Raw genomic sequence first — 57,671 nt, forward strand, 5'->3', positions numbered from 1 at the left:
TATGTTTTTCTAGTTTTTCAAGAAATTCATCTTTCACTTGTTCATCAACTAGTACATAATCCGGCGCAATACAGGTTTGTCCGGCATTAAGAAACTTGCCCCAGGCAATACGCTTAGCTGCAAGATCAAGCTTGGCGTCTTGATGCACAACTGCAGGACTTTTCCCACCTAACTCAAGCGTATGAGGAGTTAAGTGCTTAGCTGCGGCCTCCATCACAATTTTTCCAACGCCAACACTACCAGTGAAGAAAATATAGTCAAACGGTTCTTTTAATAATTCAGTACTCGTCTCCACTGCGCCCTCTACTACAGCGATGTAGTCCTCAGAAAAAGTCTCGCCCAAAATTTCCGTAATGACTGCTGAAGTATGAGGCGTTAGCTCTGAAGGTTTTACGACAGCACAGTTCCCAGCAGCAATTGCACCAATAAGAGGGGCCATTGCTAATTGGAACGGATAATTCCAAGGTGCAATGATAAGCACAGACCCTCGAGGTTCATGAATCACATAACTCTTTGAGCCCGTGTGCGAAGCTGGTGTTTTCACTTTTTTTGGCTTCATCCATTCTTTTAGTGATGCTTCCATATGAGTAATTTCGGAATAAAGAATGCCTATCTCAGTAGTAAATGCCTCTTCCTTAGACTTGTTTAAATCTAGCTTTAAGGCGTGTAATACTCGATTTTCATTTTGTTTAATTGCTTTTCTAAGCTTATCAAGCTGATGAAGGCGAAATTCCTCTGGACGTGTCGTTCCACTATAGAAGTACTGCTTTTGTTTAGTTCGTAAAACATGATACATACAAAACCATCTCCTTATTTTCTGCCATAGTCAGCTTTAATTTCACCCCAGTGTTTTGTCTCCCATTTTAGAATAGGGTTACTGTATCTATTTTCTCTAAGCCATTTTTCTGCACGATCAATTAACAGCCACATCTCTTCCGTTTTTATCGATCTCTCCAAGCTTGAATTTGCTTTTCTATCTTTCACCCATTTAATTGCGGTTTTTGAATCAGAATAAACTGGGGTTGTTGAATCATTTTGTTCATATAAATAAGCAAGAGCATGCACAATGGCAAGGAATTCACCCATGTTATTTGTACCAATATGTATCTCTCCGTGTGAAAATAGGATCTCTCCTGTTTTTGTATCCACACCCTTATACTCCACTATACCCGGATTTCCTCGTGAACCAACATCAACCGAGATACTTTCCCAAATTATTTTATCTTCACTGATAACAGATTCTTTTTTTGTCTTTGTACCTGTTGTTTTTTTTGTGGCAGTTCTTGATCCTGGCTTTGATTGAAATGCCTCTTCTGCCTCAGCTTTTGTAGGAAATGATTTAAACCTAGCTCCCGGGAATCCTTTTACTTGGGCTTCACATTCAGCCCAACTCGTATAAATTCCTGGTTGAATCCCTTTCCAAACAACATAAAACTTACCCTTTGCCAAGAAACTCACCTTCTTTGTATGAAATAGATAACAATGACCAATACTACTATTAACTAAGTTTACAACACAAACTCATAAAGGAGCCCTTAAAATGCCTAAACGAAACAAACAAAAAAATAAAGCATTAACAAATAATCAAACTCCAACCGAGACCTTGTTTAATCAAGAGGTTTCAAGTGAGTTAGTTGATAACGGAGAAAACAAATCAAATCATAAGCATCAAAAGAAATCGAACTCTTCTAGCGAATCTTGAGATTCGCTATGCTATTTTCTATGAAACCATGAAAGGAGACACCTATTGTGGATGTTCTGTTAAATCGTAAAGAGGAAAAGAGGCAATCTGGGGAGTTAATCTACTCGAAAAACAAGAAACTATACGCTTTAATTGAAGATGCAGATGAACGATATCCATATCTGCTTCTCTGTTTAACAAATTTAGAGATCATTCAATATTATGATGATTTGCCAACAAATGATGAAATCTGCTTTGATATCGATGACGAAATTGAGAGTGTTCATCACCATAAATATTCTAAAATTACGATTGCTTAACCAGAGAAGGAGGATGAACCACATATACGTGGTTCATCCTCCAACATTTATCATACTTATTGTGATTGTTCTTGCTCAGCTTCAAGCTCTTGCTCTTCATACCAGTCATCAAGAACCTTTGCGTCTAAAATTCGTGATTGAATATAAGCCGTTTGCTTTTCTGTAAAAGCTTCAGACCACTTGAATTCAAAATCTTCTGCAACTCGCACTAATGTTAACAACTCTTGCCATGCTACATAGCGCTTATACCAAAAAAACTGTGGTTGTTCTGTCATGTAAGGGTAAAGGTCATCAAACTCCGTATGTTTGCAATCAATAGTACGCTCAAATTGGATTTTGGCATTTACCAGCTTCTCTTCGAAGTACGCCTGCATGTTGTTGACTTCCATTCATGTCCCCTCCTAATGATGTTATACTTGGAACTCCAAGCTACATCTTTTACCTATTATATCATGACTTGGCCATAAGCTTAAATAGTGTGTTTTACCAAACCGTGAATTTTCACAGAATTATAGAAACTGTGCTCTTTCTTCAGGAGTTGGCAATCGACATGAATCTTTTTTGCCAAAAAAACGAAATCGGTGGCGTGCGATAAATTGATATAAGCGATTCCTCCATGTTGGCGGAATCAAGTACGCGACTAAAAAAATCCTCCACCTTAAAGGTAAGTTCCGAACAATTCGTAAAATGGCATCTGCATGAGTAAAGGCACAATCACCCTCTATCAAAATCATTGAATCCGTTTGTTCGCTAATCTGATATTTCCTTTTCAACTCTTGACCTTTTTCAGACTGCAGCGATGTATAATAAAAATAACGATTTTTATCACGTTTTATGATAAAATCAACACCTTTATTACACAAATTACATACGCCATCAAATAGAATAATTCCTCTAGAGTTCTCCATTTTTATTCACCTGCCAAGTAGTTTATTCCTTCACATTTCTCTTACTATTAATTATATCAGATTTTCTATAGACCGAAAAACCTATGATGATCTATTCAATAACACTATTTCTGTAGGTAGACCTATGAAAAAATCCTCAGCAAATCTCACATTCTTACATAGTAGATAAGCGTTCCGACCCTTTTTTTGCAAGCGAGAAATTGGTAGAATGGAGCCTAATGAGTATTTCTAAGAAAAGTTGGTGAACCTATGTTTTCAAATGCAGAGATTGGTATTGATTTAGGAACTGCAAATATTCTTGTGTATAGTAAAGATAAAGGTATTATTTTAAATGAACCTTCAGTAGTAGCTCTTAATACAGAAACACGTGATGTACTTGCAGTAGGTGCAGAGGCAAAAAGTATGGTAGGTAAAACACCTTCTCATATCGTAGCAGTAAGACCTCTTCGTGATGGTGTCATTGCAGACTTTGATGTAACAACAAGTATGTTAAAAGCGATTATGAAAAAAGCTAGTAAACAATTAGGACTATCACTTCGTAAGCCAAACGTTGTTGTTTGCGCTCCATCAGGTTCAACGTCTGTAGAACGTCGCGCAATTTTAGATGCTGTTCGCAGCTGTGGCGCTAAAAATGTTCATATCATAGAAGAACCTGTCGCAGCAGCTATTGGTGCTGACTTACCCGTAGAAGAGCCTACAGCTAATGTTGTAGTTGATATTGGTGGCGGTACTACAGAAGTAGCGATCATTTCATTTGGTGGAGTTGTTTCTTGTAATTCCGTCCGAATTGGTGGCGACAAGCTTGATGAAGCGATTATTCAACACGTTCGTAAGCAATATAATGTATTAATTGGTGAACGTACAGCTGAACAAATTAAAATGGAAATTGGCTATGCGCCAATTGACCATGAAGTATTAAGTATGGAAGTACGAGGCCGCGACCTTGTGAATGGACTTCCTAAAACTGTTGCACTTCAATCAGATGAGATTCGTCATGCGATTAGCGAACACCTCCTTCAAATTCTTGAAGCTGTTCGTTCCACTTTAGAGGATTGCCCTCCTGAGTTAAGCGGTGATATCGTAGACCGTGGTGTACTCATTACAGGTGGTGGCGCATTATTAAAAGGTATTCAAGACTGGTTATCATCCGAGATTTCGGTCCCAGTTCATCTTGCACCAAATCCACTAGAGTCCGTTGCAATTGGTACAGGTCGTTCATTAAAGTTTATTGATAAACTCCAAAAAGCAACTGTATAAGGATAAAACCACCGCATTCTTTGCGGTGGTTTTTAATTGTTTCGTTTTCTAGTGAGATAGATATCAAGAGTATCCATTTCCTCATTTAACAAATACTCCATTTCTATCAGGTCTTGAGTCACTACAATTGGATCATTTTCAGACCATCTTACATAATACACAAAGTAATATCCATTTATTTTACAAAAAATGACCTGAGAATCAGAAAACCGATCATAAATTGCCTTCATCTTTCCTTTTTTTAAATAGGAATATGAAAGAAGCCTCATAAACATACCTCCGCTTTCCTTCCCATTCCCTTATTATTCGCCATTGTAACATGATATACGGCAAAATCTATTTCCCGGGCAACAATAAAAACAGAAGCACCAGGTGATCAGCTCCTGTTTTTACAAATAATACTATTTAATTTCTTGTTTCTCGAATAATGAATTGGCAGGTACAGCTTCGATTGGTTTAATATTTTCTCGATTGGCAAGAAATTCTGGTCTTGGTTTCTGTCCGGAGTATGGCTTTCCTATTATGTTCTCGATAGAGTTAAACACAAAGAAAACATTACTACGAGGATAAGGGGAAAGGTTCCCATTAGATCCATGCATCGTATTGCTTTCAAAAAACAGCACTGAGCCCGCTTGGCCCTGTCGCCCGGTCAATGCGACCTCCTGCTTTTTCTGTTAACCAACTTAAGCTTTCGTTATCCGGTGTACCTGCTTCCTGCTTCTGCAAGGAAGACTTAAAATTTTCATCAGGCGTTGCCCCGGCGCAAGACACATACCATTTATGTGAACCAGGTATCAACATGAGCGGTCCGTTAAACTCATAGTTGTCAGTTAGGATGATTGAACAGCTAACCGCACGCATATGTTGCATGCCATCTTCAACATGCCAGGTTTCGAAATCAGAATGCCAATAAAATTCTTTTCCTTTAAAACCAGGCTTAAAATTAATACGCGATTGATTAATATATACTTGACTACCAAGCAATTGCTCAGCGATTTTTACAATTCGCTCATTTTTCGATAGGATTTCAAAGAACCCGCTATCTTTATGAATCTCAAAAACAGAGCGAATCTCATTACTTCCCGGTTCCTTAATAACATCAGCCGTATCCCTAGACTGATTTTCTTTCATCGTTTTATCAAGCTCTTTAGTCATAAGCTTTACTTCTTCATCGGTAAATAACTTTTCCTTCATTAGATATCCATTCTCTTCATATGAGTGAAGCTCTTGTTTATTAAGTGGTCCAACGCCATTTGAATGAATGATTGGGTCTTTTCTTTCTTTAATACTTGCTTTACTACTCACCCTTGAAGGATATAAATCAATGTTCATGTCCATTTTTCTTACCTCCTAGTAAATTCCCGAGTTTATCTTTTAGGTAATGTAGACTCTATGTGTAAGTCTCGGATGTAGAAAACACTATTTGACAGGAAAATGCTGTCGTCACCGCTAGAATAAATAGCAGTACCAACACATGTTCATTGAGCCATCCCTCCTTTATAAAGTATATATTGGATACAGAACCCTTTTTGAATAGACATTAAACATGCTATTTTGGTGATAACTGCTGTAAGTGTGCTTGTAACGGTAAATATTTTTTATGAATTGATGAGGAGATATTTAAAAGAATGATTGGGAAGGCGCTGACTGTGAAGGATTGTGGAATCGAGGATGGCTGTTTGTTTCAGTTAAGAAGCTAGACTATCAGGAAATAGAGTTCTAAGTCGGTAATGAGAGCAATTTACCGGTAATGAGCTCTCTTTATAAGCAATGAGAGCATTATATCGGTAATGAGCCCTCTTAATCAGTAATGGGAGCATTATATCGGTAATGAGCCCTTTTTATCAGTAATGAGAGCATTGCTGGCCAGTTTAGCTCAACTCCTACCACTACAAACGGACCCACTTTTGGAGCAGCGAATCTACGACAAAAAACGAACGACCCACATCTGGATCGTTCGCATAATATTTATCCATTCTCTTGCAAAGCTTATTCTTCTACGACTTTCTTTTTCAAGATACCAAGCAAAATGGCCGTTAGGATTGCACCTAATACCACTGCGAGTAAGTATAAAAGTGCGTACGGCCACCAATCGCCTTGATTTACAAGTGGAAACACAAACAGTCCACCATGCGGAGCTGGAAGTAAAATTCCAAAAAATGCTGTTAATCCTCCAGCAAGAGCAGAACCAGCTATTGCTGCGGGAATCACACGCAAAGGATCTGCGGCTGCAAATGGAATTGCTCCTTCTGTGATGAAGAACAGACCAAGCAAGTAATTCGTAATACCTGATTGACGATCCTTTTTGCTAAATTTACTTCTGAAAAACGTAGTCGCTAATGCAATTCCAATTGGAGGAGCCATACCTCCTGCCATAACGGCTGCGTGTGGAGCTAGGTTTCCAAGCGTCAATCATCGCAATACCAAATGTAAACGCAGCTTTATTTACTGGTCCACCCATGTCAACGGCCATCATACCACCAAGGATCACACCTAAAATAATCATGTTTGCCGTACCTAATCCACTTAACCAGTTCTGTAGACCCAAGTTAATGCTTGCAAGTGGAGCAACAAGTAAAAGCATAATCATACCTGAAACAAATAAGTTAAGTACAGGTGTAAATAAGATATTCCCAATTCCTTGAAGAACCTGTGGTAGCTTATTAATTAACATACGAACAAGCAAGGCGATATAACCTGCAAGGAAACCGGCAATCAAGCCACCAAGAAATCCTGCTTCCCCATTCATCGCAATCATACCAGCAACCAAACCAGGCGCAAACCCAGGACGATCCGCAATACTCATTGCGATAAAAGCAGCTAGAACAGGTACTAATAATTTAAAAGCAGTACCTCCACCTATTTGATCAAGCATTCCTGCAAATGTTCCTTCAGCTTCAATGCCACCAAATAAAAACGATAATGCAATTAAAATCCCGCCACCAATAACAAATGGAAGCATATTGGATACACCGTTCATAATGTGTTTGTAAATTCCTAGACCTTTTTTACCTGAATCAGATGAATCTGATCCTCCGCCTGCATTTCCAGAGCCTTTATAGATTGGTGCTTGGTCAGATAATGCTCGGTCAATTAGATCCTTTGGCTTACGCACTCCGTCTGCAACAGGTGCTTGAATCACTTTTTTGCCTGCAAATCGATCCATCTCAATTTTAGTATCCGCTGCAACGATAATCGCATCTGCTGCTTCAATCTCAGCAGCTGTTAGTTTATTCTTTACACCACCGGAGCCATTTGTTTCAACTTTAATAGATATACCAAGTTCAGCTGCCTTGCTCTTTAAGGCATCAGCTGCCATATACGTATGCGCGATACCCGTTGGACAGCCTGTTACTCCTAATATGCGCGGACTATTTGACGAGTTCGTATCAGATGAAGCTTGCTTTGCAGCTTCAGCTTCTGCCTCAGCTGCTTCTTCGGCTTCCTTCTCAGCATCCTTCTGGTCAATGGCTGATAAAATTTCTTCTTCAGTTGAAGCATTCAGGATGGTTTGGCGGAAGTTATCATCCATTAAAAAAGTTGTTAACCGAGAAAGTGTCGCCAAATGTTCGTTATTTGCTCCTTCACTTGCAGCGATCATAAAAAATAACTGGCTTGGTTGACCGTCTAGTGCTTCGTAATCGATTCCTGATTTTGAACGACCAAAACCTATCGTTGGAGTCTGCACTGCTGATGTTTTAGCATGTGGAATGGCAATACCCTCGCCTAAACCTGTTGTACTTTGTGCTTCTCGTGCAAGGATTGCTTCCTTATATGCTTGTTTGTCTTTAAGGCGACCCGCTTGAGCTAGCTTATCAACTAACTCATCAATAACAGCTTCCTTACTTGACGCTTTCAGATCTAAAATCATTGTATCTTTTTTTAGTAGTTCTGAGATCTTCATGAAGATCCCCCTTTCCCCCATTTGGTATGCATTCTTTTTATTTAAGCTCAGATATGTTTACTTGTTCCATAAGTTCTTCAACATGAGACAGCTCACAAAATCCTTTTGAAAAAGCAGTAGAACTACCAGAAGCGACAGCGAAGCGAAAGGCCTCTTCTAACGAGACTTCCTTATGACTTGCTGCCAGGAAGCCTGCAAGGGTTGAATCACCAGCACCTACAGAATTTTGTACCGTTCCTTTAGGAGTTGTGGCAAATAACACCTTTTCCTTTGTTCCTAGAACAGCTCCATCACCAGCAAATGTGACAAATACATAGTCAATGCCTTTAGCAGTAAGCTCTCTCACGTAAGGAAGAGCTTCTTCTGGTGTGTTAATTTCTGTCCCTACTAGTTCTGAAAGCTCATGTTGATTTGGTTTGATGAATGTAGGTGCAGCTTCAACTGCGTCAATCAATGGATGTCCACTTGTATCAAGAAATACCTTCACACCATTTTTCTTCACTCGATGAATCCATTCTGTGTAAATGGTGTCATCCAATGAGCCAGGTACACTACCCGCAAGCACAAGAATGTCTGACTCTGTTAATTGGTCAAGCTGATCAATGAGTTGGGCTAAATGATTTGGTGTAATTTCTGGCGACGTACCATTTAACTCAGTCTCTTCAGTGCCTTTCATTTTTATGTTGATACGTGTATCTCCATGAACTTGAACAAAGCTTGTTGTAATATCTTCTTCTTGTAACGTATTGATAATATAGTCACCAGTAAATCCGCCAATAAAACCTAGAGTTTGACTAGTATGACCAAGTCTTTTTAACACACGTGATACGTTAATTCCTTTACCACCAGGAGCTTTGTGCTCTTTCCTGGATCGGTTCACCTGACCTGGTTTCAGGTCATCCAGCTCAACAAAATAATCAACAGCCGGGTTTAATGTGACCGTGTATATCATATAGCTACCACCTTTATATCTGTTATTTCTCTGTACTTATCCAGTATATGTTGTTCAAGAAATGAACTTGTAATTAGAGTCACTTCATCAATCTCAGCAAATTTTGCAAATGAAAGCTCGCCATACTTTGTATGATCCGCTAACACGTAGCTTTGTCTTGAACGTCTTTTTGCATACGCTTTTACAAACGCTTCTTGTGGATCCGGAGTTGTGCAGCCATCATCAAACGTAATTCCGTTTGTACCAAGAAAGGCTAAATCAAAACGAAATGTTTCAAGAGTCTCAATGGCACTTCGACCTATAAAAGCTTTTGTACCAGGTTTTACTTGGCCACCTACAACATGTGTTTCAATACCTGCTTCCACTAGCTCGACAACATTTGATAAACCATTGGTGACAACAACGACTTGCTTTTCTTTTAGGAATGGAATCATTTCCACAGTTGTTGTTCCAGCATCTAAGAAGATACAATCCCCTTTTTCAACAAATGTTGATGCAAACTGGGCGATTTGACGTTTTTCATGACTGTTTTTGGCTGATTTTTCAGCAACAGTTGGCTCAATTCGTTTCTTTTGAAAAAGAGTCGCCCCTCCATGAATGCGCTTTAATTTCTTTGCGTCTTCAAGTTCCGTTAGGTCTCTCCGGATGGTTGATTCAGATGCTCCAGTCGCCTCAACCAATTCATTAAGCTTTACTATATGTTTTTCTTTAATTAAATCCAAAATCTTCTCTTGACGTTCCACAGTAAGCATTTCATCACCTCTATCTCTCGTCGAACATAGTATAACTCTTTAAACACTCATAATCAATCAAAAATAATCAAAAACATTCATTCCCAATTTTCTCACTACATCAAACAAAAAACAAAGTGGGTATGAGAAGCTCCACTTTGTTTTTAAGATTTATTATGCTTTTGTTGCTTCTACAATTTCAGAGAGTTCTGTCCAACGATCCATTGTCTCTTCTAATGCTTTTTCTAGCCGTTGCTTTTCTGCTAGTAACTTTTCAATTTGAGTGTAATCACTGCCGGCCTGGTCAATTGCTTGAGCCACATCAGTTGCTTGCTGCTCTAGTTGTTCCATTTTCTCTTCAATGCTTTCCCATTCTTGTTTCTCTTTATAGGTTAACTTTCGCACTTGCTGTGTTTTAATTTTTCCTTTAGTGTTTTCAGATTGGACAGTTTGCTGATTAGCTTCTTGCAGCTGTTTTTGTTCAAGAAATTCACTATAATCACCTTGAAAACGTTGGGCGTCGCCACTGCCACTAAGATATAACAGGTGATCTACCACTTTATCTAGAAAATAGCGATCATGTGATACGGTTATAACAACACCTGGAAATTGATCAATATAATCTTCTAATACAGCTAAGGTCTGTATATCAAGATCATTTGTTGGCTCATCTAAAAAGAGAACGTTTGGTTCACCCATTAGTACTTTTAATAAATACAGGCGGCGTTTTTCTCCCCCGGATAGGCGTCTAATGTAGGTCCATTGCATGCTTCGAGGAAATAAAAACCGTTCTAGCATTTGTTCAGCTGTAACCGTTTGTCCATCGGCTGTATACACAACCTCTGCTATTTCTTTTATGTATTCAATGACCTTTAGATCTCCATCAATTTCCTGATCATCCTGAGTGTAGTATCCAATTTTAACGGTAGAACCGCGGCTTACCTCACCTGCATCAGGTGTGATCCTGCCTGCTAGGATATTAAGAAGCGTTGTTTTTCCTGTACCATTTGATCCAATGATGCCTAACCTCTGATGCGGAACGACTAAATAGTTTACATGTTCAAATAAAGAATGACCTTTATAAGACTTAGCTACATCGTTTAACTCAAGAACGTCATTGCCTAATCGTTGTGATCCGATCGAAAAATCAAGATTCTGTTTCTGCGTAAGACCTGCCTCATCACGCAAGCCTTCAGCTCTCTGAACACGTGCCTTCTGTTTGGTGGTACGTGCCTTTGCTCCCCGTCTAAGCCATTCTAATTCGCGCTTTAGCAGGTTCTGTCGTTTGCTCTCTGTCTGCTGTTCAAGTTCTTCACGCTCTGCACGCTTTTGTAAGTATGTCTCAAAGTTTCCCTCATATTGATAGAGTTTACCTTGATCGAGCTCGTACATTTGATTGGTTACTCGGTTAAGAAAGTAACGATCATGGGTTATCACAATAAGTGCACCCTTATAATTGGCTAAATAGCCTTCTAGCCACTCTACCGTCTCATGATCAAGATGGTTGGTCGGTTCATCTAACAATAATAAATCAGCTGGACGTATTAATGCCTCCGCAATCGCAACCCTTTTTTTCTGTCCACCTGAAAGTGCACGAATCTGCTGACTCACATCCTGAATGCCTAGCTTAGATAGAATGGTTTTAGCCGTTGTATTGGCCTCCCAAGCAGATTCCTGGTCCATCTGCTGTTGAACGGTCATAAAACGATTTTGAACTTGTTCATTTTCAGGTTGGCGTTCAAGATCAATTAGCGCTTGCTCATATGCACGCATCGTTTTCATAATGATCGATTCACCATGATAGATTTGCTCCAAAATTGTGCGATCCTCTGTTAAGTCTGGTTGCTGTGGAAGATAGGTAACGGTAAAATCATTGGCATGAAAAAGCTTTACTTCTTCTGCACCTTCAAGTCCTGCTAGTACCTTTAAAAGTGTTGATTTACCTGTTCCATTTACACCAATTAAGCCGATTCTTTCTTTAACTTCTATTGTAAAAGAGAGACCATCAAATAATATCTTCTCTCCAAATGTCTTATGCAGGTTTTCGACGCGCAACATACTCATTTGCTCCTGCCTCCTTATAATGACTGATAAGGTGCTGATTGATATAAATAGTTAGGCAACACCTTTTGATTTTTATAGCCTTTTCTAAAGATATGTGTGGTTGCTGGACTAATGGGTGGTATCAACCAAGACCATTTTCCAGTTACATCACGACCTACCTCTTGCTCTCTTTTTTCAAACCGTTCAAACTGTTTTGCTGCTGTATGATGATCCACAATACTCACACCAGCTTTTTTAAATGAATAAAGAACTGCCTTGTTTAACTCAATTAGCGATTCATCACGCCATAACGTATACTCTCTTGATGTATCGAGTTTAAATACCTCAGCAACCTTAGGCAACATGTCATAACGATCAGTGTCAGCTAAGTTTCTAGCCCCAATCTCCGTGCCCATATACCAACCATTAAAAGGAGCCGCTTGGATATTCAATTCCGCCAATGACTAGTTTCATATCTGAAATAATCGGAACTGCATACCATTTGAGCTGTAGCTTTTCAAAAGCTGGAACACTAGGGTGGGTTAGTGGGACTTCTACAATGAAGTCTCTAGGAATCGAGAAATATTTTGGGGTATTTTCACCTATTTGTATCACTAGTGGTAGCACATCAAATCGGCCACCTTCACCTTTCCAACCTAAAGCTTGGCATGCTTTTGTAAAAGGTATAGATGCTTGGATCTCCAACTACCGTTCCATCCTTTTCTTCATAACCAGCATAACGTATGAGTTGGTGGTTCCATATTCGGATTTTCCCATCCATATTATGCGGGTTAAGGGCTGTTAAATAGGGAACAACATTGCCCCCATTTGTAGCTTGTTTAATATGGTTAAATAACACATTCGCGATTGATTGTTCGTCATTTAGATCTCTAGCATCCGTGACCTTTAATGTCTCCCAGAAAAAACGACCGATACAACGGTTGCTATTACGCCATGCCATTCGTGCTCCATGAACCAATTCTTCATATGTATGTGTATAAGATCCTGTTTCGCTGATCTCTTGTTTTACTTCTGATAAACGATCAAGAAGTTCCTCTTTTGATTTCTCTTTTTCACTATAACACTGATTGAGGAATTCTTCTGCTTGTTCATACATTTCACTTGTTTCAATCATTTTGGACCCCCGATCATTACTCGCTTCTATCTCGAAAAAGCTGTGCTTTCACCTAGGGTGTCCGCACAGCCATTCACCTATCAATTTTTTATTTCAGCAGCTTTTGAATTTCGGGTTCGATTTTTTCTGGTTTTGTTGTTGGCGCAAAACGCTCAATTACTTCACCATGCTGATTGACCAAGAATTTTGTAAAATTCCATTTCACATCAGATCCAATCGTGCCCTTTTTCTCTTTTTTTAGATATTGATAAAGTGGATGCGCACTACTGCCATTCACATCGACTTTAGCGAATAAAGGAAAACTAACTCCAAAATTCACCTTACACACATTTTCCATTTCATCATCTTCAACTGGCTCTTGATTCATAAATTGATTACAAGGGAATCCAAGGACTTCAAAGCCCCTGTCCGCATACTCTTGGTGTAGCTTCTCCAAGCCATCAAATTGTGGAGCAAATCCACATTTTGTTGCTGTGTTCACAATGAGTAATGCTTTTCCTTCATACTTCGACAATGGGATCTCTTCGCCTTTAGAAGATTTCACCGTAAAATCATAAACAGACATAAGCAAACCTCCTATTATCAAGCATCTGTTTGCATTATACCGCTTCTTTCTTTCATCTACTAATGATTTGCTTAAAGCTGTTCTCTTCTAGCGAAATTAACAAAACGAAACTTATCAGGCCGATGCCTAGATTCCGTATACTGAAAAATGCTAGCATCATCTAAATATGTCCTACCTCTTACGACTACTACATTTGTAAAACCATCTAAGTCCAATAATGCAAGATCCTCATCTGTTGGCTCTTCTACTACAATTTCTTTTTTTGCAAAACTAATGATGAGGCCCAGTTTTTTCTCAAGATATTCGTAGATCGAATTCTGACTAATTTCCGCCGTTAATCCAGGCACAACGGAACTAACCAAATCATCCTTATCTAAAATAACCCGCTCTCCATCAACCTTACGTACTCGTTTGATCCGTGTAGCATACTGTTCACTCGTTAGCTGCAGCTTGTCCTGCAAATCCAAATTAGGCTTCACTTCATCAAACGCCACAACATCAGTTTCCACATTCATATTCATTCGTTCACTTAATTCTTTAAAGCTTGATACACCCGAGAACGGAAAATCAATTTTAGAGCGGTCAAGTACAACAGACCCTTTTCCTTGGATCTTTTGTATATAGCCTCGCTCTGATAACAGTTTGAGTGCTTTTCGAATCGTTTCTCGTGAAGCCTGATACGTTTTTACTAACTCTAATTCTGAAGGAAGCAGCTCTTCAGGCTTCCATTCTCCTTTTTGAATCTGGTTGGCCAACTCTTCATATACCAATTGGAATTTGCTTTTCAACAAATACACCGCCTGTACTTTTTATACTTTATGAAGACGCACGAACATGATACACAACCGCTTCATACGGACGAAGTGTCATTTCCTTTGCTTGGATCGTTTATTTGCTGATAATTTGATACCAAAACATCGGCGTGGTTATCGGTTAAAAACTGGTGTAGCAAAGTCTGATTCTTGATCAGAGAAATTTGCAACCACTAACAATTTTTCACCATTCCACTCACGAACATAGGCAAATAATTGTTGATCATCCTCAAGCAACAGCTTGTAGTCTCCAAAGGTTATAATATCATGACTCTTTCTCAGTTCAATCAAATTTTGATAAAAATAGAAAATAGAATTTGAGTCATCAAGTGCATTTTGAGCGTTTATTTGCTTGTAATTGCTTGCCACGTGAATCCATGGAGTGCCTGCTGTAAAACCACCATGAGGTTCCGCATTCCATTGAACTGGAGTTCGCGAATTGTCACGCGACTTCTGCTTAATAATCTCCATGATAGCCGATTCGTCCATTTGTTTTTCACGTAACTCTTGATAGATATTCAGCGTTTCCACATCACGGTACTCTTCAATCGTTTCAAACTTAGGATTGGTCATACCAAACTCTTCACCTTGATAAATGTAAGGAGTACCCTGCATCATGTGAATCACAGTTGCCAGCATTTTTGCTGATTCGTTATGATATAACGCGTCATTTCCATAACGACTAACAACCCTAGGCTGATCATGGTTACACCAGAACAACGCGTTCCAAGCCTCCACCTTGATGCATGCCTACCTGCCATTTAGAAAGAATCTGTTTTAAGGCACGGAAATCTACTTCACCTAATGCCCACTTCTCACCATTTGGATAATCTACTTTAAGATGATGGAAGTTAAACGTCATACTTAGCTCGTTGCTATCTGGATGCGAATACTGCACACAGTGCTCCAAAGTAGTGGACGACATCTCTCCAACCGTCATCGCTTGGTAAGGTGCTAGCACTTCTTTGTTCATCTCCTGCAAGAACTCATGTACACGCGGACCATCTGTATAGAACTTACGTCCGTCTCCTGGAGCCACAGACCCATCATCATTCGGGAAGTCTTGGTCCTTAGAAATCAAATTGATAACATCTAAACGGAAACCATCAATACCCTTTTCAAACCAGAATCGCATCAGTTCGTAGACTTTATTACGCAGCTCAGGATTTTCCCAGTTCAGATCGCCTTGAGTTTGATCAAACAAATGTAAATAATATTGCTCTGTTTTCTCATCCCATTTCCACGCTGATCCGCCGAACTTTGAGAGCCAGTTTGTTGGAGCTTGTCCATCAACTGCATCCTTCCAAATATAGAAATCACGGTACTGATTATCCTTAGAGGAAGATGCCTGTTTAAACCACTCATGCTCTGTAGAAGAATGATTCACAACCAGATCCATAATGAGCTTCATGCCTCTATGATGTGTTTCATCTAGAAGCTCCTGAAAATCATCCATCGTGCCATATTCGTCATGAATATTGTAGTAATCACTAATATCATAGCCATTATCACGCTGAGGTGACGAATAAACGGGAGTAAGCCAAATTACATCTACTCCTAGCTTTTTAAGGTAATCCAACTTCTGAATAATACCTTGAATATCTCCCACACCATTACCTGTTGTATCATTAAAGCTTTTTGGATAAATCTGATACACAACCGACTTTCTCCACCATTCATTCATTTATAAGCACCCTTTCAAGTAGGAAAGCCGCCTTTGCAGAGGAATTCTGCTAAGCGGCTCTTTGAAGTTTTTAATTATCTGTCTTGGAAATCTTTTTGGAAACGAGAAGCGATGATAGTAGCTACAACTGGAATGACGATTGCAATAACCATCCCGATGGCGAAGTTGATATAATCAGGTCGCTCACCAACAATTGAGACGATACCTGGTAAACCACCAACACCAACTGTAGCAACAATTCCATTCACAGCGACCCATGCACCAGCAATCGACGCACCAATTATGGCACAGATGAAAGGGAAACGATAACGCAGGTTAACCCCAAATAGTGCTGGCTCCGTGATACCTAGATAAGCTGAGATAGAAGAAGTAAGGGAAAGACCTTTCATCTTCTGATTTTTAAGAATGAAATACATCGCTAGTGCAGCAGAACCTTGTGCCACATTAGACATAACGAGTATCGGCCATAGGAATGTTCCACCTTGACTAGCTATCAACTGAAAATCTACAGCCAAGAATGTGTGGTGCATACCTGTTATAACAAGTGGTGCATAGAACAAACCATAAACCGCTCCACCAACAATTGCAAATTGATCAAATAAGGAAACAAATACTCCAGTAATGCTGTTACCTAACGCAAATGTTACTGGACCAATTAGGATAAAAGCAAGGAAACCTGTAATTAGTAGTGCTACTGGAGCAACCACTAAAAGTTGGAACGAATCCGGTGTAATCTTTTTCATGAAGTTTTCTATTTTAGCTAACACATAAGATGCGAGTAACACTGGTAAAACCTGACCCTGATAACCCATTGCAGCTATATCAAAGCCAAACAAATTCCAAAATGGAAGTGTTCCGTCTTCAACAGCACCTGCATAATCATTCGCATTTAAAAGGCCTGGATGACAAAGTATTAAACCAAGAACAATCCCAAGAAGCGGACTGCCTCCAAACTTCCTAACTGCTGACCAACCAATCAAAGCCGGTAAGAAGACAAAGGCTGTACTTGCAATCGTATTTATAATTTCTGCAAGACCTGCCCATTGTGGGTACATATCAATAATTGGCTGATCTGTAAAAATTGCATTTGTTAAAACGTTGTTTAAACCTAGTAGTAAACCTGCTGTAATAATTGCCGGTAAAATAGGAATGAAAATGTCTGATAACCCTTTTACAGCTTTTTGTAACGGATTCATTTTCTTTGTAGATTCTTCTTTAGTCTCTTCTTTTGAGGACTCAGAAATGCCTGCCTCTGAAATAAACTCCGCATACACCTTATCTACTAGTCCTTGACCAAGAATGACTTGGAACTGATTATTAGCTGAGAACGAACCTTTGACTGGATCAATGTTCTCGAGTGTTTCTTTATCAACCTTACTTTCATCATGCAGCACAAGTCGTAATCTTGTGACACAATGTGTAGCTGAAGAGATATTCTCTTTTCCACCAATGGCTTCAAGAATCTCCTTCGCTGTCTTACGATTATCACTCATTGTTATTCCCCCCTGTGAATGTTTTTAGTTCATTTACTTATATTCATTGAGCACACGTAACATGTATATACAAATGATTACGTTTTCATCATAACTTGTATATACAAATTAGTCAACTATAAAACTTAGAATTCGACATAATTTGCGAGTTGATGATTATATAATCTGCTATCTATACCCCTACCCACTGGTATTGAACCCAAAATATTTGGTTAAAAAAATAATGCAATGAGCACCTAAGTCGTGGTCATTGCATATTTTGGGCAGTTTTGTATAGTTACTCTGACTCTGAGACTTTAGTCTTCGGAGCTATTTTTTTTGAATTTTTAGGTTACTTCTCTGATTTCCTTTATTTATGAGAGTCAATCGGAACGATTAACGTTTCTTTATAAAGTTGATCTTGATCACTCCAAGTAAATAAAACTTCTATGGAATCTTTTTTCTTAGAAACTGGGTAATTTGTGAAGTCAGTCAGAATCTCATCTGAATGTAGGACTTCTTTAGTATCCTTAAAAAAACCTGTAGCTTTTTGATAGCCATAATCTGCTACAGAACCACCTTCAAAAGTAATCATAGTCATCACATCATATTTTGTACCCTTTTTATTTTTAGTTGTGATAGTGAAATTCGAACAATTATCCTCGCACTTAGTCATATTTTTATCAATACTGTAATCAGTTTCAAAAAGAGTGATCTCCCAATCTTCAGATTCAACTTTTGCGATTGGTTCAGATGCTTGAACCTGTTGATGATAGACAAACATAAAAAGTAAAGAAAGCATAATAATCATTTTTTTCATTTTTCCTAACCTCCATTTTAATCTGTTCAATTTAGATTCCTCTAGATAAATGGAGATTATTCAGGAATAACGTCCTTTTTAACCACAAAAAAGAGCACCTGGCCTGTTAGATGCTCTTTTTGGCTTGTTACACCAACTCTTGGCTTGTTAGGTCCTCCCTTTGGCTCGTTACACCGACCCCTGGCCTGTTAATCTCTCTCTTTGGCTCGTTACACCAACCCTTGGCCTGTTAGGTCCTCCCTTTGGCTCGTTACACCGACCCCTGGCCTGTTAATCTCTCTCTTTGGCTCGTTACACCAACCCTTGGCCTGTTAATCCCTCTCTTTGGCTCATTACACCGGCTCCTGGCCTGTTAGTCCCTCCCTTTGGCTTGTTACACCAACTCTTGGCTTGTTAGGTCCTCCCTTTGGCTCGTTACACCAACCCTCGGCCTGTTAATCCCTCTCTTTGGCTCGTTAACTCCGCATCATCGGCCTAACACAAATATCCTACTTACTGTCAATTCACCGCTCGTCTTTCCATCAGATTTAATCCAACTCCCATACAGATCGCTCCCATAAAAAACAGGATTGAGGCGGGCAATAAGTATTGTTCTGCACTCCAATTATAAAGCGTTGCTCCTTTTAACATTTCCATGCCATAGGTAATTGGACTGATTTGGGAGAGGATTAGAATTGCTTTTGAAGATACGATTTCAATTGGCCAAAATGCTCCGCCAAGCATTGCAAAACTTGTGGCAACAAAAGGGATGATCGCATCTAACTGCCTCATTGAGGTGATAATTCCACTAACTAATACGCCAAAGGATACTAATGCAAAGATATAAGGTATAACTACAATTAGACTCATCAATAGGCCACCTTGAAAATCAAATTGAAAGACGGTAGCGAATAAGATAAAGATAATGATTATTTGCAAATAGCCTATTAAAAAGCTATAGATGAGATTACCTAAATAGATACTTGTTTTTGAAGCGGGTGATAGGATTAAACGATCCCAGACACCATATTGTTTTTGTTCAATGATCGATGTCACAGAAAATGTGATTGTATAAATAACAAAGAATAGGGTAAAGCCAAACACTGCTTGTAACGATTGATCATATGTCCAATTATTATTATCTTGAACTGAAAATCCTGATGTAGTGATTGGATAGGTTTCAGCGTCCTTACCGATTTCCTCTCTTATCTCTGATGAACTACCTGCCCAAGCTGAAACAGCTTCGTTAATAAATCGTTCTTTTTCATAATAAGAATTAACTGTTGATTCGACGATATCTTTAGCAAAGGATTCTCTTGCTATTAGCAGATCATATCGATTAGATTGCAATTGAACAGCAGCTTCAGCAGATTGCCTGTTTAATATGTCTTGTACGCCTTCTTGATTTACGGAATAAAATTCAATTGATTTTTCTTGATTTAAGATGTCGATCGCATCATCGACTTCCGTTTGACTTAATTCATCAGAATATACAGGAATTCGAATAGACGGACTCATATCTGTCTGTCCAATTAACAGTACAAACACAATTGTGAGAGCATACATGGCAATGAGTGCCCACGGGTTTCTTACGGCCTCTCTTATTAATCCCCAAAGGATCCCTCTCACTGCTATCCCCTCCTTTTCGGAAACAAAATGATCGCTAGTGCTACAAGAATCAAACTATAGCTACATAAAATGGCAATACTCGGCAGGATGGACTTAATGTCTCCTCCTTGAAATGCCTGAAAGTACGCGGTCATTGTTGTCCCATTTGGTGTAAACTCGCCTACCTTGCTAATGAGTGGAGCTAATGCATCCGTCTGAACAAAGCTACCTCCTATAAACGCAAAAATGGTCACTATGATATTTGAGAACAAGCTTGATGCCTTATAAGAGTCAAAGCTAAAGTTCATTGAAGTTAAAAATACTGATAAGCCTCCTACTGTCATACTTACAGCCAATGTAATGACACTAAATAGCAAAAGACTTCCCCAAGTTACATCAAAAGCAAAGTAAGATATAAGAAAAATAATCAATAACTGAAATGCTGCGGTTAGAGTTCCTGTTATCCATTTACTAAGTCCATATATATAAGCAGGAGTACTCGATAAGATCATTCGATCAAACACTTTTGTTCTTTTTTCATCTGTTGCGTATCGTGATACCAATCCTGCTGTATATAAAACAAACATACACGCCATTCCAACCGTTACATAATCGAATATATCAATGAGCCGGCTCTGGTTCTGAATGATTTCATGATCCACTACCTCAGGTTGAAAAGCATACAATCCGTCTATCTCAGCAGCGAAACTTTGCATGCGGATCATTTCATAAAAAGAATAAACAATGTCCTCTACCATTTGTGCATAGGTTGATTTCTCTTCATTTAAATGTAGTATTAATTCTTCTTGACTGCCCTCATTCAGGAAAACAGATCTCCAAATACTCTCTTGATAACCCTCTGGAAATTCAATAATTGCTGCATAGTCCTTTTCTTCAAGTGCTTCAGCTAAAGAACTAGATTTAACAATCGAGATCTGACTTCCTAACGTAGAACCAAAGACTTCCTCCACTAGGATGTCTTTCAGATTAAATTCAGTCGCAAATTGTTCGGCAGATTCGCGTGGAATTCCTTTATTTTCTGCTTCATCTAAAAACCTATTTACTTCTTCTGATTGGGTTTCCGCATTTACAACAGCAATGGTAAATGGTTCAAAACTATTACCTGATTGTGCAAATCCAAGGATGGTTATTAAACCCATTGGCATGATAAATAATAAAATGAGGACTGACTTTTCCTTTAGCAGGTGTTGTAAATCTTTTTTAATTAGAGCCCATAACATAGCTTCACCTCCCTAATCTCTCAGATTCCGACCAGTTAGATGTAAAAAGACATCTTCAAGGGTTGGTGGCTTCGCTTGGATTGCTATCAACTTGACTTTTGCCTCGGTCGCCATAACAATTACCTCATCAAACATATCATCTCGGTTCGTAACAATTGTATACGTAGGATGTTCTACTGATACGGATGAGATATTCGGGTGACTGCGTAACGTGTCCTCTAATTGCTGGCTCATTTTATTAACCTTTATTTCAATGGTCTGCTCTGAACGGAGAATGTCTTTTACCTCATCCTTTGTACCAGCAGCAATCATTGAACCACGGTCCATAATGTAGATGCGGTCACAGACGTATTCCACCTCCTCCATGTAATGACTCGTGTACAAGATCGTCATTTGTTCTTCTTTTTGAAGGCGGCGGACCATTTTTAAAATAAAATTCCGTGACTGTGGGTCAATACCTACAGTTGGTTCATCCATGATGAGAATTTCTGGGTGATGAATTAAGGCAATGGCAATATTTAATCTTCTTTTCATACCACCTGAAAATGTTTTTACTTTATCGCCTTTTCGTTCCTCTAAGCCTACTTCAACTAATAGCTCGTTCACTCTTTTCTTTAATTGTTTGGATGGAATGGCATACATCTTCCCAAAGAATAATAAGTTATCCACCGCCGTAAGCTGTGGGAACAAAGCTAGGTCCTGAGGCACAAGTCCAATAGCTTTTCGTAGCTTTTTCGGATGCTTAATCATATTCTCACCAAGATAAAAGACATTTCCTTCCGATGGCTTAATAAGAGTTGAAATCATTGAAATTGCTGTTGATTTACCCGCTCCATTTGGTCCAAGTAAACCGACTGACTCCCCTTTTTCTAAAAAAAGGTTAACACCCTTTACAGCATCTAATTGCTTATAGCGTTTTGACAAACTCACAACTTCAAGCATAAAATCGCCTCCTTCTCTCTTAATTTAGTGTACGTTAGATCCATTTTTCTAGGTATTCCCAAAAGTCATAAGTTACACGTTGAAGGAATGACTTAAGTCATAAATAAAAAAACACAATAGTCACCTTAAAAGATGACCATTGCGCTTATCTACTCAAACCAAGCTGATGGCGTATCGCAAAGATTGCAAGCTGTGTCCGGTCTCGTGCATCGAGTTTTGTTAATAACTGACTGACATAGTTTTTTACGGTACCCACCGTTAGATAGAGAGCTTGTGATATTTCTTGATTACTTCTGCCTTCCCCAATTAACCGTAGAATCGAAATCTCACGCTCTGTTAAATCAATTGAAATGTCATTTTCTACTTTAGACTTCAGTAATTTCGGAACAACGGAAGCGGCAACCTGTTCGTCAAGACTCATTCCTCCCCGCATGGCGCTGTGTATGGAGTTTATAAGTTTTTCGCTATCTGCATCTTTTAGTAAATAACCAACTGCACCTAATTTTAGAGCCTCTAAGGCATAATCATCATCCGAAAACGTGGTAAGAATTAAAATCCTGGCATTTGCGTCTATTTCTCTAATTTTTTTTGTTGCCTCGAGTCCTGTCATCACTGGCATACGAATATCCATTAGTACGAGATCTATCCGATGATTTTTATAGGCTTCTATGGCTTCTTGACCATTTGTTGCCTCAACAACCACTTCTAAGTTTGAATCTGTTTCAATCATCATTTTTAACCCTTGACGAACTAGTACCTGGTCTTCTACTAATAGAATAGATGCCATCTAACTGCCCTCCATATCCCTTTTTATAATAGGAAATACTCCTTTGATCACAAAATGGTCACCATGAACTCCCGAATCAAATCGTCCATCTAGATTAGTAAATCGATTACGAAGATTACGTAATCCAAACCCTTCTCCCTGCGGCGGTTGATGAAGTCGATTAGACATCCTCATGGCATAACTATGTTCACCAAGTACTTCTAACGTGACGTCCACTTCTCGTGAATACGCATGACGCATCGCATTTGTTAAGCCCTCTTGAATAAAACGATACACAGCCACGCTTTGGTCATCATCTAACACAATGGACATCGCACCGGGTTTTGTCACCATTTGAATACGAACATGACTTTCTGCTTCTAATTTGCGGATAAGATGAATAACGGCTTCTAGTCCTTTTACAGAGTCTTTCTGTAAAGCTTGTACAGAATCACGCATCTCTTGCAAACTATTTCGTGCTAGATCCTTTGTTTGCTTAAGCAATTTTTGCTGTTCTGGCATTGAATCCAGCTGCATCTCTACGACCTGAAGCTGCATCATTAATGCCGTTAATTGATGACCCACAGAATCATGTAAATCTCGTGCGATTCGATTTCTCTCCTTAGAAGCAGTGCTTAATTCCTGCTCTCTAAGTTGTCGGTTTAATGTTCGATATTCAATTAGATACGATTGCTTTTCTTGTATATATTGCTCATTGGAGAGCGTCAATTTTTTTATAGAAAAAAGTGCAAATACTAGTATGATATAGTATGAAATCAACAACATTGCTAAAGATACCGTTTCAGAAAAGTAAAAGGAATGAACACTAAGAAACAAGCCAATAAGATAGAATGGAATATAGCTTGAGGTTTTATCTTCAAAACTAAAAGCCACTGCAAGAATACTATAAATGAAATATGGAGTAAGCATGCTATCAGATAAAACAATAAAATGAAAGCCACTATACACAAAAGCTAGTACGCTGTAAAAAAGAGAGACAGAGCGCCACAGAGGTCTACTAGTAGCCAATCCAGCAAATAACCCCATTCCAAACCAATACTCATAGGAATAGATGAGGTCAAGCTGTTCAAAACAGCTAAATAGAAATAACACCACTAACGTAATAAAAATATATTTCATTTTACCACCTTTCTGCGACTCCTTTTTAACTATGGATCGTCTACTAAAATAGAGAGGAGCAAATTATGGACGATAACGAACTTGTAGCACGTATTTTAGATGGGGATCAATTGGCTGTTCAGACTCTACATGAACGATATGCCAAGAAATTATTTAATTACATTTATTCACAAACAAATCACTATCATGATTCAGAGGAACTGCTGCAAGACATTTTTTTTAAAGCAGCCTTACACTTGTCTCTCTTTAGGAAACAATCTTCATTTAAAACGTGGATTTTTAAAATTGCACGTAATGCCATTATTGATTATTACAAAAGTGCTTATATTAGAAACCATTTTGTAGAATTCGAGTCGCATAACAGTGAACAACACGAAGCTGCAGATGCCACAGCTATCAGACATGAGCAAGTAAAATTCATTCACCATGCTATTAACGAATTACCTTTATCTTATCGCACTGTCATATACCTGCGCTACATTGAAGATTTTACACTTAAAGAAACAGCTTCTGTTATGGGAAAAACCATTTATTCAATTAAAGCCTTACAAAAACGAGCTCAAAAAATGTTAAAAGATGATATTGGAGTGGAGGTACTTGAAAATGGACAAAGGATCATCTAAACGACCGTACATTGAGATGTCTAATCGTACATACAAAAAAAGTCTTCGTGCATTTCAAGAAGGGTTGGAGGAATCAAAGCATACAAAAAAACAGCCGTATTTATTAGCTAGCTTGTCCTTAGCAGGAGCAGGCATTGCCGCTGCTATTCTTCTGTTTTCAGTTGTAAACTTGCCACAACCTGTTGGTCAATCAGATTCGCCAGTTATGCTAAGTGATGAAGATAATCAGGAGTATCAAGTGCCCGAATCTCTTAGTGACGTTAAAGTCGATTCAGAGATTGTAAATGAATTGATTTATAGAGGTCCATATGTTTTTTCACCTATCCAACCTGAACCAGTTCACAATGAGGAATTTTGGGTTGCCCTTAATCCTGAATGGGGATCCAATGAAGTATCTATCGTAGACGGAACAAAAACGACACTAACAGGACCTGAGTCAGAGGAAATTAACATACTCCTATTTGATGAAAATGCATCAGAAGAACAAATCTCAAAGGAGACGAATCAATTACTTTCTGAGCATCCTTATACATCAGGAACTCAACTGCCAACAGATAAACTTCATAAATATTTAGTTAATGCGCGGATTGTTTTTTCGCATGAGCCTGTTGGATATTCTTTTAATGACCAATCATTTTTTTACTCCTTAAAAAATGATGAAACAAACCGATTCTATGATTTATTTTCTTCAGAACTGTACGGGAAAAGAATTGTCCTATTCGCAGATTTCCCTTTAGAACAATCTGAGAAATGGGCTCAGTCTTATTATTTCATGTCTAATATTTTCCCAAGTGCTTCACCTTATGTATTAGATGAAAGTGAGACAGTTTCAGAAAACGGTCGTCCTTTAACTAAAGATGTTGTGACAAGTATAGAATATAATAACTATCAACAAAAGACTGTTGCTCTATATGAAAACACAGAGTTAAACTTTTCGACCTATGTACCCAAAAATGCCGAAATCGATCGCTTTGAACAGAATGGCTTTACTGAGTGGCGAATCTCAGAAAATCCAGATGACAAAACCTTTTATTCCTTTGGCAAGTTAGATCCAGATTTTGATCTCACACGTTCTCAAGATATTTTAGTAGATACTTATAAAATAGAGCCTGACTCGATAGATGTAATGGATGAAGACGTCATTTCTTTTTATCCGAAAGAAAATTATGATGATGAACCAACAGATCAAGTGTCGGGGTATTTCAGTCTCTACCAATTAAATGATTCTTGGTATTTCATCTATTATCAATTTGATCCCAACTCGGAACAAGAAGCGGGAGGTGTCACTCAAGAAAAGCAAATGCCTCAATATTTCATTGACGAACTAGAGTGGGAATAATGTAAACAATAAAGCTGGGACAGATAATGAAGAATGCTCCTAAATGCGCAGGACCTCTCGTCATTTGGTTATAGTAGTAGGGGTATGAGGGCGATCTCCGCTCCCGTGATGGGGGACACTTCTCGCAGGGAGGGAGGGCGCCCGCCTAATTTGGCTTTGCCAAATCATTTCAACCTTGCCCTTTAGTCCCGCTGGAGTCGGCCTCCCCCATCACGTCCGCTAGGTAGAGCGTTTAAGTACTTACTTACATTATTCCTTAGTAGAAAATCAGGGAATTATTGTACGAATTAGTAGCCGTACTCACTTATTTTGATAAACAAAAAACCGGACCATAATGTGATGTCTCGCATAATGGTCCGGTTTTTCTTATCGTACTAATACATTTCTGCTCAAACTGCTTTCCATCTATCTTCACCTGGATACGGACAGCTTTTGTATGAAAGTTTTGCCCTGAATCCTACAAAGCAGCCACAATGTTTGCAGGTTGTGTTACTGAGCAAGGACGGGCACTGCTCACAGATTGTAAGGCGTTGCTTATAGTGCTCTTCACTTACAAGTTCTGTCTCGTAGGCTAGTTGTTCGTCAACTAGCGTTTGGACGGATGTGTTTCTCCAGTCCTCCTCCAACAAGCAACCCTTACAAGCCATCTCGACAACTCCTTAGTTAATTTTTAGAACAACAACAGACATAGGAGGAATGGTGACTGACACTTTCTCTTCTGAAAAATTGATGCCTTCAAGAGTTGATGGTTTAACAACCTCAGGATTTTCGAAAGTGTTATGCTTATTCATTGAATCAGCAGTCAAGATTGTCCCTGTTGCTTGTGTCGGCGCGTTCTGCCAGCCTCGTAACTCAAGTTCAAAATCAGCTGCTTCTTTTATGCCATAATGGCAAATGGAGAGATGCACTTCTCCTTTTTGGTTTTTAGATGCGCTGATATGCAGGTCTTGATTTTCACTATTTTCTTGAACCTGAATTGAAACGGCATCCTTATGGACCTTATACATATCAAAGACATGATAGGTTGGAGTCAACAGCATTTGATCTCCTTCTGTTAAAACCATTGCCTGCAAAACATTAACGGTCTGTGCGATATTCGCCATTTGCACGCGGTCTGAATGGTTGTGGAAGATATTTAGTGTGACACCTGCTACAAGTGCATCACGAATCGTATTTTGCTGATACAAGAATCCAGGGTTTGTTCCTGGCTCCACATCAAACCACGTTCCCCACTCGTCCACGATTAAAGCGACCTTTTTTTCAGGATCGTATTTATCCATAATCGTACTGTGTTTTGTGACTAACTCTTCCATATACAATGCACGTTCAATGGTCTTATTCCATTCATCTTCAGTAAAGTTAATGGCAGATCCTTTCTCTTGCCAGCTTGGACCTGGGATTGTGTAATGATGTAAGGTTAGCGCATCCATAAAAGGCGTTGCTTCTCTCATTAATACTTCTGTCCAATAATAATTATCACCGTTAGGTCCACACGCAATTTTATAAATGTTATTTTCTCCATAATTGCGGACGTACGTTTGGAACTGACGATATAGATCGGCATAATACTCAGGGCGCATATTTCCACCACAACCCCAATTCTCATTACCTACGCCAAAATAAGTGAGTGACCATGACTTGTCCTGTCCATTCTTGCGTCTCAAGTCAGCCATTGGTGACTCACCGTCAAACGTAATATACTCAACCCATTCCTGCATTTCCTGAACTGTGCCACTGCCTACATTTCCGTTTACATAAGGTTCAGCACCAATTAATTCACATAAAAGAAAGAACTCATGCGTACCAAAGTGGTTGTTTTCAACCACTCCACCCCAGTGGGTATTAACCATACGCTTTCTACCTTCTCTTGGTCCAATTCCATCCTTCCAATGATATTCATCTGCAAAGCAGCCTCCTGGCCAACGTAGAACAGGGATCTCTAATTCTTTTAATGCCTGAAGTACATCATTTCGAATACCTTTATTATTTGGGATTTCAGAATCCTCTCCAACCCAAATTCCTTCGTAAATACATCTACCTAAATGCTCGGCAAAATGTCCGTGAATGTTTCGGTTAATTAATGCACCTTCCCCATCAAAATGAATGATCGCTTTTGTATTCATTCAGCATTTCCTCCTTTAAAATCATAGCGCTTACATTTATATCTTCATCTTATACGTACAAGTGTAGTTCGTCTATCTTTTTTTCTGATTTTTTGAGCGGGCGAAGATATTCCACTCCCGCTCTTCTTTTATTTAAACCGACTTTTTGAGGAATGAGTTAACACTAATGTTAGTCCTAGCTTTTCTGTAATTGTTAGATAATGCATAAGCGTAAGCAATACGGCTCCTACATTCATCCCGATAATGATGCCATCCATTTGAAGTGAGGGCAAAGAACCTAATGTAAACATCAGTAAAAACGAGACACCAGTTGACCAAACAGAATGCATAAAGGCTTCGCGCACTAATCCAATCCCAATTAGATATGCCTGCATTGGAATCGCAAAATAATGAAAGAGAAAATAAGGTACTAGCAAAGTAAGATATCCCGATGCAGGAGAATGCTCAAAAAACAAATCCGTCATCGGTTCAGCTAGAAAATAAAAGATCATGACAACAGGTAGGCTGTAGGCAAATGTTACACCCATCGCCTGCCTTAGCAGCTTTGCTAGAGAGTGAAAGTCGCCCTTTGAATAACCAGAAGAAACAAGTGGCACCATGACTGTAAGTAGTGAGTGCGCAATAAATGCGGGAAAAAAACCAATCGTAAAGGCAACTCCAGCAAGCTTACCATATTGAATAAGTGCCATACCCTCCATCAGCCCAGCCTTTGAAAGTGCGGTTGTGATGAGAAATGGTTTAACCGCAAACGTGATCGCATGGAAAACTCGTAGCCCTGTAGTTGGCAAAGAGACAGCCAAAAGAGATTGATAAATTTCTTTATTTTCGATCGGTTTTTGTTCATTTTTCCTAAGACGATTTATTTGTATCACAAAAGCTGTACCCATATAAAACAGAACAAGGATCTCACTTAATACCACCGTGCCTAATGCAACAAATATAGCGGTTTGACTCTGAAACTGAAACACTTTAAATACCCCATAAAGAATCGTCAGCTGAGCTCCTCGTTTTAATAAATTGATTACAGCAATTTTTTTGGTATGCTGTGCTCCTACAAAATAACCTCGTGCCACTGAAGAAAAGGTGACAATAGGAATCAAAAGAATAAGCATCCATTTTACAAGGGGATGATAATGATCTAGTACTGGTAAATTCGGCAAGATAAAAAAGGCAGCCGTTAAGCATGTTGTAGCCACAATAATAGCAAGCTTTAATGCTGCTTTTAAGAGACTAATATGCTCAGAGTTCTCACGCTCTGCAACCATTTTTGATACAGAGACCTGCAGTTCAAGACTAGATAGCACAACGACAAATACTAAGGTAGGCAAAATAGCCATATATAATCCGAAATTATGCTCGCCTAGCTCATTAGCCAGGACTACATTTATAAGAAACTCCAATGATTCTCCTGCTAGAGCTGCTGTACTTAACAACAACGCCCCACGAAAAAAAGGGTTCATGCACATGTCCACTCCTTTATCCATCTCTCATACTACTTATATGAGGGATGTCCATTAAATATGGGTACAACCCATAAATAAAGAAGTGAATACTTGTGCATAAACCCAAAAAGTTACGTTAATTTGTGTCCCATAAAGCCTGGCGAGAAGTAGTAATTGCGTGTGCTCCTGCATCAATCGCCCGGTTCATATCTTGTTCGTTTTCAATTAAGCCGCCTGCAATAACAGATATTCCAGTTGCTTTTTGAACTTTTGAAATTAGCTCTGGAACAACTCCAGGCAATACTTCAATTAAATCTGGCTCAACTTTTTCAGCTAGTTTATAGCTTGTCTCTAAGGCGATCGTATCAAGTAAAAATAAACGTTGCACCGCAATTAAGCCATTTTTTTTGGCCGTTTTTAACACTTCACCTCTTGTTGAGATTAACCCAGCTTGGTCGTAAGTTCTGACACAAAAATTCTGCGGCATACTTATCACTCTTTAATCCTTGGATCATATCGGCGTGAAGCAGCAGTTTTTTATTGTGCGCTTTTGCATATTTAGCTACACCTACTAGCTGAGAAATATGCAGATCAAGCATCACAATATAGGTGTAATCACTCTCCAGAACCTTTTCAAAATCCTTCATTTTTTTAATAGCTGGAAGTATTCTTTGTCCGTCAAACATGTCTTGCTCTCCTCTTTAGCTTACAGGATTGGTTAGTTGACCGTGTGCTTAAAGGAAACTGCATCAATTTGTTTATCCAAATCTTGTGTAAACTGATCTTTTTGTTCTGTGTTCCAGTTTAAACGATCTGCCATTTCATTAACAACTAAATCCTTATATTTGAGGACTTTCTCAATATGGAAGTATAAATAACCGGTTCTACGCACAAAAAAGTCTAGAGGCTTTGCCGTCATTTCATGCTCTAACGCATAATCAAGTGCAGCTTGAAGGTAAGGTGGAAGCCCAGTTTCAGGTGTCTGTTTTACATAAGAATAAACGGTATCAACATTTGATCCATAGCGGTGAACCAATTCTGATGCTTCTTCTTCTGATAAACCAAGCTCAAGACCTTTTCCAACTTGTTTTTTGACAAATGTATCAAATTGACCAGAACCGCCTACATCTCCACCAGATAAGAGCATTTTCTCGGTTTTACAAGCTGGAAGTCACCCGGAAGTTCTTTTGTCACCATGTTCACAACACTGTCAGCCATTTTTCTATAACCAGTTAGCTTTCCGCCTGCAATGGTAAACAGCCCACTATCTGAACGGAAGATTTCATCTTTACGAGAGATATCTGAAGGATCTTTGCCTTCTTCATGAATCAATGGACGTAATCCAGACCAACTTGATTCTACATCTTCTGCATGAAGATCCAATTCTGGAAACATACCATTTGCAGCGTTCAGAATATAATCTACATCTTCTTTGGTCACTCCTGGATCTGCTTGATCACCTTTGTAATTTGTATCAGTGGTGCCAATATACGTTTTGCCTTCACGAGGAATGGCAAACATCATGCGACCATCTTTAAAAGGTGTATCAAAATAAAGCGCGCTTCGTAACGGGAAACGTTTGCCACTTACAACTAAGTGAACACCTTTTGTTAAGTGAATCGTTTTCCCTTTTTTAGAATTGTCCTTCTCACGTAGCAAGTCTACCCACGGTCCAGTGGCATTAACGATTTTTTTCGCATAGATATCTCGTTTTTCTCCAGTAATTAAATCAGTTGTTTGCACGCCTACTACTTTTTTATCCTTATAAAGGAATGTCTCTGCTTTTACATAGTTAGAAGCTAGTAGTCCGTGGTCTTCTGCTTTCTTCATCACTTCAATAGTTAATCTAGCATCATCTGTCCGATACTCAACGTAAACTCCTGCACCCTTTAATCCCTCTTTATTTAACAGTGGTTCTTTCGAAACGGCATTCTCTGATTTTAGCATGTTTCTTCGTTCATCTTTCTTAACACCTGCTAAAAAGTCATATACCTTTAACCCAAGAGACGTTGTTAGATAGTTAAATGTTCCTCCTTTGTAGAAAGGAAGCATCATCCAAAGTGGTGTTGTCACGTGAGGAGCATTCTCATAAACAATGGCTCGTTCCTTACCAACATCAGCTACTAGTTTTATTTCGAATTGCTTCAGATATCTTAAACCACCGTGAATCAGCTTAGTGGAACGACTTGAAGTACCAGCGGCAAAGTCTTGCATTTCAATTAAACCAGTGCGAAGGCCTCTTGAGGATGCATCTAGTCCAATACCTGCACCCGTTATCCCGCCTCCAATAATTAATAGATCAAGTTCTGTCTCACTCATATTCCGTACATTTTCAGTTCGTTGCTCGTATGAAAAACTCATTCTCTCCACCCCTGATGTAAAATGTATCTAAGAACATACAAAAGGAGACCACAGCAAATTCCGAGTCCTATCGCTAGGAACGTTGGAATGCTGTGGCCTCCTCATCATCTCAGACCGTTATTAACTTATCTAAAGTATAGTTCAAATCAGCATGTTCGTAAAGACTTATGCTTATGAGAACTTGTTTAAATAAATGATGAGGCTACCCACAGTCTATCTACCAACGTTATTTTACGTTTGGTTTAAAACCCATTGTTGCCTCGACTGCTTGTTTCCAGCCATCATATAATGCTTCTCTTTCTTCTTCGCCCATTTGTGAATCGTAGGACTTTTCAACCTGCCAGTTCTTCGCAATCTCTTCCTTGCTCTCCCAAAATCCAGTTGCAAGTCCTGCAAGATACGCAGCTCCAAGTGCAGTGGTTTCATTGATTACTGGGCGCTCAACAGGAAGATTTAGCAGATCGCTTTGGAACTGCATCAGGAAGTCATTTTTAACAGCGCCACCATCTGCACGTAGCTTTTTCACTTCAATTCCAGAGTCAGCGACCATTGCTCGCATGACATCACGGGTTTGATAAGCTAAAGACTCAAGTGTTGCACGCACAAAGTGCTCTTTTGTAGTTCCTCTTGTTAAGCCGAAGATTGCTCCTCGAGCTTCACTGTCCCAATAAGGAGCCCCAAGTCCCACAAAAGCAGGTACCATATATACACCATCAGTACTTGATACTCTCTCTGCATACTTTTCACTATTTTTCGCATCATTAAACATTCTTAAACCATCACGTAGCCATTGAATAGCAGATCCAGCTACAAAAATACTTCCTTCAAGTGCATATTCAACCTTACCGTCGATTCCCCAAGCAATGGTTGTTAATAGACCATTATCTGATTTCACGGCTTTCTCACCAGTTTGCATTAACATAAAGCAACCAGTGCCATACGTATTTTTAACCATTCCTGGCTCATAACACGCTTGACCAAATAGTGCCGCGTGTTGATCTCCTGCAACACCTGCAATTGGAACATTTTCACCAAAGAAATGATATCCAACTGTTTCGCCATAAACTTCAGAGGAAGAATGCACTTCAGGCAGCATGCTACGTGGCACATCTAGAATGTCTAAAAGCTCATCATCCCACTCAAGGTCATAAATGTTATACATCAAAGTCCGTGATGCGTTTGTATAATCAGTTACGTGTTTTTTACCACCTGTTAGCTTCCAGATAAGCCATGTATCAATCGTACCAAAAAGTAATTCGCCCTTCTCTGCTCGCTCGCGTGCTCCATCTACGTTGTCGAGTAACCATTTTACTTTTGTACCTGAGAAGTATGCATCAATAAGTAATCCTGATTTCTCTCTAAAAAGATCGTTATGTCCTGCCGCTCGAAGTTCTTGGCAGATACCATCTGTCTGGCGAGACTGCCATACAAGCGCATGGTAAATTGGTTTATTTGTTTCTTTATCCCATACAACTGTCGTTTCACGTTGATTTGTGATCCCGATAGAAGCAATTTCTTTTGCAGTAGCACCCGATTCAGATAAGACACCAGCAATAACGGCAAGAACGGAACCCCAAATTTCATTCGCATCATGTTCTACCCAACCTGGTTTAGGAAAGTATTGTGTGAATTCACGTTGAGCTGAATGAACGATTTCACCTTTTTTGTTAAAAAGAATAGCTCTTGTGCTAGTTGTACCCTGATCTAATGATAAAATGTATTTTTTCTCCATGACGAAATTCCCCCTTAAATAAATTAGTTCTTAATGGTTAATTGCTTTTGCTTGTTTTGATTTAGCGATTGAAAAGGTTGTAGATATTCCAACCAATGCAAGGATAGCAACAATTCCTACAATGACGCCAACTAAAGAACTTTCTAGAAAGACAAATTGATAAAATACAGCACCGATGACCCCACCTAGTAGTGGTCCAATAATTGGCACCCATGCATAATTCCAATTGGATGGTCCCTTGCCATGAATCGGAAGAAGAAAGTGGGCAATTCTCGGACCTAAGTCACGAGCGGGATTAATAGCATATCCAGTTGTTCCCCCTAAAGAAAAACCAATTGCCGTAATTAATAAGCCTACAATAAACGGATTCAATCCATCTGTGAATTGATTCGCACCAATCGCTAGTAATCCAAAAATTAATACAGCGGTTCCAATAGCTTCACTAATAACATTAGATGGATAATGAGGAATAGCAGGGTCAGTTGCAAATACACCGAGCTTAAGTCCTTGATCCTTCGTTTCTTTCCAATGTGGTAAATAATTCAAATAAACAACACATGCACCAAGAATGGCGCCAATTAGCTGACCAGCAATATAAGTCGGAACCATATTCCACGGAAATTCACCAATTGCTGCAAAAGATACCGTTACTGCCGGGTTTAAGTGTCCGTCACTAACGGTTCCAGATACATACACACCCATCGTAACAGCTAAACCCCAAGCGACTGAAATAGCAATCCAGCCAGAGCCCTCAGCTTTTGATTTTTTTAATAGATGACCGGCTACTACACCGCCACCAATAATAATTAATACCATCGTTCCTATCATCTCAGCCAAAAATTCTGCAAACATTCATACTCCCCCTTGTATATAACCTACCCTAATACCTAATTTTTCTAACACAAAAAAAGAGCAGCTTTCTATTCCCGTAGTAATTTTACTAAGGAATAAAAAGCTGCTCTCATTGGCTCATCAGCTTGGCATTATAAACTTAGGTCCACTATAACGCATACATTCTTTTTTGTAAACCCTTACTTTTTGAGTGAATTATTCATCTTTTAGTTTTTTGGGAAGTTTGATTAGGACTGTAGTACCCTTATCAGGTTGGCTTGTATAGGTTACACTGCCTCCCATCTCTTCAATTAATCGAATGGATACCATTGTACCAAGACCTGTTCCTTTTTCCTTTGTTGAATAATAAACGGTTCCTACTTTTGCCAACTCCTCTTTGTTCATTCCTTTTCCAGTATCTTCTATACGAATCTCTATTGTCTTATGCTTCGATTGCATGCTAACTTCTACCTGCCCACCAGGGGTTGCGGCTTCAATTGCATTTTTCACAAAATTAATAATTGCTTGCTTAAACTTTGATCGATTCGTATGAATAAATACCTCTTGATCTTCCGTTTGAAGCTCTTTAAATAATACACCTTCCTTAAAAGCATACGGATTTAGAAGAGTAATAATGTGAGTCAAACACTCTTTTACAGGGATCAAACTGCTATCACCAAGCTTGGGTTTCGCGAGAGTTAAATATTCGTGAATAATGTTCTCCGCCCGGTTTAACTCACTTAGTATCAACTGATAATATTCTGGCTTAACCTTTGATTCATCTTCTTTCATAAGTTGAAGAAACCCTTTTACAACGGTTAGTGGATTTCTAACCTCGTGTGCAATAGAAGCTGACAGTTCACTAATCGACTGTTGTCTTACTGCATAAAGTAACTCCTCTTGCATTCTCTCTCTTTTTAAGAGCATTTCATACAACGAAGCTGCACCAAACATGGATAACAAAATTAGTGCGGAGTAAACGACAGAGGAGACTAGTAACTCATACCCCTCTGAAATGAATACATCTTCTACCCCAAATGTCATTGCGGCTAAGAAGAGTTGCAAAACAATTGGAAACATAATCCCAATCATTGACAGCTTTAAGCGATTGCTTTTTACTGGACTCTCTTTTACATAATGTGTTAACCATAAGAAGAACAATGGATTAATGAGCAGACCAATAATGCCATATAAAAGCATATCCCCACCAAAATATATCCGCACCAACATCGCTATGATACTTACAATAATCCCGGCTTTTCGGCTACCATATAGAAACGCAATCACAATTGGAACAAAACGCAAATCCCATAATACACCGTAATTATAAAAAGGAAATAATACACACAACACCGCAGAAATGGACATAAAACTAATTAATACTGCGTTATTCCGTTTCTCTGGCTTTCCCTCATAAAGAACTAAGTAAATAATTATAGGTACTAATACGATTAGCACATGTAATAACAGCTTCTCAAAAATCATGTTGTTGGCGCTCCCCACACTTATAGACAATTATTCTAATCGTTAATGCATTCGACACCGATAAACAAATTCCTGTATGTAGTTTATAAATGTCTTGTCAGATATAAAAAAAACCGGCTAGATTTAGCCGGTTTGTTGTTGCTCATGTTTTTGATGAAGTCCAAAATAAAAGCCTTTTCTCTCCATTAATTCCTCATGTGATCCATCTTCTGTAATTTGACCATCCTGTAAGACAAAAATTCGATCTGCTTGCTCAATCGTATTCAGACGATGGGCAATCATAAAACTTGTTCTACCTTCCATCAGTCGCTTGAGTGCTTCTTGAATACGCATTTCTGTAATCGTATCGATACTTGAAGTGGCCTCATCCAAAATTAAAATGGAAGGATCAGCCAGAATGGCTCTTGCGATGGACAGAAGTTGTCTCTGTCCTTGACTGATACCTCCCCCATCTTGTTTGAGTTTAGTATCGTACCCATTTTCAAGCCGCATAATAAAGTCATGTGCATTGGCTTTTATTGCAGCTTCTTCTACTTGTTCATCCGTTGCATCTAAACGTCCGTACCGAATATTTTCTCTGATACTGCCTTGAAAAAGAAACGAATCCTGTAAGACAAATCCCATTTTTGCTCGTAAGCTTTCTTTTTTGATTTGCTTAATATCCTGATCATCGACTAATATTCGTCCTTTGTCTGTATCATAAAAATAAGACAATAAATTAATGATCGTTGTTTTACCTGCCCCGGTTGGCCCTACAAACGCAACGGTTTCACCAGCTTTAACTTTAAAAGAAACATCTGTGAGAATTGGGTCATCCTCATATGAAAAAGAAACATGATCAAATCGTACATCACCATTTATAGACTCAATAGATTTCGCACCATCATGATCTTGATCTGATGGCTCATCAATTACTTCAAATACTCGCTCAGCTCCAGCAATTGCTGAAAGTAATGTGTTAAACTGGTTTGCTAAGTCATTTAGTGGGCGCGTGAACTGCCTAGAGTACTCAGCAAAAATGACGATTGTTCCTACCGTTACCCCAGTCCCTGGATTTAGTGCGAGTAACCCACCAACACCGGCAATAATAGCAAAGCTTGCATTATTTAACACGTTCATGACTTTTGGAATAAAACCCGAATATGTTTGAGCCCAAAAACCAGATGTACGAAGGGTTTGATTTTTCTCTTCAAAATCCAGAATGATTGGCTCTTCTCTTGAAAATGTCTTGACCATAGCCTGACCAGCAATTGTTTCTTCAATATATCCATTTAAATCACCAAGATTTTGCTGCTGTTCTTTAAAGAAAATTGAGGTCCGTTTAGTAATCCATTTCATTCCCAAGATCATCAGTGGAATCACCATCAGCGTCACCACAGTAAGCAGAGGGCTTAACCACAGCATAACAGCCAAAATCCCAATAAAAGTAATGATACTTGATAATAGTTGGATAATAGAACTGTTTAATGTATTACTCACATTCTCCATATCATTTGTCATGCGACTCATTAACTCACCATGCTGTTTTTTATCAAAATAGGACAGTGGCAGCTTTTGAATATGGAGAAATAGCACCGTTCTCATCTCTTGAACCGTTTGTTGGGATATACCAATCATCCAATAGTTTTGGTACCAAGTTGCAAGCGAGAGTATGAGATAGATTCCTGCTAAAACAACTAATAGTGAAGGCAAACCATCAAGACTTTGAGCGATAAAATAATTATCAATCGCCATGCCAACTAGAAAAGGACCAAGTAGACTTAGAATGGAACTTACTAACACCATGGTCACAACGAGAATTAGTTTAAAGCGATACACAGATAAAAATGACCAAATTCTAAGTAGTGTACCTTTCCAATCCTTTGCTGTTTTATTTTTTTTATCTTTTTTTATTTTTGCATGGTTTATATCGATTTTTTTATATTGAAAGGGTTCTTTTAAAGGTGAGGGCATCCCTACGCCTCCTTTCCATACTGAGAGTTGTATAATTCCTGATAAAAGGATGATGTGGCAAGAAGTCGCTCATGTCTTCCCTCAGCAATTAATTCCCCATGTTCAAACAACAAAATCGAATCAGCTGCAATCGCTGTAGATAGTTTCTGCGTGATTAATATAGTTGTACATGGATACTGTCGAAGTGCTTTAAAAAATGCGGTTTCCGTTTTATTATCTAATGCACTTGTACTATCATCCAACAACAGAATTTTAGGTAGTCTAATTAGTGCACGTGCGATTGCAATCCGTTGTTTTTGCCCACCTGATAGATTTACACCCCTCTGACCAATACGTGTATCATAGCCAAGCTGGAAGTTTTGAGATAGTATGATGAATTTGTGCGGCCTCAGTTGCTTGAATAATTTCTTCCATCGATGCATCTGGTTTACCCCAGGAGATATTTTCACGAATTGTACCGGAAAATAACATCGTCTGTTGTGATACATAACCTAATGTTTCACGAAGAGTACGCAAATCAAGCTCTTGAATATCCATTCCATCGATCGTGATCTTACCACTACTTGGTTCATATAACCTAGGTAGAAGCTGGAATAAGGATGATTTCCCAGAACCAGTTGCACCTAAAACTGCAACTGTCTGATAAGCAGGAACCGTAAAGGAAATATCGTGTAAGGTTTCATGTTTCGTTTCTGGATAAGAAAAGGAAACCTTGTCGAAGTTAATTTCACCTTTAATACTAAGCTCCTCGGGTTTATCCTTGATGGCTACTTGTTCATCGGCACTGCAATATGTTAAGACCTCATCAATCCGGCTAGCAGAGGCTTTAGCTCTTGAAACAACCATAATAATCATAGAAAGAACCGTTAACGCGCCTGTGATCCGAGTTGCATAATTTATTATGGCTACAATCTCCCCAACCTGTGCTCCACCTGCTTCAATCTGCACACTTCCAAACCAAAGAACAGCAATAATCGATGCATTCATTAATAACAATAAAATAGGTTGAGTGATTTCCATTAAGCGTAATGCACGCATGGTTCGATCTTTTAACTGCTCATTTTTTGTTACAAATTGTTTAGCTTCATGACCACGTCTGACAAAAGCCTTAATCAACTTCATCGCCATCAAATTTTCACGAGTACTGTGATTAACCTGATCCAGCTTGCGCTGAACCCAACCGAACGAGACTGCCCCTTTTCTCATCAGAATCGTGATTGTTAATACCAGTAGAGGAATTACCACAGCAAAAACAAGTGCCAACTGAACATTTACAAAAAACGATAGAAGCACGCCACCGATAATAAGAAGCGGTGCTCTCATCATAATTCGCAGTCCCATAAACACAGTATTCTGAATTTGTGTCACATCGTTTGTAAGACGCATAATTAATGATGACGTTGTGAATTTTTCTAATTTCTCAAATGAAGATAGCTGAATGCGACGATACATCGCTCCCCTTAAATCTAAACCCGTACTCTGGCCAGCATGAGCAGCAAAAAAAGAGTTGATAATTCAGCAAAAAAAGCAAGAACAGAGCTCGCCATCAAGATGGCTCCCCAAAACAGAATCACATTTAAATCTCCCGCTACTATCCCATCATCAATGATCCGCGCTAACATTAACGGTGCTGTTAATTCAGCAACAAGCTCAAGTAACATCAAAACAAGCGCTATCACAACCGCTACTCGATAAGGTTTTATATAAGAAAATACATTTTTCATTCGATCTACTCCTACCTGACCCCAACCCCGGCATCTATTTCGTTAATCTAATTATATCTTATTTTATGTATGAACACGATTATGTCTTAAAAAGAAATAAAAATCGTTAAATGGATATGGAGTTTGCGCGAGGTAGGCTTGGAATTGGTGTCTCCCCGCTGCTTACGCGCGTGGTTCCTGCTCACTCTCCTCCTCCAGGCCCCCACAAAAAATAAGCTAGCTCATAGAGCCAGCTCATCTTGTAGGGAATTGTAGGGTTACGGTGGTTCCATTACCTACTTTTGATTGGATATCAATTTTTATGTGTAGCTTCTCGCACAGTTGATAAACAAGGTGAAGTCCCATGCCTGTTGATTCCCCGTATTTTCGTCCATTTTCACCTGTATAAAATGGACGCTGAATCATTGGCAAATCAGCCGCTTGAATTCCTACACCTTGATCCGTAATTTTAAGTGTTGGTTTATGGTCAGCAATTATCGTTTCAATAACCAAATGTTTGCCTGAATCCTTTGTATATTTGATTGCATTGACAATTATTTGATCTAACATAAAGACAAGCCATTTAGGATCTGTTGAGACGTACATTTCATTGTCTACATCAATCTTTGGATACATTTCTTTTAGGATGAATAATCGTTTGTTTTCCTGAACCACTTGTTGAACGAGTGTTTTGATCTGCACGGATTTAATTCTGAAATCTTGTTCAAATTGTTCAAAACGAGCTGTGTGTAAAGCTAGATCTAAACCTTTTTCTAGCCTTTTTAGTTCAGTTCTAAGAGCAGGATATTCATGATAGTCGGCTTCGTTTTGCGTAATCAAATTCATTACAGATACGGGAGTTTTCATTTGATGTACCCACTGAGTCATAAATTGAACTTGTTGATTTTTGCGAATCTCCAGTTGATGCTGCTCAGCTTGATGTTGATTATAGTATCTGGCAAGTAGTTGATTGTGAGCAAGAATTAACGGGTGATTACCTTCGATCTTAAAATCATGATGTCCGCTTGAAACATCCGTGAGCTTTTTATAATAGGGAGCAAGGACAAAGTAGCGATAGACCAAATATCCAGTTAATAACAAAAAGGACAAAAAGATAGCATACATTAAACTAGTAGGTTCAGCACCTGGATCAAGAAATAAAATTGATCCTACAATGATTGCCTGCAATATATGCACGATAATAAGGAGTCGGTGGTCTCTCCAAAACAAATTCATGATCCATCGCCCCATGTGACATGCAAGCGATACCCCGCTCCACGTATCGTCTCAACAGCATCATATATGTTAAGCGCCTGGAGTTGTTTACGAACTCTTGCCATATTTACATTAACGGTATTTTCATCAATAAAATCTGTATCATCCCATAGTTTATCAAGAATCGCTTGTCTAGTGACAACATTCGGATACGTCTTCATAAGCAGTTCAATCAGCTGACATTCCTTTTTAGAGAGCAATAATGTTTCACCCTGATATGTAAGCTCCATACGCTCTGTGTGAAAAATTAAGCCGTTTAACTCAACTGTCTTTTCTTCTGGAGCTGTAGAGTACTCTCCATAGGCTCTTCTAATATGGCTCCTTACTTTCGCCACAAGAACATCCGTATGAAAGGGCTTCGGCAAATAATCATCACCACCATGCTCAAGTGCCATGACTTGGTCAATCTCACTGCTCCTGGCTGAGATAAAAATAACAGGGCATGTTGATAATTGTCTGATTTGCCTGCACCAATAAAACCCGTCAAAGGTTGGTAAGTTAATATCTAAGAGTACAATACTTGGTTGTGCTTTCTTAAAAAAATCACTAAGGTCCGCTTCGCCATTGTGTGTGAACACAGTAAATCCATATCTTATCAATTTTTCTTTTAAGACAGCAGCAAGCTTCTCATCATCCTCAACAATTAAAACGGATTCTCCCATTCGTAGCTCCCCTTCTCTGCCTTTTTAATACTTTGAGTATAAAACCTTACTCAGCTCTTTTCAATTAATCGGCGCAATCCAATCAAATACTGTTTACGCATGAGCAGAAAATAAATGATCTGTGCTACAACATATCCACCGATCACAGTGATAACTGAGTTAAAAATTCTTGTCTCTTGTACAAACATTGATTGAAGCGCAACAAATGCTACACCAGAATGAACAAGTGATAGAGTGAAAGGTACAAAAAAGAGGAGACTCATTTCTGTCGTAACAATACGGTTGATCTTTTTATAGGTTAACCCTAACTTCCTCAATATAAGAAATCGTTCTGCATCCTGTGGCAAATAATTATGAAGTCTATAATACAGAAAACTGCCAGTCGCTATAAAAAAGACAACGCCAATGACGGAACCCATTAACAACATAGTCTGATATAAACTAATTGTCCTTAAGTATTCTAGGCCACTTGAATGAAAGTTGAATGTTGGACTAGGGTTAGTGGGATCCTGATAATAAGACAGTTGCTTTTTTTCTTGTTCTTCAAATAAGTCACTTCCTATTAAACCTGTTTCCTCCCAATTAGGAATATGATAACCAACCATAAATCGTTCATTATAGGGTGAAATATCTTCAAAAACTTCATCCGTCACAACGATAGGATTTATATTCAAATTATAGGAGCTTGAAAAAACCCGATGAGGAAACATAGGTAACATTTCAAAAGGTTCATTTAATGAAGAAAAAGTAACCGATTTCTCTCTTTCCGAGTCATCGTTTTGGACCCATGCGTTTTCATATGTAGCAATTGGTTGAATTTGCTGCTCTTCTAAATCAAGTTCAGGAATAACTAATAGCCTTGCAAGCTGATTAAATTCAGATTGAGACAGTAAGGTATAGTCGTTTTCATAGCTATCTTCAAATTCTGGATTGCGGTACACTCCCATGACTTCTTTTAATGATATGTCAACAGATTGATGGTCTATATTCTCTTGCTCTAACTCATTTGATAGTCGTTGTTCCATTTTTTGTGCGTCGCCTTGATCGAATGCTATATACGTCATAGCAAGAGGTGTTTCAAAATCTCGTTCTCCCCATGCGCCAACAGTGGAAATAGTTCCTGTTGCACAAATGGCGATTGTAGAAATGATTGATACTAAAAAAAACACGCGAGCGTTATCTTTTAATCGGAAAATTAGATTAGAGCGGCTTATTAACTTATTCCCAATCCAATTGTGCTCAGGCTTACGCTGCATACTCTTTAACACATACACACTTAATTGTGTAAATAAAAAATACGTCCCTACAATGACTAAACAGACCACAGGTAAGAAACGAATAACCACTTGTTCTTCTTCGGCTGTCATAGCTAAGAAATATCCAGCACCAATTAAAACGATTGCCAAAAGGCTTAATAGCTTAGATGAAACTGGGAAGGATTCAGGTTTTGAGGTTCCCTTAAGCAGATCTCCGACTTTTGAAGTTCTTACAATAAAGGAAGTAAAATAAGAGATGCTAATAAATAGAAAAATAAAAGCACTAACTGTTAATCCTAAGGCTTTCCAAGGCATATAAAAGGACATTTCATTAAAAAGAATCACTCTACTGACTGCCATCAAAAAAAGCTTTTCAAAAGCTAATCCCATAACTACACCTATTAAAATAGCACCAAATCCGATTAAACAGCTTTCAAAAAAAAGTAATTTCCGTAGTTTTCTTTTGGTTAATCCGTGAAGAACCAAAAGTCCAAATTCCTGCTTACGTGAAGTTAAAAACGTTCCCATTGAATACAAAACAAATAAAAAAGAAAAACAAAATATGACGTACTGCGAAACAGTCATCCCAGTAACTGCAACTTCAGTCACTAAGCCTTCTTCCACACTCGGGTGAAAAACGAAAACAGCATATACAAAGAAAACAAATACAGAAAAAGCACAGCTTAACAAAAAAGCTGAGTATGTTCGTTTGTTTCGAATAATGTTAAGGTAAGCGAACTGCCGAAAGGTCACGGTTATCTCCTCCAAGTAAGGAAAGGACTTGGACAACATTTTGATAGAAGGCTTCTCGATTATCGCCTTTGTAAAGTTCATTAAACAACTTTCCATCTTTTATAAACAGAATTCGATCACAGTAACTTGCCACAACTGGATCATGTGTCACCATTAATATAGTCGTTTGCTCTTCTTTATTTATCTTGTGTAACAACTGCATCACGTCGGCTGTTGCTTTTGAATCAAGATTACCTGTTGGCTCATCTGCGAGTACAAGCTTAGGTTGGTGAATTAATGCACGCCCTATTGCTGTACGTTGAATCTGACCTCCAGATAGTTCATACGTTCTTTTTTCAAGAAGGTCCTGGATGCCAAGCTTAATGGATATCTGTTCGACTCTCTTCTTCATCTCACTAATCGATTGTCCTCCATCAAGTGTAAGCGGCAAAACGATATTTTCTTCTACTGTTAAGGTATCTAATAATTGAAAGTTTTGGAACACAAAACCGAGCTGTTTTGCACGAAATGATGAGAGCTCTTCTTCTTCTAAAGTATGTGGACTCTCATCATCCAGTAAGACACTTCCAGAGGTAGGCGTATCAATAGTTGAAATAATATTAAGAAGCGTTGTTTTACCACTTCCAGATGGCCCCATAATACCTACATACTCACCATCTTTGACATCAAACGAAACATCTTCTAATGCTCTGTAAGCCATTTTCCCACTATATGTTTTTGATACATTCGTAACCGTCAGCATGATTTTCCTCCTATGCTTGAACGTTTGCTGCGACAAACAAAATACTTATGACACCGATAATAAATGTTGCGGATAAAATTTTTATTCCTAAGCTGCCTCTCATCTGAGATCAACTCCTGTTCTTTAGTATACCCATAGTATACGGAGCAAATAAACAGTGAGATATCGATTATGCTTTCACGTACCTTACATCTATGTAAGAATACTAGCTTATACACGAAAAAAACGAAGTGGAGATACCCACTTCGTTTTTATTATGATGAGGCTTGAACACTTGCCATAATAACCATACCAACAACGCCAATAAGAAATACTGCAGAGATTATTTTTATTCCCAGACCGCCCTTCACGACTTTCATTCCTCCTAATCCATTTTTCTCTCTCTTCTCTATATGAATGTTCTATTAAACTCGTATTCTATTCATTTCTAGTATAAACAAAAAATTAACTGAATAGACCTATCTTTCCCATTTTTATATGTGACTTTTTTGTGTCCGTATATTGGTGAAACTTTACTCTAGACTTTACTAAAATGGATATGATATGATCTCCTGACGAACGTTCGGAAGGGATTGATGATTTATGACTGCAGATGAGATTAAAAAGGCGGCCCTGTACTCATTTGGACGCAATGGATTTGATGGAGCATCTTTAGCAAAAATAGCTGAGGAAGTAGGTATTAAAAAGCAATCAATCTACACACATTATAAAAATAAGGATGAACTATTTCTGACGGTGTTAGAGGACTCTTTAAAAACGGATCTCAACTATCTGACTAACTGGGCAGAGAAATATAAAGAACAATCACTTCAAGATTTTTTAAATAGCTACCTTCAACTGCTTGGACAACGATTTGAAAATGAAGACAGCTTTCGATTTGGACTACGAATCTCTTTTTTTCCACCGGATCATCTTTATGACGCCGTAATGGGAATGGTCCTAACATTTGAAAGCCGATGTGAGGAAATCTTTATTCCAAAATTTGAACAAGCTGTGAATGATGGACTGATTGAAATTGAAGATACCAGATCAGCCGTACTAGCTTATTTATCTATATTAGATGCCATCTTTGTTGAATTAATTTATGGAAAAACTGAACGTGCCACACTCAAAATGAATGCCCTTTGGAAGATTTATTGGCGAGGATTGGCAAAGTAAAATGATGTTTTGGAGATGCTACTATGAAAACAAATAATGAAACAATAACAAACCCACTTGATACACAACCGATTGGACGGACATTTGTAAAATACCTTATCCCTTCACTGGTTGGTATGCTTCTCATGGCATTAAACTTTGTAGTTGACGGAATTATGGTCGGAAATCGCTTAGGGCCAGTTGCACTTGCCGGTGTTGGGATTGCTGGTCCCGTTTATACTATTTTTGTCGCGATGTCACTTTGGATTGGTATCGGTGGGGCTACCTTGTTTTCTCAAGCTATGGGAGCAAAAAAGCCTGAGAAAGCAAATTTTATCTTTACTCAATCATTAATACTGATCTTCTCTGCAACCTTAATCATTGGGTTGATTGCCTTTTTCTTCAGAGAACCTTTGGTTTATGCATTAGGAGCTAATGAAGAAACCTATCCTTATGCATCTGCTTATTTAAATGTCATGCTTTTATTTGGATTTGTGTTTACGATTGAAAATGCAACAAGTGTATTTGTTAGGAATGACCGCAACCCTAACCTAGCAATGGCAGCCCTTATTGTTACAGCTGTGTCAAATGTCATTCTCAATTATATTATTTTATATATCTTGAATCTAGGAGTTGCTGGAGCAGCTTACGGAACGATCATTTCTGCTGCACTCGGAATTCTAGTTTTAGGCCTACACTTCTTCAGAAAAAATAATCAGCTGAAACTAGTTCGCTTTAAATTAAATCGTCCACTTCTATTACAGGCCATTATGTTAGGATTTCCAAGCTTCCTTGCAGAAGTCGGGATATCAGTTTTTACGATCTCTCACAACGTTACCTTAGAGAGATTGGCAGGTACTGATGGAGTTGCAGCGTTCTCTGTTTTAAATTACGTACATGGTGTCATGCTGTTAATGTTTTTAGGTATGGGTTCTGCAGTGCAGCCATTGGTTAGTTATTACCACGGCGGCCGACAAAATGATCGGAAGGTACACACAATTAAAATTGCCCTAAAAACCGCAGCTGGTGCGGGACTTGTCTTTTTCTTAATTGGTCAAATTGCTGCTGGGCCGATCGTTTCTATCTTTGGTAATTTCGACGACACTGTGACCTCTCTTGCAACAACAGGCATTCGAATTTTCTTCTTCGCCTATCTGTTTATGGGTGCAAACTTTGTCATGATGACATTCTATCAATCCATAGGTAATGTGAGAATGGCCACATGGATCACATTCGCTCGTGAGATTTTATTTATGTTAATTATTCTATTTACCTTGCCACATTTTATGGGGGTAAACGGTGTATGGCTTGCCATTCCTATTGCAGAGTTACTTGTCTTAACAAGCATAATCTTTTATGTTAGGCGTCACCGACTAACTGCATAGAGCTTCAAATAGACGAATTTCTCTGTTTTTTCTGGTACACTAAATAAAAACACTAGCCGGAGGAATGAACATGTCTACAAACAAGCAATTAGTTATCACACATGATCTATCAGAGGAATCAGTTAAAAAAATCCAGGAGGTAGTTCCTGATTGGTCATTCTATCACGGAAAAGATCCTGAGAATTGGGAATCAAAGCTTGATACGGCAAACATAATTGTTGGTTGGAAGAAACAACTTAAAGAGTTGAACTTCACTGATCCCAAAGCCCTTGAATGGTTGCAAACGTGGAGTGCCGGTGTTGACTACTTGCCTCTTAATGAAATGAACAAAGGTGGTATTGCAGTTACAAGTGCCAATGGTGTGCATGCCTACCCAATTTCTGAAACCATTTTTGCATTAATGCTTGGACTAACCCGGAGAATACATGCCTATGTTCGTAACCAACAAACAAAAACATGGGAGAATGAGGGCTTGAAGCTCGAGATTCATGGCAAAACCATTGGTGTAATTGGAGTAGGCGAAATTGGCAAAGAAACAGCCAAAATCTCTAAAGCGTTTGGAATGAATGTTCTTGGTGTTAGACATTCTGGAAAAGAAACAGAGTATGTGGATAAAATGTATACGCCAGATCAGCTAGCTGAGGTACTTCCTCAATGTGATTACATTGTGGTAACATTGCCGCTCACTTCTGATACTCATCATCTGTTTGATAAAGATGCATTTGAGAAAATGAAAAAGGATGCATTTTTTATAAATATCGGACGTGGCGAGATCGTAAAAGAAGTAGATTTAGTTCAAGCACTTCAAGAAGGACAAATCGTTGGTGCAGGTTTAGATGTCTTTGAAAAAGAACCTCTAAGCAACCAAAGTCCATTATGGGAAATGGAGAATGTAATTATCACTCCACACACAGCCGGTGCAACTGAACATTATCAAGAACGAGTGATTGAAGAGATATTCATACCAAACCTAAAGAACTTCTTAAAAGGTGAGTCTCCTTCTATCAATTTAGTTGATTTTAATAAAGGCTATTAAAATTTGGAAACCCGCGTCTAATGACATGGGTTTCTTTTTTGTCTCACGGGCTATCTGAGCTGTCCAGATTACAAAAACGATCTATCAACCGAAGTTAATTTCAATGCAACTAAAAAAAGAAGAAACGTAAGCTTGCTACACCCGTTTCTCCTGTTTTTAGATCTCATGACGACCTATCTTCACTAAAAATACTAAGCTTCCACTTATCTGAGATCTTTTTAAGCATTCGGATACCCGCTATACTATTGCTATATTTATTTAAATCAGGACCCATAACGCCTATTCCTAATTTTCCTGGTATAGCTGCCACAATACTTCCCGATACTCCACTTTTTGCAGGAATTCCTACTTCCAATGCAAATGAGCCCGACTCATCATACATCCCACACGTAATCATAAATGCTTTTAATGTTGTGACGACATCTTTTGTTATGATCTGCTTTCCGCTATGCACACAGACCCCATGATTTGCAATGACCGCAGCCATATTTGATAACTCTTCGATGGTTACTTCAATTGCTGTCATCTTCCAATAAACAGGCATAACATCTTCAAACTCTCCTTTAATATATCCATTGTGGCGATTGTAATAAAATAAGGAGCGATTCAAATCTTGATCTTCAGCCTCATACACCTTTTCATTATAAGTTAGCTCTTGGTTACCTGTAAGATCTCTAGCAAGTGCTAAAATTCTATCTACCTTCTTATCAGCGTTTTCACCTTTCATTAATCCACACATAACAATAGCCCCGGAGTTAACCATAGGGTTTAGTGGTTTCTCACGCTCTTGCATCTCCATTTGTATTAATGAATGATACACATTACCTGTAGGGGCTTTACCGGTGTACTTAAAAACCTCTTCACTACCATGATCCATAAGAGCCAACGCTAGCGGGAAAAGCTTAGAAATGCTTTGTAATGAGAATCTACCCTCATAATCACCAGCCCTAACCGTTGTTCCATCAATGGATGTTAGTGAAACAGTGACTGCACCGTGGTCATTGTTGTCTACCTCTTCAATATAATCAGGAATCTCTCCTTTACGAGCAAGCCGTTTTTCTTCTTCGATAATCTTTTCCAGATAGGAAAGAATCTCCTTCTGCATCTCTTTCATTTGTTGATCTCCCCCTTTTATATTGCCTATTCCCTACTTAAGCAAATGTTATGTTACACATTTCTTTCAAAATTGGCGTATCAACTCCATAATTGGGGTATAGAGTTCAAGTAGAGGAGGAATGTGGATGAGTGTATTAAATTTTACGGTTTGGGCTATTGGTCTTTTATTATTTGATATTTTGTTTATTGCTATTTTTTTTCGAAAGCATATGCTGATGATTTACATAGGTTTAGCCTTTTTTGTAGGTGCTCCACTGATTTGGCTAGCTGGTTTTGTATTAATGTTTTTCACTTCAGAGCTCGGGGAGATTTTTAATAGTACAATTGTTGCGATTTATTTTATCGCTAATGGAGGGTTTCTGCTAAGCGTAGGAGCAACGTTGTTATTTATTCGTGCTATAAACGACGCATCAAAAGAAAAAGCTGCTGGAAAAGAATAGAGAACGGCAAAACAAAAAAACAGCCACTAATTATGTTATAGTGGCTGTTTTTAACTATTTATACGTTCAGTTCACGTTTCTCGCCAATCGCTCCAAGTCTTGCGTTGATTTCAGCTTCAGATAAGTTATGCTCTTTGTTAATATATAAATTACGTGGGTGAACGCGGCATTCCGGTGTGCATCCACGCATGTATTTGTGCTCATTTTCAACAGATGATAGGATTTGCTTATTACACTCAGGATTAGCGCAATTCACGTATCTTTCACAAGGTTCTCCATCAAAATGATCTTTCCCGACAACTACGTGCTCTTTTCTATTAATTGGAACACTCAAGCGCTCATCAAACACATAACATTGTCCGTCCCAAAGCTCACCTTGAACCTCTGGATCTTTACCATAGCTAACAATGCCTCCATGAAGCTGAGATACATCTTCAAACCCTTCACGCTTTAACCAACCTGAAAACTTCTCGCACCGGATACCTCCTGTACAATACGTAAGCAGCTTTTTACCTTCAAGCATCTCTTTATTATCTCGCACCCAGTTTGGTAACTCGCGGAATGTGCGAATATCTGGCTTAATGGCACCACGGAAGTGACCAATCTCATATTCATAATCATTACGGGCATCGATAACCACTGTATTTTCATCCTGCATTTGTTCAAAAAATTCTTTAGGCTCAAGATATGTGCCTGTTTGCTCTTTAGGATTTATATCGTCTTCTAATGAAAGATTCACTAGTTCACTACGTGGACGCACGTGCATTTTCTTAAATGCGTGCTTATCCACTTCATCAATTTTAAACACAGTATCTGCAAAACGGGTATCTTCACGCATTGCTTTTATATAGTTCTCAGTTTGTTCAACTGTTCCGGAAACTGTTCCATTCACGCCTTCGTTAGCTACAAGAATACGACCTTTTAATCCAAGCTCTTTACAAAAAGCAAGATGCTCAGCCGAAAATTCTTCGGGATCCTCAATTGTTACATATTGATAATAAAGTAATACCTGATAAGACGTTTCTTCCATTTCATTTACCATTCATTAAACCACCTATTCATTTATATTTGCAGGATACAAATCTTAGGCTTGCCGGAACACTTATAGAATTCTGGCTTTCTAATCTTAATTCCTTGACGGCAATTATTTTAACAGATATATGGAGGATAATCCAGATTTCTTTCTAAGCAATTCTGATTTTCACATAATATTCATTGAAGAGGTTACATTAAAAAAGTTGCTTTGAGGTTTTAAGTTACCAATTTTGAGGAATATATAAGAGAACGAACATTTAGGAGGTAACAAACGTGGAAAAAGTATTTATTAGTCCAAGTCGGTATGTGCAAGGAAAGAATATTTTAGAAAGTGGCGCTAGCAGCTACATACAAAAGCTAGGTAAACATGCATTGCTTATCGCAGATGAATTTGTTTGGGAAATGGCCGGAAATAAACTCGTTGATACATTAAAAAACGATGGAATTGAATCAGAGAAAGTAACATTTGGTGGCGAATCTTCTCTAAACGAGATTGATCGAATTATCAAGTTAGGCAAAGAGAGCACGGCTGACCTAGTTATTGGACTAGGTGGAGGGAAAACTCTAGATACAGCAAAAGGTGTTGCTGATAAATTAGGTTACCCTGTAGCCATTATTCCAACTACGGCTTCAACGGATGCTCCAACTTCTGGTCTGTCCGTTATCTATTCAGATGAAGGTGTTTTTGAAACCTATTCCTTTTATGATAAGAACCCTGATCTAGTTATTGTTGATTCTCAAATCATTGCAGGTGCACCACCTCGCTTCCTTATCTCCGGAATTGCCGACGCCCTTGCGACATGGGTTGAAGCTCGTGCGGTTATGCAATCAAATGGACAGATTATGTCAGGTGGTCAGCCTACTATTGCTTGGACAGGCTATTGCTGAAAAAGCCGAAGAAGTTCTTTTTGAATATAGTATCCAAGCGGTTGAAGCAAACAAAAATAAACTTGTTACACCTGCATTGGAATCCATTATTGAAGCCAATACTTTATTAAGCGGACTTGGTTTTGAAACAGCTGGTTTGGCGGCAGCACACGCTATTCATAATGGTTTCACCGCTATTCACGGTGACATTCACAACCTCACTCATGGTGAGAAGGTAGCTTACGGAACGATTGCTCAGCTTATTCTAGAGAACAAAACACTCGATGAGCTAGACCGTTATCTTGAGTTATATATAGAATTAGGTCTACCTGTCACATTAGATGAGCTTCACCTTGCTGATGCAACAGATGAAGACTTGTTCAAAATTGCTGAGCTAGCAACTGCAGAAGGCGAAACCATTCACAACCTGCCACAAAAAGTAACAGCAGACGATGTTGTACAAGCCATTAAAGCAGTAGATGTTTATGCGAAGAGTTTTAAAGAGCGTTATGGCTTTGAATAAATAAAAATGAAACCACGTCCTGAGCGGGACGTGGTTTTTTTTGATTTTTGAGCGCTTATGAACTTTTTTTGAGCATTTCTAGTATTTTTGAGCACTACTTTTATTTTTTCGCGCATATAGTTTGATTTTTGCGCATTTATGATTTTTTTGAGCACTGCTCCTTGTTTTTTGAGCATAAGGACTTCCTTTTTGAGCACTACTCATAGAGGTCCTGATCATTACTTATTCTTTGTAATCGTTGGTCTTATTTTGATATGTGAAGCACTATATCCATTTGCAAAGCCAATGTATGAGTAACATCCTCTAACCTAATCATCCATTCATCTACATTCCCACGTTGGTAAGCAGCCTCAATTTCTGGATAGACTTCATCCGGATATAGCGCTGTAAAAGCCATGACAATCTGCGTTGTTACGTACCAGTTTGTTTCTATTTTTAATAAATGTTTAAAATATAAAAGTACATCTTGTCTATCTAATTCATTTGAAAAAACTAGGATAACTAAGGACCTGATTGCCTGGGCACGAGCATAAGGATACGCTTGATTTAATTCAATGACCAGCTTAATCATTGACAGGTTTCCATTGTAAACAGAGGCAAGAATTCGAGCACCATCATCCTGTAAAAAGTGAGCGAGTGGATGTTCCTCTTCTACTTCGTGCTGCATAAGGGATTCAATTAATAAAGGAAATAATTCCATCGCCTCAACATTATCTACCTTTATAATTCGCGTGCCATATCAATGAGTGGAGCTTGGTTCTCATAATAATTTGTAAGCAGGTCCTCTACATCAATTCCATTTATTTTTAAGCCTGTTACATGACAATTTTCTATAGACACATTGTTTAAGTGACAATGCTCAAACACTACATTTTGAATATTGGTATGTTCAATTTTAGTATTGGACCACTCTGTTTGTTGGTTGTATTTTTTTGGACTATGGATGAAACCAGAAAAAGAAATAAGATCTCTTTGTAGTGATTCTCTCTTTACGTTTGAATAATCATTCATCAAAAGCCCTCCCTGGTTATTTTCTGAGTTTTCTAATATTATACTCTGTTCGCCATTGTTCTGCAAAGAAAAAAATCCACCGCTACGATGGATTTTCCTGGATACGACCAAACCACTCATAGCGGTTTGTTGAAATAAATGTATATAGCGGCACGCCTAACTTGTCTACAAAAGGTAGAAACAACAATAGAGCGAGACCTGATGCCAAGGGGAGATTCAGCAATATTTTTCTGACAGTATAAAAACCAGTTTTGATCTCATTATCTGATGTCACCATATGAATCTCATCATACAAATGACGATTTTGTAAAAAACGGTACTTGGTTTCAGCGATTTTCTGAACTGATTGCCACTCAAATCGGTTAAACCAATCTAATTTGACAATCACTGCTTTAACCGATTGACAAAGTGGACATTCGGCATCATAAAAAACTATGTGTTTCTTTGCCATAAGTGCCTCCTTAGGATTTCCATAACCTTGTTACTGATAAGGGTTCTTCTCTATTTGCTGTGATTAAATAAACATCGGGATTACTTAAAGATTGCCATTCTCTAAATCCGAATCTTGAATCTACATAATTAAGCAATAAAGAAAGCAAGTTCCCATGAGTAACCACCGCTACTCTGTCATCTGGTCCATCTTTTATCTCGTTTATGACTTCTACAATACGCTCTTGAGCCTTATGACTAGACTCCCCTTCACCAATCACTTGATTCATATCAGAGAAGGATGATTCAAGTTTTTCTAGCCAATCATCTAATGGTTGCTTACTTAATACTCGTTCAGTTAGTCTCATGTCCAATGTTAATTCAAGCTCTTTTTGAACTCTAAAGGGTTCTATTGACTGAACTGCACGTGTAAAAGGACTTGAGATAATACGTTCAATATCTTCCTGCGAGAGAAACTCCGCTAATCCTTGCGCCTGCTGTTGCCCCTCATCTGTAAGCTCTGCGTCTGGCTCTTGCCCACTTGCCGAACAATGACGAATAAGATAGATAGATTTCACGCGCTCACTCCCTCATAATAAACCTATACTCTACTTTACCATCTCATTCATTTCTCAAACATATAAAGGAGAGATCTCATGTACAAGCTTAAAACAAAAGAAACGGACCAAAGTGTCATTGAATTTATTGAACAGGTTGAAAGCCCAAAGAAGCGTGAAGATGCCTACAGACTACTTGATCTATTTGCAGAAACCAGTGGATACGAGGCTAAAATGTGGGGACCAAGCATCATTGGATTTGGTCGTTATCATTACCGCTATGATTCGGGCCACGAGGGAGATGCACCACTTGTCGGCTTCTCTCCACGAAAAGCAAAAATTAGTCTATATATTACAACAGAAGATAGCGAAAGAGAAAAATTACTTGCTTTATTAGGCAAACACACTTCAGGAAAAGCATGTGTTTACGTAAATAAACTTGCTGATGTGGATGAAGACATTATAAAACAACTAATCAAGCAGTCGATTCAATTTTTGCAGGAGAGATATCCAATTGATCGTTAATTAGTTACGGTTGGTTTTTATCGTCAGACTACAAACTTAAAAACCGTTCCTCAAATATCTACTTTTTAGGAACGGTTTTCGTTTCATTATATCTAATACACTCTACATACATGATCCGTATCCACATCCACCATCACATCATGATCCAAGCTCTCCATCAACGTCCAACCGTTCAAATCGATTCAACCTGCAAAACACATCGGGAAAATCCCTCATCTCATACGTCATTGCCATTGCTTCTCTGTACTTCTGCCTTAAGACCCTCATTCGGCACGACTTTCCTGATACGTAAATGTCTTCTTCAAATCCATCCATTCGAATAATCATTTGATCACAGCTGAGTGCTAGTCAGCTACATATAGCTTAGATTTCTATTTATCTTACTTCATTATGATCCTCACTTCTATAGGCATTTGAACATAGTTTAAAGAATGATACTAAAGGAGTTGAGACCAATGTATGATCGAAGTAATCGAATTGCTCCACCACCACAGGGTTTAGCACCACCTCCTGCATTCTCTCCACCGATCCCTGCATTTCAAGTTGGACCAAGTGGAATTAGAGGCTGTCTTTATCGCCCCACCTATATCTGGTTATTTAATGGAAATCATTTTTGGTTCTTCCCTACTTTTGTAGGTCGTCAAAGTGTAATCGGCTATCGTTGGAGCAGATTCGGTTGGTTTAATTACATTATAGAATTGAGGCAAGTTCGGTCTTTTCAGTGTTTTTAATTGGTTAGGGGCAGTGAGTGTGACTGCTCCTATTTCTGTACGCGTGTATTCATACAGAAAATGAGGTATGATTTAATCAATTAACGGATCTACGGAGGAATTATATGTTTTTTATTAATAAAGAATCAGTGTCTGAAGAAACGATTAAACAATTGGCATTAAGTACAACAACTTATCGACGTGGGTATGACTATTATAGAGCGGACTATGTTTCAGCACTAACATGGAACGATTTTAATGTGCCTTCTGTTGAAGCAGAAGTATTCGGCTCAGATAATTATGATACGGCTGTCTTTTTTTCTAAAGATGGACAAATCATTGACAATCAATGTAGCTGTCCTGCATTTGATAACTATGAGGGCATCTGCAAACATCTTGTAGCCACTTTGCTTGAAATTAATTATTTTGTGAACAAGCGTCCTTCTCCTTTAGACCAACAAAAAACAAGCACAGGCTTGGAACTAATATCAGCTTTTCAAAAGCAGTTTCAACTCAGCAAACCAACTCAACGAGAGAATGTTACTTTACGTATGGAGTTTGAGCTATTTTTTAGAACTGATTATTATAATCAGCTTATTGATACGCTTGAAATTCGTGCGAAGGTTGGTGAGAAGCGGCTGTATGTCATTGGTGATTTGTCCTCTTTTGTGAGTAGCGTTCACTTTGGCATTCGCCGTGAGTTCACAAAAAACTTCATCTATGATCCGGTCATTCATGAGATTTCGCCTGAAGATAAAGCTGTATTAGAGTTAATCTTGAAAATCGATGCCGCTAAACAGTCGACACCTATGTATCAACGATCACGTTCAAAGAATTTTGGCATCCCAATATGGTTTACCCATGAACTGCTTGAGTTGCTTACTTCTAGAAACGTTGTAACGAGCTATAACAGTCACCGGCCACAGCCTATAAGTATTCTGCCTGTCGAACAGTACAAGCCAATTGACATTGCTTTAACAAAACTTGAGCATAGTGAGCAAGCTTCTCTTCAATTACTACAATACTACGATTTTTTTGGTAAAGAATTTTGCTCTATCATGTGCAACAATACCTTGTATCTTCTTACAATTGATCAAGCAACCATTCTTGAAACACTTGTCATAAATAAGAAGTTCAACGAAAACCGTACATTAGCAGAATTTCATCAAAGTGAGATGGAAGCTTTTTGTTCAATCATTTTGCCACAAATTAAGCAGGTAGCAGATGTGGAAATTGACTATGAACTGGCGACTCTTATCCAAAATGAACCACTTCAAGCGAAGCTACATTTGGACACTGAGAATGGTCTTCTTACGGCAAATATAACGTTTCAATATGGAAATCACACGATAAAACCTCTTGAACCAACAGAAGAACAAACAAATAACCATGTCATTCTGGTGAGAGATATAGAGAAGGAAACAATCATTTTTGATTTGTTGCACAGCTACCCTTTTATTCGATATGAGGATCATTATCTATTAGATGATGAAGATCTATTTGCTCCGTTTTTATTCGAACAGGTGCCTGTTCTTCAAGAATATATGGAGGTGTACACCACTGCAGGCATTAGGCAAATGATTACACCACTTACTAAACCGCCCGTTGTGTCTATTTCCAAAAATGATAAATCTAACTGGCTCGATATTCACTTTTCATTGGATGGCATTCCTACTGAAGAAGTGTCAGAGGTTCTCCAGGCCCTTAGAAGCCAACAAACTTATTACAAGCTTAAAAGTGGAGCTTTCCTGCATATTAAAGATAATCAGTTTAACAGTATGAGGGATGCTCTAAATCAGTTTGGTCCAGAAAAAGGAACTCTATCTGAAAATTTATCTGTTCCTCTTTATAAAGCATTGAGTTTGGAAGAGGAATCAGCAGCTGCAATGAAGCTCTCTTCTCAGCTTCGAGAATTACTGCGAAACATAAACCGACCTGACTTTATGGAAGGTGATAAACCAGATGGCATTACGGCCGATCTTAGAGAATATCAACTTACTGGCTATAGATGGTTGCGTACATTGGAGAGTGTAGGACTTGGTGGCATTTTAGCAGACGATATGGGGCTTGGAAAAACACTACAGACCATCACCTTTATCCAAAACGTGTTAAACAAACGCAAAGATGCTTCTATTATGATTATTGCACCTGCTAGCCTCATCTATAACTGGCAGCGAGAATTTAATCGCTTTGCACCAGGAGTTGATGTTGAGCTTTTAGTCGGCACTAAAGCTGAACGGATTCAGAAAAAAGCTGACTCAACTGCCTCTGTTTGGATTACATCATACCCACTCATCCAACGAGATAGTGAGCTTTATGCCGACGAAAAAATTGATGTTTTAATTCTTGATGAAGCGCAAGCTATCAAAAATGATACATCCAAAACAGCAAAATCAGTTCGAGCCATTCAAGCAAGCAGTACGTTTGCCCTAACAGGTACACCGATTGAGAATCGATTGGACGAGCTTTACTCTTTGTTTCACACTCTGCTTCCAGGCAGTTTAGGTACAAAAAAAGTATTTAAAGAGATGCAGAGCTCAGACATCGCCAAACGAGTCAAACCGTTTATTCTTCGCCGAATGAAAAAAGAAGTTTTAACAGAGCTACCAGATAAAATTGAATTGACACAATATATTGATCTAACAGATGATCAAAAGAAA

General features: G+C 38.6%; 48 protein-coding genes and 8 pseudogenes (2 of these 56 only partly in view). 13 read left to right on the plus strand and 43 right to left on the minus strand.

Annotated features, from left to right (window positions below; genetic code table 11):
• Both NDM98_RS15995 and rnhA read right to left on the minus strand, forming a co-directional pair.
• Nucleotides 1-796, minus strand: the 5' portion of a protein-coding gene (locus NDM98_RS15995) for an aldehyde dehydrogenase (RefSeq protein ID WP_251609847.1). The gene continues 566 nt to the left of window position 1, outside the view; 796 of the gene's 1,362 nt are visible here — the first part of the coding sequence; the start codon lies at nt 794-796; the stop codon falls past the left edge of the window.
• 14 nt (nt 797-810) lie between these two features.
• Entirely contained in the window at nt 811-1,449 is a 639-nt protein-coding gene (gene rnhA / locus NDM98_RS16000; RefSeq protein ID WP_251609850.1) for a ribonuclease H, read from the minus strand.
• Between the two features lie 91 nt (nt 1,450-1,540).
• Here rnhA and NDM98_RS16005 point away from each other — a divergent pair, with 91 nt between their 5' ends.
• Together NDM98_RS16005 and NDM98_RS16010 are read left to right on the plus strand one after the other, a co-directional pair.
• Nucleotides 1,541-1,702 (plus strand): hypothetical protein, encoded by a 162-nt coding sequence (locus NDM98_RS16005; protein ID WP_251609852.1) that lies wholly within the window; start codon nt 1,541-1,543, stop codon nt 1,700-1,702.
• A gap of 47 nt (nt 1,703-1,749) precedes the next feature.
• Nucleotides 1,750-2,001, plus strand: coding sequence for a hypothetical protein (locus tag NDM98_RS16010; protein ID WP_251609854.1), 252 nt, complete (start codon nt 1,750-1,752; stop codon nt 1,999-2,001).
• Between the two features lie 56 nt (nt 2,002-2,057).
• Here the strand turns inward: NDM98_RS16010 and NDM98_RS16015 are convergent, their stop codons facing one another.
• Nucleotides 2,058-2,390, minus strand: a complete 333-nt coding sequence (locus tag NDM98_RS16015) for a hypothetical protein (RefSeq protein WP_251609856.1) — start codon at nt 2,388-2,390, stop codon at nt 2,058-2,060.
• Between the two features lie 120 nt (nt 2,391-2,510).
• Nucleotides 2,511-2,909, minus strand: coding sequence for a thiol-disulfide oxidoreductase DCC family protein (locus tag NDM98_RS16020; RefSeq protein WP_251609858.1), 399 nt, complete (start codon nt 2,907-2,909; stop codon nt 2,511-2,513).
• A 249-nt stretch (nt 2,910-3,158) separates the two neighbouring features.
• Between NDM98_RS16020 and mreBH the strand changes: the two genes are divergently transcribed.
• Nucleotides 3,159-4,166, plus strand: a complete 1,008-nt coding sequence (gene mreBH, locus NDM98_RS16025; RefSeq protein WP_251609860.1) for a rod-share determining protein MreBH — start codon at nt 3,159-3,161, stop codon at nt 4,164-4,166.
• Nucleotides 4,167-4,198: 32 nt separating this feature from the next.
• Here mreBH and NDM98_RS16030 read toward each other — a convergent pair whose 3' ends face one another.
• The 17 genes and pseudogenes from NDM98_RS16030 to NDM98_RS16110 all read right to left on the minus strand — a co-directional run bounded on the left by NDM98_RS16030 (nt 4,199) and on the right by NDM98_RS16110 (nt 23,960).
• Nucleotides 4,199-4,435, minus strand: coding sequence for a protein YuzH (locus NDM98_RS16030; protein WP_251609862.1), 237 nt, complete (start codon nt 4,433-4,435; stop codon nt 4,199-4,201).
• A gap of 132 nt (nt 4,436-4,567) precedes the next feature.
• Nucleotides 4,568-5,498, minus strand: a pseudogene (gene thpD / locus NDM98_RS16035) (ectoine hydroxylase).
• A gap of 657 nt (nt 5,499-6,155) precedes the next feature.
• Nucleotides 6,156-8,070, minus strand: a pseudogene (locus NDM98_RS16040) (PTS fructose transporter subunit IIABC).
• A gap of 37 nt (nt 8,071-8,107) precedes the next feature.
• Complete coding sequence (pfkB, locus tag NDM98_RS16045; RefSeq protein ID WP_251609864.1) at nt 8,108-9,022, minus strand: 1-phosphofructokinase; 915 nt, start codon at nt 9,020-9,022, stop codon at nt 8,108-8,110.
• Nucleotides 9,019-9,774: a DeoR/GlpR family DNA-binding transcription regulator gene (locus NDM98_RS16050; protein WP_251609866.1), complete on the minus strand. Its 756-nt coding sequence runs from the start codon at nt 9,772-9,774 to the stop codon at nt 9,019-9,021. Before NDM98_RS16050 ends, pfkB begins: the two co-directional genes overlap by 4 nt.
• 153 nt (nt 9,775-9,927) lie before the next feature.
• Nucleotides 9,928-11,817, minus strand: coding sequence for an ABC-F family ATP-binding cassette domain-containing protein (locus NDM98_RS16055; protein WP_251609868.1), 1,890 nt, complete (start codon nt 11,815-11,817; stop codon nt 9,928-9,930).
• Nucleotides 11,818-11,831: 14 nt separating this feature from the next.
• Nucleotides 11,832-12,931 (minus strand): annotated as a pseudogene (locus NDM98_RS16060) (nitric oxide synthase oxygenase).
• 88 nt (nt 12,932-13,019) lie between these two features.
• Nucleotides 13,020-13,496, minus strand: coding sequence for a glutathione peroxidase (locus tag NDM98_RS16065; protein WP_251609870.1), 477 nt, complete (start codon nt 13,494-13,496; stop codon nt 13,020-13,022).
• 71 nt (nt 13,497-13,567) lie between these two features.
• A complete protein-coding gene (treR, locus tag NDM98_RS16070; RefSeq protein WP_251609872.1) occupies nt 13,568-14,284 on the minus strand; it encodes a trehalose operon repressor in 717 nt (238 codons plus the stop codon).
• A gap of 28 nt (nt 14,285-14,312) precedes the next feature.
• A pseudogene (gene treC, locus NDM98_RS16075) lies at nt 14,313-15,992 on the minus strand (alpha,alpha-phosphotrehalase).
• Between the two features lie 74 nt (nt 15,993-16,066).
• On the minus strand, nt 16,067-17,485 hold the full coding sequence (gene treP / locus NDM98_RS16080) for a PTS system trehalose-specific EIIBC component (protein WP_251609881.1): 1,419 nt from the start codon (nt 17,483-17,485) through the stop codon (nt 16,067-16,069).
• Nucleotides 17,486-17,834: 349 nt separating this feature from the next.
• Nucleotides 17,835-18,284 (minus strand): YozF family protein, encoded by a 450-nt coding sequence (locus tag NDM98_RS16085; protein ID WP_251609883.1) that lies wholly within the window; start codon nt 18,282-18,284, stop codon nt 17,835-17,837.
• Between the two features lie 498 nt (nt 18,285-18,782).
• Entirely contained in the window at nt 18,783-19,892 is a 1,110-nt protein-coding gene (locus NDM98_RS16090; RefSeq protein ID WP_251609884.1) for an ABC transporter permease, read from the minus strand.
• A 2-nt stretch (nt 19,893-19,894) separates the two neighbouring features.
• Nucleotides 19,895-21,112 carry an ABC transporter permease gene (locus NDM98_RS16095; RefSeq protein ID WP_251609886.1) on the minus strand — a complete coding sequence of 406 codons (1,218 nt, stop codon included), beginning with the start codon at nt 21,110-21,112 and terminating at the stop codon, nt 19,895-19,897.
• Nucleotides 21,113-21,124: 12 nt separating this feature from the next.
• The gene (locus tag NDM98_RS16100) at nt 21,125-22,054 is read right to left on the minus strand and encodes an ABC transporter ATP-binding protein (RefSeq protein ID WP_251609889.1); all 930 of its coding nucleotides are present in this window, start codon (nt 22,052-22,054) and stop codon (nt 21,125-21,127) included.
• Nucleotides 22,055-22,199: 145 nt separating this feature from the next.
• The gene (locus NDM98_RS16105; RefSeq protein WP_251609891.1) at nt 22,200-22,841 is read right to left on the minus strand and encodes a response regulator; all 642 of its coding nucleotides are present in this window, start codon (nt 22,839-22,841) and stop codon (nt 22,200-22,202) included.
• Entirely contained in the window at nt 22,842-23,960 is a 1,119-nt protein-coding gene (locus tag NDM98_RS16110; protein ID WP_251609892.1) for a sensor histidine kinase, read from the minus strand.
• 65 nt (nt 23,961-24,025) lie between these two features.
• Here NDM98_RS16110 and NDM98_RS16115 point away from each other — a divergent pair, with 65 nt between their 5' ends.
• Both NDM98_RS16115 and NDM98_RS16120 read left to right on the plus strand, forming a co-directional pair.
• Entirely contained in the window at nt 24,026-24,583 is a 558-nt protein-coding gene (locus NDM98_RS16115) for an RNA polymerase sigma factor (protein ID WP_251609894.1), read from the plus strand.
• A complete protein-coding gene (locus NDM98_RS16120) occupies nt 24,564-25,922 on the plus strand; it encodes a hypothetical protein (RefSeq protein ID WP_251609896.1) in 1,359 nt (452 codons plus the stop codon). Before NDM98_RS16115 ends, NDM98_RS16120 begins: the two co-directional genes overlap by 20 nt.
• Nucleotides 25,923-26,311: 389 nt before the next feature.
• On the opposite strand, the gene NDM98_RS16125 is transcribed toward NDM98_RS16120, so the two are convergent.
• The 14 genes and pseudogenes from NDM98_RS16125 to NDM98_RS16190 all read right to left on the minus strand — a co-directional run bounded on the left by NDM98_RS16125 (nt 26,312) and on the right by NDM98_RS16190 (nt 44,240).
• Nucleotides 26,312-26,569, minus strand: coding sequence for a DUF6171 family protein (locus tag NDM98_RS16125; protein ID WP_251609897.1), 258 nt, complete (start codon nt 26,567-26,569; stop codon nt 26,312-26,314).
• A 12-nt stretch (nt 26,570-26,581) separates the two neighbouring features.
• On the minus strand, nt 26,582-28,045 hold the full coding sequence (locus tag NDM98_RS16130; protein WP_251609899.1) for an alpha-N-arabinofuranosidase: 1,464 nt from the start codon (nt 28,043-28,045) through the stop codon (nt 26,582-26,584).
• A 128-nt stretch (nt 28,046-28,173) separates the two neighbouring features.
• Nucleotides 28,174-29,505 (minus strand): oligosaccharide flippase family protein, encoded by a 1,332-nt coding sequence (locus NDM98_RS16135; RefSeq protein ID WP_251609900.1) that lies wholly within the window; start codon nt 29,503-29,505, stop codon nt 28,174-28,176.
• Nucleotides 29,506-29,623: 118 nt separating this feature from the next.
• Nucleotides 29,624-30,173: pseudogene (locus NDM98_RS16140) on the minus strand (glycerol-3-phosphate responsive antiterminator).
• A 32-nt stretch (nt 30,174-30,205) separates the two neighbouring features.
• Nucleotides 30,206-31,848: pseudogene (locus NDM98_RS16145) on the minus strand (glycerol-3-phosphate dehydrogenase/oxidase).
• Between the two features lie 226 nt (nt 31,849-32,074).
• Nucleotides 32,075-33,580 (minus strand): glycerol kinase GlpK, encoded by a 1,506-nt coding sequence (glpK, locus tag NDM98_RS16150; RefSeq protein WP_251609902.1) that lies wholly within the window; start codon nt 33,578-33,580, stop codon nt 32,075-32,077.
• 30 nt (nt 33,581-33,610) lie between these two features.
• Nucleotides 33,611-34,432 carry an MIP/aquaporin family protein gene (locus NDM98_RS16155; RefSeq protein WP_251609904.1) on the minus strand — a complete coding sequence of 274 codons (822 nt, stop codon included), beginning with the start codon at nt 34,430-34,432 and terminating at the stop codon, nt 33,611-33,613.
• A gap of 195 nt (nt 34,433-34,627) precedes the next feature.
• Nucleotides 34,628-35,896 carry an ATP-binding protein gene (locus tag NDM98_RS16160; protein WP_251609906.1) on the minus strand — a complete coding sequence of 423 codons (1,269 nt, stop codon included), beginning with the start codon at nt 35,894-35,896 and terminating at the stop codon, nt 34,628-34,630.
• Between the two features lie 123 nt (nt 35,897-36,019).
• Nucleotides 36,020-37,849 carry an ABC transporter ATP-binding protein gene (locus NDM98_RS16165; protein ID WP_251609908.1) on the minus strand — a complete coding sequence of 610 codons (1,830 nt, stop codon included), beginning with the start codon at nt 37,847-37,849 and terminating at the stop codon, nt 36,020-36,022.
• 2 nt (nt 37,850-37,851) lie between these two features.
• Nucleotides 37,852-39,573 (minus strand): annotated as a pseudogene (locus tag NDM98_RS16170) (ABC transporter ATP-binding protein).
• A 234-nt stretch (nt 39,574-39,807) separates the two neighbouring features.
• Nucleotides 39,808-40,788 carry a sensor histidine kinase gene (locus NDM98_RS16175; RefSeq protein ID WP_251609910.1) on the minus strand — a complete coding sequence of 327 codons (981 nt, stop codon included), beginning with the start codon at nt 40,786-40,788 and terminating at the stop codon, nt 39,808-39,810.
• Nucleotides 40,785-41,489 (minus strand): response regulator transcription factor, encoded by a 705-nt coding sequence (locus tag NDM98_RS16180; protein ID WP_251609912.1) that lies wholly within the window; start codon nt 41,487-41,489, stop codon nt 40,785-40,787. The genes NDM98_RS16175 and NDM98_RS16180 overlap by 4 nt, the downstream gene beginning before the upstream one ends.
• Before the next feature lie 50 nt (nt 41,490-41,539).
• The gene (locus tag NDM98_RS16185; RefSeq protein ID WP_251609922.1) at nt 41,540-43,498 is read right to left on the minus strand and encodes an ABC transporter permease; all 1,959 of its coding nucleotides are present in this window, start codon (nt 43,496-43,498) and stop codon (nt 41,540-41,542) included.
• Complete coding sequence (locus tag NDM98_RS16190) at nt 43,470-44,240, minus strand: ABC transporter ATP-binding protein (protein ID WP_251609924.1); 771 nt, start codon at nt 44,238-44,240, stop codon at nt 43,470-43,472. The genes NDM98_RS16185 and NDM98_RS16190 overlap by 29 nt, the downstream gene beginning before the upstream one ends.
• A gap of 582 nt (nt 44,241-44,822) precedes the next feature.
• Here NDM98_RS16190 and NDM98_RS16195 point away from each other — a divergent pair.
• The 3 genes from NDM98_RS16195 to NDM98_RS16205 all read left to right on the plus strand — a co-directional run bounded on the left by NDM98_RS16195 (nt 44,823) and on the right by NDM98_RS16205 (nt 47,798).
• A complete protein-coding gene (locus NDM98_RS16195) occupies nt 44,823-45,398 on the plus strand; it encodes a TetR/AcrR family transcriptional regulator (protein WP_251609926.1) in 576 nt (191 codons plus the stop codon).
• A gap of 23 nt (nt 45,399-45,421) precedes the next feature.
• Complete coding sequence (locus NDM98_RS16200) at nt 45,422-46,762, plus strand: MATE family efflux transporter (RefSeq protein ID WP_251609928.1); 1,341 nt, start codon at nt 45,422-45,424, stop codon at nt 46,760-46,762.
• A 70-nt stretch (nt 46,763-46,832) separates the two neighbouring features.
• On the plus strand, nt 46,833-47,798 hold the full coding sequence (locus NDM98_RS16205) for a D-2-hydroxyacid dehydrogenase (RefSeq protein ID WP_251609930.1): 966 nt from the start codon (nt 46,833-46,835) through the stop codon (nt 47,796-47,798).
• A 163-nt stretch (nt 47,799-47,961) separates the two neighbouring features.
• Here NDM98_RS16205 and glsA read toward each other — a convergent pair whose 3' ends face one another.
• Complete coding sequence (gene glsA / locus NDM98_RS16210) at nt 47,962-48,912, minus strand: glutaminase A (protein ID WP_251609932.1); 951 nt, start codon at nt 48,910-48,912, stop codon at nt 47,962-47,964.
• A 127-nt stretch (nt 48,913-49,039) separates the two neighbouring features.
• On the opposite strand from glsA, the gene NDM98_RS16215 reads away from it, so the two are divergent.
• A complete protein-coding gene (locus NDM98_RS16215; protein ID WP_251609934.1) occupies nt 49,040-49,354 on the plus strand; it encodes a hypothetical protein in 315 nt (104 codons plus the stop codon).
• 58 nt (nt 49,355-49,412) lie between these two features.
• On the opposite strand, the gene trhO is transcribed toward NDM98_RS16215, so the two are convergent.
• A complete protein-coding gene (trhO, locus tag NDM98_RS16220) occupies nt 49,413-50,384 on the minus strand; it encodes an oxygen-dependent tRNA uridine(34) hydroxylase TrhO (RefSeq protein WP_251610401.1) in 972 nt (323 codons plus the stop codon).
• Between the two features lie 278 nt (nt 50,385-50,662).
• Here trhO and NDM98_RS16225 point away from each other — a divergent pair.
• Nucleotides 50,663-51,779 (plus strand): annotated as a pseudogene (locus NDM98_RS16225) (glycerol dehydrogenase).
• Here the strand turns inward: NDM98_RS16225 and NDM98_RS16230 are convergent.
• The 5 genes from NDM98_RS16230 to NDM98_RS16250 form a co-directional block, all read right to left on the minus strand.
• Nucleotides 51,764-51,955: a hypothetical protein gene (locus tag NDM98_RS16230; protein WP_251609936.1), complete on the minus strand. Its 192-nt coding sequence runs from the start codon at nt 51,953-51,955 to the stop codon at nt 51,764-51,766. The pseudogene NDM98_RS16225 and the gene NDM98_RS16230 sit on opposite strands and share 16 nt — an antisense overlap.
• A gap of 68 nt (nt 51,956-52,023) precedes the next feature.
• Nucleotides 52,024-52,479: a DUF1186 domain-containing protein gene (locus NDM98_RS16235; RefSeq protein ID WP_251609939.1), complete on the minus strand. Its 456-nt coding sequence runs from the start codon at nt 52,477-52,479 to the stop codon at nt 52,024-52,026.
• A gap of 20 nt (nt 52,480-52,499) precedes the next feature.
• Nucleotides 52,500-52,790 (minus strand): hypothetical protein, encoded by a 291-nt coding sequence (locus NDM98_RS16240; RefSeq protein ID WP_251609941.1) that lies wholly within the window; start codon nt 52,788-52,790, stop codon nt 52,500-52,502.
• A gap of 82 nt (nt 52,791-52,872) precedes the next feature.
• Nucleotides 52,873-53,241 carry a thiol-disulfide oxidoreductase DCC family protein gene (locus NDM98_RS16245; RefSeq protein WP_251609943.1) on the minus strand — a complete coding sequence of 123 codons (369 nt, stop codon included), beginning with the start codon at nt 53,239-53,241 and terminating at the stop codon, nt 52,873-52,875.
• Nucleotides 53,242-53,251: 10 nt separating this feature from the next.
• Nucleotides 53,252-53,797: a histidine phosphatase family protein gene (locus tag NDM98_RS16250; protein WP_251609946.1), complete on the minus strand. Its 546-nt coding sequence runs from the start codon at nt 53,795-53,797 to the stop codon at nt 53,252-53,254.
• A gap of 78 nt (nt 53,798-53,875) precedes the next feature.
• On the opposite strand from NDM98_RS16250, the gene NDM98_RS16255 reads away from it, so the two are divergent.
• Nucleotides 53,876-54,301, plus strand: coding sequence for a DUF1801 domain-containing protein (locus NDM98_RS16255; protein WP_251609947.1), 426 nt, complete (start codon nt 53,876-53,878; stop codon nt 54,299-54,301).
• Between the two features lie 138 nt (nt 54,302-54,439).
• On the opposite strand, the gene NDM98_RS16260 is transcribed toward NDM98_RS16255, so the two are convergent.
• Nucleotides 54,440-54,628, minus strand: coding sequence for a hypothetical protein (locus tag NDM98_RS16260; protein ID WP_251609949.1), 189 nt, complete (start codon nt 54,626-54,628; stop codon nt 54,440-54,442).
• 128 nt (nt 54,629-54,756) lie between these two features.
• Between NDM98_RS16260 and NDM98_RS16265 the strand changes: the two genes are divergently transcribed.
• Nucleotides 54,757-55,032 carry a transporter gene (locus NDM98_RS16265; protein WP_251609951.1) on the plus strand — a complete coding sequence of 92 codons (276 nt, stop codon included), beginning with the start codon at nt 54,757-54,759 and terminating at the stop codon, nt 55,030-55,032.
• A gap of 104 nt (nt 55,033-55,136) precedes the next feature.
• On the plus strand, nt 55,137-57,671 hold the 5' portion of the coding sequence (locus NDM98_RS16270) for an SNF2 helicase associated domain-containing protein (protein ID WP_251609953.1). Its footprint extends 90 nt past the window's final position; only the first 2,535 of its 2,625 coding nucleotides appear in the window; the start codon lies at nt 55,137-55,139; the stop codon falls past the right edge of the window.

The organism is Alkalicoccobacillus plakortidis (genome assembly GCF_023703085.1).
GTDB classification, from domain to species: domain Bacteria; phylum Bacillota; class Bacilli; order Bacillales; family Bacillaceae_D; genus Alkalicoccobacillus; species Alkalicoccobacillus plakortidis.

Excerpts from the sequence above, each read along its gene's own strand:
- NDM98_RS16005 (WP_251609852.1), top strand. The coding sequence starts at position 1,541 with ATGCCTAAACGAAACAAACAAAAAAATAAAGCATTAACAAATAATCAA.
- NDM98_RS16015 (WP_251609856.1), bottom strand. The coding sequence starts at position 2,390 with ATGGAAGTCAACAACATGCAGGCGTACTTCGAAGAGAAGCTGGTAAAT.
- NDM98_RS16020 (WP_251609858.1), bottom strand. The coding sequence starts at position 2,909 with ATGGAGAACTCTAGAGGAATTATTCTATTTGATGGCGTATGTAATTTG.
- mreBH (WP_251609860.1), top strand. The coding sequence starts at position 3,159 with ATGTTTTCAAATGCAGAGATTGGTATTGATTTAGGAACTGCAAATATT.
- NDM98_RS16030 (WP_251609862.1), bottom strand. The coding sequence starts at position 4,435 with ATGAGGCTTCTTTCATATTCCTATTTAAAAAAAGGAAAGATGAAGGCA.
- pfkB (WP_251609864.1), bottom strand. The coding sequence starts at position 9,022 with ATGATATACACGGTCACATTAAACCCGGCTGTTGATTATTTTGTTGAG.
- NDM98_RS16050 (WP_251609866.1), bottom strand. The coding sequence starts at position 9,774 with ATGCTTACTGTGGAACGTCAAGAGAAGATTTTGGATTTAATTAAAGAA.
- NDM98_RS16055 (WP_251609868.1), bottom strand. The coding sequence starts at position 11,817 with ATGAGTATGTTGCGCGTCGAAAACCTGCATAAGACATTTGGAGAGAAG.
- NDM98_RS16065 (WP_251609870.1), bottom strand. The coding sequence starts at position 13,496 with ATGTCTGTTTATGATTTTACGGTGAAATCTTCTAAAGGCGAAGAGATC.
- treP (WP_251609881.1), bottom strand. The coding sequence starts at position 17,485 with ATGAGTGATAATCGTAAGACAGCGAAGGAGATTCTTGAAGCCATTGGT.
- NDM98_RS16085 (WP_251609883.1), bottom strand. The coding sequence starts at position 18,284 with ATGAAAAAAATGATTATTATGCTTTCTTTACTTTTTATGTTTGTCTAT.
- NDM98_RS16095 (WP_251609886.1), bottom strand. The coding sequence starts at position 21,112 with ATGTTATGGGCTCTAATTAAAAAAGATTTACAACACCTGCTAAAGGAA.
- NDM98_RS16100 (WP_251609889.1), bottom strand. The coding sequence starts at position 22,054 with ATGCTTGAAGTTGTGAGTTTGTCAAAACGCTATAAGCAATTAGATGCT.
- NDM98_RS16105 (WP_251609891.1), bottom strand. The coding sequence starts at position 22,841 with ATGGCATCTATTCTATTAGTAGAAGACCAGGTACTAGTTCGTCAAGGG.
- NDM98_RS16110 (WP_251609892.1), bottom strand. The coding sequence starts at position 23,960 with ATGAAATATATTTTTATTACGTTAGTGGTGTTATTTCTATTTAGCTGT.
- NDM98_RS16115 (WP_251609894.1), top strand. The coding sequence starts at position 24,026 with ATGGACGATAACGAACTTGTAGCACGTATTTTAGATGGGGATCAATTG.
- NDM98_RS16120 (WP_251609896.1), top strand. The coding sequence starts at position 24,564 with ATGGACAAAGGATCATCTAAACGACCGTACATTGAGATGTCTAATCGT.
- NDM98_RS16125 (WP_251609897.1), bottom strand. The coding sequence starts at position 26,569 with ATGGCTTGTAAGGGTTGCTTGTTGGAGGAGGACTGGAGAAACACATCC.
- NDM98_RS16130 (WP_251609899.1), bottom strand. The coding sequence starts at position 28,045 with ATGAATACAAAAGCGATCATTCATTTTGATGGGGAAGGTGCATTAATT.
- NDM98_RS16135 (WP_251609900.1), bottom strand. The coding sequence starts at position 29,505 with ATGAACCCTTTTTTTCGTGGGGCGTTGTTGTTAAGTACAGCAGCTCTA.
- glpK (WP_251609902.1), bottom strand. The coding sequence starts at position 33,580 with ATGGAGAAAAAATACATTTTATCATTAGATCAGGGTACAACTAGCACA.
- NDM98_RS16155 (WP_251609904.1), bottom strand. The coding sequence starts at position 34,432 with ATGTTTGCAGAATTTTTGGCTGAGATGATAGGAACGATGGTATTAATT.
- NDM98_RS16160 (WP_251609906.1), bottom strand. The coding sequence starts at position 35,896 with ATGATTTTTGAGAAGCTGTTATTACATGTGCTAATCGTATTAGTACCT.
- NDM98_RS16165 (WP_251609908.1), bottom strand. The coding sequence starts at position 37,849 with ATGCCCTCACCTTTAAAAGAACCCTTTCAATATAAAAAAATCGATATA.
- NDM98_RS16175 (WP_251609910.1), bottom strand. The coding sequence starts at position 40,788 with ATGAATTTGTTTTGGAGAGACCACCGACTCCTTATTATCGTGCATATA.
- NDM98_RS16180 (WP_251609912.1), bottom strand. The coding sequence starts at position 41,489 with ATGGGAGAATCCGTTTTAATTGTTGAGGATGATGAGAAGCTTGCTGCT.
- NDM98_RS16190 (WP_251609924.1), bottom strand. The coding sequence starts at position 44,240 with ATGCTGACGGTTACGAATGTATCAAAAACATATAGTGGGAAAATGGCT.
- NDM98_RS16195 (WP_251609926.1), top strand. The coding sequence starts at position 44,823 with ATGACTGCAGATGAGATTAAAAAGGCGGCCCTGTACTCATTTGGACGC.
- NDM98_RS16200 (WP_251609928.1), top strand. The coding sequence starts at position 45,422 with ATGAAAACAAATAATGAAACAATAACAAACCCACTTGATACACAACCG.
- NDM98_RS16205 (WP_251609930.1), top strand. The coding sequence starts at position 46,833 with ATGTCTACAAACAAGCAATTAGTTATCACACATGATCTATCAGAGGAA.
- glsA (WP_251609932.1), bottom strand. The coding sequence starts at position 48,912 with ATGAAAGAGATGCAGAAGGAGATTCTTTCCTATCTGGAAAAGATTATC.
- NDM98_RS16215 (WP_251609934.1), top strand. The coding sequence starts at position 49,040 with ATGAGTGTATTAAATTTTACGGTTTGGGCTATTGGTCTTTTATTATTT.
- trhO (WP_251610401.1), bottom strand. The coding sequence starts at position 50,384 with ATGGAAGAAACGTCTTATCAGGTATTACTTTATTATCAATATGTAACA.
- NDM98_RS16230 (WP_251609936.1), bottom strand. The coding sequence starts at position 51,955 with ATGCTCAAAAAACAAGGAGCAGTGCTCAAAAAAATCATAAATGCGCAA.
- NDM98_RS16235 (WP_251609939.1), bottom strand. The coding sequence starts at position 52,479 with ATGGAATTATTTCCTTTATTAATTGAATCCCTTATGCAGCACGAAGTA.
- NDM98_RS16240 (WP_251609941.1), bottom strand. The coding sequence starts at position 52,790 with ATGAATGATTATTCAAACGTAAAGAGAGAATCACTACAAAGAGATCTT.
- NDM98_RS16245 (WP_251609943.1), bottom strand. The coding sequence starts at position 53,241 with ATGGCAAAGAAACACATAGTTTTTTATGATGCCGAATGTCCACTTTGT.
- NDM98_RS16255 (WP_251609947.1), top strand. The coding sequence starts at position 53,876 with ATGTACAAGCTTAAAACAAAAGAAACGGACCAAAGTGTCATTGAATTT.
- NDM98_RS16260 (WP_251609949.1), bottom strand. The coding sequence starts at position 54,628 with ATGATTATTCGAATGGATGGATTTGAAGAAGACATTTACGTATCAGGA.
- NDM98_RS16265 (WP_251609951.1), top strand. The coding sequence starts at position 54,757 with ATGTATGATCGAAGTAATCGAATTGCTCCACCACCACAGGGTTTAGCA.